Source organism: Cellulosimicrobium sp. KWT-B (assembly GCF_002127155.1).
Lineage (GTDB): Bacteria > Actinomycetota > Actinomycetes > Actinomycetales > Cellulomonadaceae > Cellulosimicrobium > Cellulosimicrobium funkei.
Genome location: NZ_NEDO01000001.1, coordinates 743,774 through 800,658 on the forward strand (window position 1 = coordinate 743,774; position 56,885 = coordinate 800,658).

Annotated in this window: 53 protein-coding genes and 3 tRNA genes (2 of these 56 running past the window's edge); 27 read left to right on the top strand and 29 right to left on the bottom strand. The window is 73.2% G+C overall.

Annotated features, from left to right (window positions below; translation table 11 throughout):
• The 3 genes from B9L22_RS03185 to B9L22_RS03195 form a co-directional block, all read left to right on the top strand.
• Positions 1–3,643, top strand: the 3' portion of a protein-coding gene (locus B9L22_RS03185) for a hypothetical protein (protein WP_086149174.1). The gene continues 1,193 nt to the left of window position 1, outside the view; only the last 3,643 of its 4,836 coding nucleotides appear in the window; its start codon lies beyond the left edge, outside the window; its stop codon occupies positions 3,641–3,643.
• Entirely contained in the window at positions 3,640–4,029 is a 390-nt protein-coding gene (locus B9L22_RS03190; RefSeq protein WP_086149175.1) for a hypothetical protein, read from the top strand. Before B9L22_RS03185 ends, B9L22_RS03190 begins: the two co-directional genes overlap by 4 nt.
• 348 nt (positions 4,030–4,377) lie before the next feature.
• On the top strand, positions 4,378–5,838 hold the full coding sequence (locus B9L22_RS03195) for a DEAD/DEAH box helicase (protein WP_158097135.1): 1,461 nt from the start codon (positions 4,378–4,380) through the stop codon (positions 5,836–5,838).
• 56 nt (positions 5,839–5,894) lie between these two features.
• On the opposite strand, the gene B9L22_RS03200 is transcribed toward B9L22_RS03195, so the two are convergent.
• Positions 5,895–6,962, bottom strand: a complete 1,068-nt coding sequence (locus tag B9L22_RS03200; RefSeq protein ID WP_143317036.1) for a hypothetical protein — start codon at positions 6,960–6,962, stop codon at positions 5,895–5,897.
• 294 nt (positions 6,963–7,256) lie between these two features.
• On the opposite strand from B9L22_RS03200, the gene B9L22_RS03205 reads away from it, so the two are divergent.
• Entirely contained in the window at positions 7,257–7,871 is a 615-nt protein-coding gene (locus B9L22_RS03205) for a hypothetical protein (RefSeq protein WP_143317038.1), read from the top strand.
• Positions 7,872–8,240: 369 nt separating this feature from the next.
• On the opposite strand, the gene B9L22_RS03210 is transcribed toward B9L22_RS03205, so the two are convergent.
• Entirely contained in the window at positions 8,241–8,483 is a 243-nt protein-coding gene (locus B9L22_RS03210; protein ID WP_086149179.1) for a hypothetical protein, read from the bottom strand.
• A 316-nt stretch (positions 8,484–8,799) separates the two neighbouring features.
• Positions 8,800–9,261: an ATP-binding protein gene (locus tag B9L22_RS03215; RefSeq protein WP_021479821.1), complete on the bottom strand. Its 462-nt coding sequence runs from the start codon at positions 9,259–9,261 to the stop codon at positions 8,800–8,802.
• A gap of 196 nt (positions 9,262–9,457) precedes the next feature.
• Between B9L22_RS03215 and B9L22_RS03220 the strand changes: the two genes are divergently transcribed.
• Together B9L22_RS03220 and B9L22_RS03225 are read left to right on the top strand one after the other, a co-directional pair.
• Positions 9,458–9,697 (top strand): three-helix bundle dimerization domain-containing protein, encoded by a 240-nt coding sequence (locus B9L22_RS03220; RefSeq protein ID WP_086149180.1) that lies wholly within the window; start codon positions 9,458–9,460, stop codon positions 9,695–9,697.
• 71 nt (positions 9,698–9,768) lie between these two features.
• Positions 9,769–10,056: a DUF4287 domain-containing protein gene (locus B9L22_RS03225; protein ID WP_034651273.1), complete on the top strand. Its 288-nt coding sequence runs from the start codon at positions 9,769–9,771 to the stop codon at positions 10,054–10,056.
• A 106-nt stretch (positions 10,057–10,162) separates the two neighbouring features.
• Here B9L22_RS03225 and B9L22_RS03230 read toward each other — a convergent pair whose 3' ends face one another.
• Positions 10,163–11,809 (bottom strand): glucan endo-1,3-beta-glucosidase, encoded by a 1,647-nt coding sequence (locus B9L22_RS03230; RefSeq protein ID WP_086149181.1) that lies wholly within the window; start codon positions 11,807–11,809, stop codon positions 10,163–10,165.
• Between the two features lie 237 nt (positions 11,810–12,046).
• Here B9L22_RS03230 and rlmC point away from each other — a divergent pair, with 237 nt between their 5' ends.
• Positions 12,047–13,171 carry a 23S rRNA (uracil(747)-C(5))-methyltransferase RlmC gene (gene rlmC / locus B9L22_RS03235; RefSeq protein WP_086149182.1) on the top strand — a complete coding sequence of 375 codons (1,125 nt, stop codon included), beginning with the start codon at positions 12,047–12,049 and terminating at the stop codon, positions 13,169–13,171.
• Positions 13,172–13,202: 31 nt separating this feature from the next.
• Here the strand turns inward: rlmC and B9L22_RS03240 are convergent, their stop codons facing one another.
• On the bottom strand, positions 13,203–13,817 hold the full coding sequence (locus B9L22_RS03240) for a DinB family protein (RefSeq protein ID WP_086149183.1): 615 nt from the start codon (positions 13,815–13,817) through the stop codon (positions 13,203–13,205).
• Between the two features lie 48 nt (positions 13,818–13,865).
• Between B9L22_RS03240 and B9L22_RS03245 the strand changes: the two genes are divergently transcribed.
• On the top strand, positions 13,866–14,468 hold the full coding sequence (locus B9L22_RS03245) for a pyridoxamine 5'-phosphate oxidase family protein (RefSeq protein WP_086149184.1): 603 nt from the start codon (positions 13,866–13,868) through the stop codon (positions 14,466–14,468).
• A 249-nt stretch (positions 14,469–14,717) separates the two neighbouring features.
• On the opposite strand, the gene B9L22_RS19900 is transcribed toward B9L22_RS03245, so the two are convergent.
• Both B9L22_RS19900 and B9L22_RS03255 read right to left on the bottom strand, forming a co-directional pair.
• The gene (locus B9L22_RS19900) at positions 14,718–15,323 is read right to left on the bottom strand and encodes a hypothetical protein (RefSeq protein WP_086149185.1); all 606 of its coding nucleotides are present in this window, start codon (positions 15,321–15,323) and stop codon (positions 14,718–14,720) included.
• 208 nt (positions 15,324–15,531) lie between these two features.
• Entirely contained in the window at positions 15,532–17,145 is a 1,614-nt protein-coding gene (locus tag B9L22_RS03255) for a class I SAM-dependent methyltransferase (protein WP_198947187.1), read from the bottom strand.
• A gap of 266 nt (positions 17,146–17,411) precedes the next feature.
• Between B9L22_RS03255 and B9L22_RS03260 the strand changes: the two genes are divergently transcribed.
• Positions 17,412–17,594 carry a hypothetical protein gene (locus tag B9L22_RS03260; RefSeq protein WP_085386565.1) on the top strand — a complete coding sequence of 61 codons (183 nt, stop codon included), beginning with the start codon at positions 17,412–17,414 and terminating at the stop codon, positions 17,592–17,594.
• On the opposite strand, the gene B9L22_RS03265 is transcribed toward B9L22_RS03260, so the two are convergent.
• On the bottom strand, positions 17,581–18,726 hold the full coding sequence (locus B9L22_RS03265; RefSeq protein ID WP_158097136.1) for a VanZ family protein: 1,146 nt from the start codon (positions 18,724–18,726) through the stop codon (positions 17,581–17,583). The genes B9L22_RS03260 and B9L22_RS03265 overlap by 14 nt on opposite strands.
• A gap of 268 nt (positions 18,727–18,994) precedes the next feature.
• Between B9L22_RS03265 and B9L22_RS03270 the strand changes: the two genes are divergently transcribed.
• The 5 genes from B9L22_RS03270 to surE all read left to right on the top strand — a co-directional run bounded on the left by B9L22_RS03270 (position 18,995) and on the right by surE (position 23,578).
• The gene (locus B9L22_RS03270) at positions 18,995–20,053 is read left to right on the top strand and encodes a 2,3-butanediol dehydrogenase (RefSeq protein ID WP_021483082.1); all 1,059 of its coding nucleotides are present in this window, start codon (positions 18,995–18,997) and stop codon (positions 20,051–20,053) included.
• A 121-nt stretch (positions 20,054–20,174) separates the two neighbouring features.
• Positions 20,175–20,738, top strand: coding sequence for a TIGR03086 family metal-binding protein (locus B9L22_RS03275; protein WP_086149186.1), 564 nt, complete (start codon positions 20,175–20,177; stop codon positions 20,736–20,738).
• A gap of 97 nt (positions 20,739–20,835) precedes the next feature.
• A complete protein-coding gene (locus B9L22_RS03280; protein WP_086149187.1) occupies positions 20,836–21,723 on the top strand; it encodes a glycerophosphodiester phosphodiesterase family protein in 888 nt (295 codons plus the stop codon).
• 9 nt (positions 21,724–21,732) lie between these two features.
• On the top strand, positions 21,733–22,743 hold the full coding sequence (locus B9L22_RS03285) for a 1-phosphofructokinase family hexose kinase (protein ID WP_086149188.1): 1,011 nt from the start codon (positions 21,733–21,735) through the stop codon (positions 22,741–22,743).
• 61 nt (positions 22,744–22,804) lie between these two features.
• On the top strand, positions 22,805–23,578 hold the full coding sequence (surE, locus tag B9L22_RS03290; protein ID WP_086149189.1) for a 5'/3'-nucleotidase SurE: 774 nt from the start codon (positions 22,805–22,807) through the stop codon (positions 23,576–23,578).
• Positions 23,579–23,632: 54 nt separating this feature from the next.
• Here the strand turns inward: surE and B9L22_RS03295 are convergent, their stop codons facing one another.
• Both B9L22_RS03295 and B9L22_RS03300 read right to left on the bottom strand, forming a co-directional pair.
• On the bottom strand, positions 23,633–25,237 hold the full coding sequence (locus B9L22_RS03295) for a mechanosensitive ion channel domain-containing protein (RefSeq protein ID WP_086149190.1): 1,605 nt from the start codon (positions 25,235–25,237) through the stop codon (positions 23,633–23,635).
• 29 nt (positions 25,238–25,266) lie between these two features.
• Positions 25,267–25,989, bottom strand: coding sequence for an antibiotic biosynthesis monooxygenase (locus tag B9L22_RS03300; RefSeq protein ID WP_086149191.1), 723 nt, complete (start codon positions 25,987–25,989; stop codon positions 25,267–25,269).
• A 124-nt stretch (positions 25,990–26,113) separates the two neighbouring features.
• Between B9L22_RS03300 and B9L22_RS03305 the strand changes: the two genes are divergently transcribed.
• The 3 genes from B9L22_RS03305 to B9L22_RS03315 all read left to right on the top strand — a co-directional run bounded on the left by B9L22_RS03305 (position 26,114) and on the right by B9L22_RS03315 (position 29,661).
• On the top strand, positions 26,114–26,530 hold the full coding sequence (locus B9L22_RS03305) for a hypothetical protein (protein WP_086149192.1): 417 nt from the start codon (positions 26,114–26,116) through the stop codon (positions 26,528–26,530).
• 62 nt (positions 26,531–26,592) lie between these two features.
• A complete protein-coding gene (locus B9L22_RS03310; protein ID WP_158097137.1) occupies positions 26,593–27,864 on the top strand; it encodes a threonine/serine exporter ThrE family protein in 1,272 nt (423 codons plus the stop codon).
• Positions 27,865–28,212: 348 nt separating this feature from the next.
• Positions 28,213–29,661, top strand: a complete 1,449-nt coding sequence (locus B9L22_RS03315) for a D-alanyl-D-alanine carboxypeptidase family protein (RefSeq protein ID WP_086149194.1) — start codon at positions 28,213–28,215, stop codon at positions 29,659–29,661.
• A gap of 91 nt (positions 29,662–29,752) precedes the next feature.
• On the opposite strand, the gene B9L22_RS03320 is transcribed toward B9L22_RS03315, so the two are convergent.
• The 9 genes from B9L22_RS03320 to B9L22_RS03360 all read right to left on the bottom strand — a co-directional run bounded on the left by B9L22_RS03320 (position 29,753) and on the right by B9L22_RS03360 (position 36,782).
• The gene (locus B9L22_RS03320) at positions 29,753–30,622 is read right to left on the bottom strand and encodes a prenyltransferase (RefSeq protein WP_086149195.1); all 870 of its coding nucleotides are present in this window, start codon (positions 30,620–30,622) and stop codon (positions 29,753–29,755) included.
• A complete protein-coding gene (locus B9L22_RS03325) occupies positions 30,619–30,963 on the bottom strand; it encodes a lycopene cyclase domain-containing protein (protein WP_086149196.1) in 345 nt (114 codons plus the stop codon). The genes B9L22_RS03320 and B9L22_RS03325 overlap by 4 nt, the downstream gene beginning before the upstream one ends.
• On the bottom strand, positions 30,960–31,298 hold the full coding sequence (locus B9L22_RS03330) for a lycopene cyclase domain-containing protein (protein WP_031317163.1): 339 nt from the start codon (positions 31,296–31,298) through the stop codon (positions 30,960–30,962). The genes B9L22_RS03325 and B9L22_RS03330 overlap by 4 nt, the downstream gene beginning before the upstream one ends.
• Positions 31,295–32,965: a phytoene desaturase family protein gene (gene crtI / locus B9L22_RS03335; RefSeq protein ID WP_086149197.1), complete on the bottom strand. Its 1,671-nt coding sequence runs from the start codon at positions 32,963–32,965 to the stop codon at positions 31,295–31,297. The genes B9L22_RS03330 and crtI overlap by 4 nt, the downstream gene beginning before the upstream one ends.
• Positions 32,962–33,876 (bottom strand): squalene/phytoene synthase family protein, encoded by a 915-nt coding sequence (locus B9L22_RS03340; protein ID WP_086149198.1) that lies wholly within the window; start codon positions 33,874–33,876, stop codon positions 32,962–32,964. The genes crtI and B9L22_RS03340 overlap by 4 nt, the downstream gene beginning before the upstream one ends.
• Before the next feature lie 88 nt (positions 33,877–33,964).
• Complete coding sequence (gene galE / locus B9L22_RS03345; protein WP_086149199.1) at positions 33,965–34,972, bottom strand: UDP-glucose 4-epimerase GalE; 1,008 nt, start codon at positions 34,970–34,972, stop codon at positions 33,965–33,967.
• A gap of 88 nt (positions 34,973–35,060) precedes the next feature.
• The gene (locus B9L22_RS03350; RefSeq protein ID WP_086149200.1) at positions 35,061–35,987 is read right to left on the bottom strand and encodes a cation diffusion facilitator family transporter; all 927 of its coding nucleotides are present in this window, start codon (positions 35,985–35,987) and stop codon (positions 35,061–35,063) included.
• Positions 35,988–36,079: 92 nt separating this feature from the next.
• On the bottom strand, positions 36,080–36,397 hold the full coding sequence (locus B9L22_RS03355; protein WP_198947188.1) for a metalloregulator ArsR/SmtB family transcription factor: 318 nt from the start codon (positions 36,395–36,397) through the stop codon (positions 36,080–36,082).
• 40 nt (positions 36,398–36,437) lie between these two features.
• On the bottom strand, positions 36,438–36,782 hold the full coding sequence (locus B9L22_RS03360; RefSeq protein WP_031315606.1) for a metallopeptidase family protein: 345 nt from the start codon (positions 36,780–36,782) through the stop codon (positions 36,438–36,440).
• Between the two features lie 90 nt (positions 36,783–36,872).
• Here B9L22_RS03360 and B9L22_RS03365 point away from each other — a divergent pair.
• The 5 genes from B9L22_RS03365 (at position 36,873) to B9L22_RS03385 (ending at position 38,204) form a co-directional block, all read left to right on the top strand.
• Positions 36,873–36,945: transfer RNA gene (locus B9L22_RS03365), tRNA-Glu, on the top strand.
• Positions 36,946–37,107: 162 nt separating this feature from the next.
• Positions 37,108–37,181 (top strand) — tRNA-Asp (locus B9L22_RS03370).
• Positions 37,182–37,231: 50 nt separating this feature from the next.
• Positions 37,232–37,304: transfer RNA gene (locus B9L22_RS03375), tRNA-Phe, on the top strand.
• A gap of 172 nt (positions 37,305–37,476) precedes the next feature.
• Positions 37,477–37,899, top strand: a complete 423-nt coding sequence (locus B9L22_RS03380) for a phage holin family protein (RefSeq protein ID WP_021481597.1) — start codon at positions 37,477–37,479, stop codon at positions 37,897–37,899.
• Positions 37,896–38,204 (top strand): DUF3618 domain-containing protein, encoded by a 309-nt coding sequence (locus B9L22_RS03385; protein ID WP_021481598.1) that lies wholly within the window; start codon positions 37,896–37,898, stop codon positions 38,202–38,204. Before B9L22_RS03380 ends, B9L22_RS03385 begins: the two co-directional genes overlap by 4 nt.
• Positions 38,205–38,483: 279 nt before the next feature.
• Here the strand turns inward: B9L22_RS03385 and B9L22_RS03390 are convergent, their stop codons facing one another.
• Positions 38,484–38,696, bottom strand: coding sequence for a BldC family transcriptional regulator (locus B9L22_RS03390; protein ID WP_021482113.1), 213 nt, complete (start codon positions 38,694–38,696; stop codon positions 38,484–38,486).
• 409 nt (positions 38,697–39,105) lie between these two features.
• Here B9L22_RS03390 and B9L22_RS03395 point away from each other — a divergent pair, with 409 nt between their 5' ends.
• Positions 39,106–39,312 carry a DUF3073 domain-containing protein gene (locus B9L22_RS03395; RefSeq protein ID WP_021482112.1) on the top strand — a complete coding sequence of 69 codons (207 nt, stop codon included), beginning with the start codon at positions 39,106–39,108 and terminating at the stop codon, positions 39,310–39,312.
• A gap of 215 nt (positions 39,313–39,527) precedes the next feature.
• Here the strand turns inward: B9L22_RS03395 and purM are convergent, their stop codons facing one another.
• From purM to B9L22_RS03410, 3 genes are all read right to left on the bottom strand, one after another.
• Entirely contained in the window at positions 39,528–40,661 is a 1,134-nt protein-coding gene (gene purM, locus B9L22_RS03400) for a phosphoribosylformylglycinamidine cyclo-ligase (RefSeq protein ID WP_086149201.1), read from the bottom strand.
• Between the two features lie 57 nt (positions 40,662–40,718).
• Positions 40,719–42,266, bottom strand: a complete 1,548-nt coding sequence (purF, locus tag B9L22_RS03405; protein WP_031315107.1) for an amidophosphoribosyltransferase — start codon at positions 42,264–42,266, stop codon at positions 40,719–40,721.
• Between the two features lie 78 nt (positions 42,267–42,344).
• The gene (locus tag B9L22_RS03410) at positions 42,345–43,220 is read right to left on the bottom strand and encodes a hypothetical protein (protein WP_143317040.1); all 876 of its coding nucleotides are present in this window, start codon (positions 43,218–43,220) and stop codon (positions 42,345–42,347) included.
• A 527-nt stretch (positions 43,221–43,747) separates the two neighbouring features.
• Between B9L22_RS03410 and B9L22_RS03415 the strand changes: the two genes are divergently transcribed.
• From B9L22_RS03415 to B9L22_RS03430, 4 genes are read left to right on the top strand one after another with little or no spacing between them, the layout of a single operon-like run.
• The gene (locus tag B9L22_RS03415; RefSeq protein WP_086149203.1) at positions 43,748–44,806 is read left to right on the top strand and encodes a sulfate ABC transporter substrate-binding protein; all 1,059 of its coding nucleotides are present in this window, start codon (positions 43,748–43,750) and stop codon (positions 44,804–44,806) included.
• A gap of 3 nt (positions 44,807–44,809) precedes the next feature.
• Positions 44,810–45,700, top strand: coding sequence for a sulfate ABC transporter permease subunit CysT (cysT, locus tag B9L22_RS03420; RefSeq protein WP_086149204.1), 891 nt, complete (start codon positions 44,810–44,812; stop codon positions 45,698–45,700).
• Positions 45,693–46,568: a sulfate ABC transporter permease gene (locus B9L22_RS03425; RefSeq protein ID WP_086149205.1), complete on the top strand. Its 876-nt coding sequence runs from the start codon at positions 45,693–45,695 to the stop codon at positions 46,566–46,568. Before cysT ends, B9L22_RS03425 begins: the two co-directional genes overlap by 8 nt.
• Positions 46,565–47,623, top strand: coding sequence for a sulfate/molybdate ABC transporter ATP-binding protein (locus B9L22_RS03430; protein ID WP_086149206.1), 1,059 nt, complete (start codon positions 46,565–46,567; stop codon positions 47,621–47,623). Before B9L22_RS03425 ends, B9L22_RS03430 begins: the two co-directional genes overlap by 4 nt.
• A gap of 4 nt (positions 47,624–47,627) precedes the next feature.
• On the opposite strand, the gene B9L22_RS03435 is transcribed toward B9L22_RS03430, so the two are convergent.
• The 6 genes from B9L22_RS03435 to B9L22_RS03460 all read right to left on the bottom strand — a co-directional run.
• The gene (locus B9L22_RS03435) at positions 47,628–48,104 is read right to left on the bottom strand and encodes a hypothetical protein (protein ID WP_143317042.1); all 477 of its coding nucleotides are present in this window, start codon (positions 48,102–48,104) and stop codon (positions 47,628–47,630) included.
• 143 nt (positions 48,105–48,247) lie between these two features.
• Complete coding sequence (locus tag B9L22_RS03440; RefSeq protein ID WP_233139670.1) at positions 48,248–53,008, bottom strand: ExeM/NucH family extracellular endonuclease; 4,761 nt, start codon at positions 53,006–53,008, stop codon at positions 48,248–48,250.
• Positions 53,009–53,328: 320 nt separating this feature from the next.
• The gene (locus tag B9L22_RS03445; RefSeq protein WP_043656540.1) at positions 53,329–53,700 is read right to left on the bottom strand and encodes a sterol carrier family protein; all 372 of its coding nucleotides are present in this window, start codon (positions 53,698–53,700) and stop codon (positions 53,329–53,331) included.
• Between the two features lie 30 nt (positions 53,701–53,730).
• A complete protein-coding gene (locus B9L22_RS03450; RefSeq protein ID WP_233139679.1) occupies positions 53,731–55,281 on the bottom strand; it encodes an RNB domain-containing ribonuclease in 1,551 nt (516 codons plus the stop codon).
• 188 nt (positions 55,282–55,469) lie between these two features.
• A complete protein-coding gene (locus tag B9L22_RS03455) occupies positions 55,470–56,354 on the bottom strand; it encodes an ABC transporter ATP-binding protein (protein WP_086149208.1) in 885 nt (294 codons plus the stop codon).
• Positions 56,354–56,885, bottom strand: partial view of an ABC transporter ATP-binding protein gene (locus tag B9L22_RS03460; protein WP_021483201.1) — the 3' portion only. Its footprint extends 386 nt past the window's final position; only the last 532 of its 918 coding nucleotides appear in the window; its start codon lies beyond the right edge, outside the window; the stop codon is at positions 56,354–56,356. Before B9L22_RS03460 ends, B9L22_RS03455 begins: the two co-directional genes overlap by 1 nt.

Here is a 56,885-nt window from a genome sequence, read left to right on the forward strand (position 1 = left end):
CAAGGACGCGCTGGTGCAGCGTCAGGTGGACGTGCAGCAGCAGCAGATTCGTGACGAGCTGGGCGCGATTCAGCGTGTGATCGACTCGGGCACTGGTGGCCTCGGGATCGACGGCGTGTCTGCGACGGTGAAGCGCGGGCAGGCTGCTGCGGTGCGTGAGACGCCGGGGATGGTGGCGGCGTTCAAGGCGGACCGTAACGCGGCATCGGTTGTGAAGACGTTGGCGGGTTCGCCGGCGCTGCACCCGGTGCACCTGGTCGCGGGCCGTCACATCCCGCAGACGTTGAAGCTGTCCGCGGATGACGCCTACGAGGGCTTCGAGGCGGCGACTGGCCGGGTGGAGCGGATGCTCCGCAAGGACAAGAACGACGAGGCGCTTGGGCTGCTCGCGGAGTTTCGTGACCGGTTCGTGTCGGCGCGGTCGTCGCTCGACCCGGGCCTGTCTCGCACGCAGCGGCACGAGGTGGTTCGCGACTTCAACAAGTTCGCGGAGGACTACCTGGTGTCGCGGCACGCGGGCCGCCATGGCGTCAGCGCACCCGAAATCCGCTGGGCCGTGCGCGACATCGTCGGACGACGCAACGAGGAGATGGCGCGACTTGGTCTCAGCGCCAAGCAGGCGCTGGACGCCGAGGGCGCGACCACCATCGCCTCCGACGACGGCATCTACGCCCTCACCGACGAACTCGCTCGATCCATCGCGACGTCCCAGTTCCAGGACGTCGTGTCCATCGTCGACTGGAAGGCCGTCGACAACGCTCTCGGAACCAGGCTCACGCCCGGCATGATCCGTAAGACCGCGACGGGCGCGTACCAGTGGGCTGAGGCCGGGCTGGCCTCCTTCAACGACCTCTGGAAGTTCGTCGCGCTGCTACGCCCCCTCGGCTACCCCGTCCGCGTCCAGGTCGACACGCAGGCTCGTGCGTTGGCGCACATCGGGGTGATGCGCCACGGCCTGACCGCGATGCGCGGCATGGGCAACTCGCTGCGGAACCTGGAGCGCGTCGACAAGGCCGCCGTCGAGCTGTACCAGCAGAAGATGCTGGCGCACGCCCGTCTGGAGGAGCTGGACGAGACGATCCCGTCCCTGACGGGGAAGCGCCTGAAGGCGGCGACCGCGGAGCGGGCCCGTCAGCAGTCGATCATCGACAAGACGCTGGACGACTTCAAGGCGGAGCGACCCGACATCGAGGGTACGGTTCGCCGCGGGAAGACGGACCTGAAGGCGTTCCAGGGTTCGTCCGCGGGCCTCGACGCCAAGACGGGCGAGTTCACCGCCCCGTCCATCACCGATCCGTACATGGGCGGGCGAGAGGCCTACACCCGGGTGCACGACCTGACCGACGCTCGAGCCTCCATCCTCGGACTCATGGAGACCCAGCGGACCCTGACGCTCCGCAGCCTCCGAAGCTCCGGCCGCTACGCGCTCGTCGACGCCAAGAACCCCGGCTGGGGTGACGCCTACCTCGACGCCGTCAACCGGCACGTACGCAACGACCACGTGCTGAAGTCCCTCGCTGGCGGCGCCGACGACCAGACCCTCCTGGCCTGGATGCGCGAGACCCCGGAGGGCCGTGAGTATTGGGCGGCGTTCGCGACCAACCAGAAGGGAGAAGCGAAGTGGCTCAGTGAGCTAGACCTGCTCAACTCACAGCGTGAGCACGTGGACGCGCTCCTGCCCACGCAGGAGATTCGGAACCGGGCCATGGCCGGCAACCTCCGCGCTGAGGACATCGACGTCGCGTTCCCGGAAGGGACGCCGCGGCCCGTCGTCCCCCACAACCTGAAGGAAGCCATCGACCAGGGCAACCCCCTCGTCAACGGGTACAACAAGGCTCGCAGTACCTACTTCAAGTACGCCGCCGAGATTCCCGAGACCGTCATGGGGCGTCACCCCTTCTACCGAGACGCCTTCTCCCGACGCCTCGAACACCTCATCTCGCAGACCGGCCGCGAGTCCGCCACCCTCACCCGCGCCGAGGTCCACCAGCTCCGCAACCGTGCGGACCTGCTGGCGCGGCGGGACGTGGCGAAGGTCATGTTCGACACGTCACGGCAGTCGAACCTGGGCTACCACATGCGGTTCCTGATGCCGTTCTACTCGGCGTGGGAAGACACGATGGCGAAGTGGGCGCGCATCTTCGGTGAGCACTGGGAGGCTGCGCCTCTGATGCTGAAGGCGTACCAGGCACCGAACAAGATGTTCGAGGTGACGGACGAGGACGGTAACCGCATCCTGCCGAACGGCGACGTGGTGCGGGTCCTGGAGGACGGTTCCCTGGGTGAGGTCATCGGCCACGAGGCCGATCCCACGAAGGGGTACATCCACATCCCGATCCCGAAGGCTCTCGCGGACTGGGCGGGCGTGGACGACAACGTGCGCGTGTCCAAGGGGTCTATGAACGTCATCTTCCAGGGTGAGCCGTTCTGGCTGCCCGGCCCGGGGCCGCTCATGTCGATCCCCGCCAACGAGGCACTGGTCAAGGTGCTGCCCTCGGCCTGGGCCGAGCACCCCATCGGGAAGTGGCTCCTCCCCTACGGGCCCACGGCGGACAGCGCGACGGACCAGGCGCTGCCCCAGTGGGTACGCAACGCGCGCACCGCCATCGACCAGTCCATGAGCGAGGACCGGTTCGCGCAGACCTACGCCCAGCTGCTGGCCGAAGAGATGCAAGCCCAGACCACGGGCGAGAGCGAGCCCAAGACGAAGGCCGAGACCATGGCCCTCGTCGCCAAGCGCACCCGGAACTTCTACATCATGAAGGCGTTCGGCTCCCAGGCGCCGTTCTCGACGTCCCCTCAGGGGCGTCTGGAGTGGTACCGGCAGGAGTGGAACCGGTACATCGAGGAGTACGGGAAGGACGCGGAGGACAAGTTCCGCGAGGACTACCCGGACTATTTCGACATGACCATCTCGCTGTCTCTGAACGAGACGGGGGTGCGCGCGTCGGATGCCGCGATGGACGAGGTGAAGAAGTACCGGAACCAGGTGGCGCAGACCCCGGAGTACGGGTGGGCGTTCGCTGGTGCGGCGAACCTTGGGGGCGAGTTCTCCCAGGGGGCGTACCAGCAGCAGAAGCGCCAGACGATCGGGGTTGGCACGTCGAAGACGTGGCGCACGATCAAGGACCCGGGCGAGGCGTACAACGAGGTTCAGGTCAGCAAGGGTTGGAACGACTGGAACAAGTTCCAGACCATGCTGAACCTCGCTCTCGACGAAGCCGGCACCACGATCCGCTCCAAGGGGGCGGAGGACTTCCGGCTCATCCGCGACGAATTCCTGTCGCAGATGAAGCAGGAGAACCCTGCGTGGGCTGCGGCCTACGAGTCCGGCTTCACGGGCGACGGCGCGGTGCGGTTCCTGTCGACGATGGGCACGGCGATCCGGGACAACAAGTCGCTGGCGTCCCGGTCCGACATGCAGCAGCTGTCGACCTACCTGGAGAGCCGGAAGATGATGCGCACCCGCATGGCGGAACTGGGCATCACGTCCCTCGACTCGAAGAAGGCTGAGGAGTCCGGGCTGGCCGAGATTTGGGCCGAGTGGGTCCAGGCCCTCGCCGCGGAGGACGTGGGTTTTGAGCAGATGGCCAACCGCGCCCTCGCCGCGGACGACCTGTCGGCCGAGGTGGTGATCGGTTGACGGCCCCGAAGAAGACGCCCCGACAGGAAGCCGACCAGCGAGCGGTTCAGCCGCTCGTCTGGCTCAACCTACTTCTCGACTATCGAGCGCCGGGGAAGACCCCGACGGTGATCGGCACAGCCGCGGCCCTAGCCATGTACGCCGACTCGTCCGAACGACGACGGCCCATCTGGCCCGGCAACACCACCATCGACGGGCGGCTGGGCCTCAGCGCAAAGAGCCACGGACAGTCCGCACAGAGGTCCATCCGGCTACTCCGTGACTGGGGGTTCCTCGTCGTTGTCAGCCCCGACGAGTACCCGGAGGTGCCGGAGTTGCGAGCCCTCGACCGGCGGAAGCTGGTCTACGTCCTAACCGCTCCCAGCCTGAAGACACCAGAAATCTAGTGTGAAGACGAGACCAGGAATCTAGTCACTAATCTCTCCATGGTGAATCTCTCCATCAGAGAGAGATTCACTACATAGAGTAAAGCCTATTAGGCACCAGAAATCTGGTGCCTTCTCCGGGACCGATCACGGACCACGAGGTGACGGGTGCCTTGGGCCACCCATCACCGTCCCGGGTCAAGCGGCGAAGCCGCTACCTCGACCCATCCCGTCACGGGAATCAGAGCGGCCGGCGGAGCCGCCGCTCTCCCACCACCAACCGTCACGGCCAACAGCGTCGCGCCCACGCGACGCCACCACATGGTCGGCGGCACGCGGCACGCGCGTGCTCACACCCCTAGGGAACCCATGACCAACGAGACCTTCGGCGTCGACCCCCACCCGCACCAGGTCGCGGGTGCCGACTTCCTCGACACCCACCCCCGCGCGATCCTGGCCGACGAGGTCGGCCTCGGGAAAACCATCCAAGCCGCGCTCGTCATCGAGCGCGCATCCCACCACGACGCGTTCTCGGCCCTGGGCCGCCCCGACGGCCCGCCCGTCGTGTGGGTCACCGACGCCGCACTCATCAACCAGACCCTCGACGAGCTGCGGCGCCTCCTGCCCCAGCTCACCATCGACGCGTCCACGCACAAGGCGTGGGCCACCAACCCGTCCAAGAAGGCCACCCAGGAGTGGGCGACGCTCGCCCACGACCTGCACACCGTCGTCATCTCGTACGACACCCTGCGTACCCGCCTCGACACCAACCTCGTGTCGCACTGGCGACCCCACATTCTCGTGCTGGACGAAATCATGGCCGTCAAGGGCGGCAAGACGAACTGGGAAGCGGTCCGCACCCTCTCCGCCCGCGCCACCCGGTGCATCGGCCTCACCGCCACACCCGTCGAGACGGTGCCCCCCGAGACATGGGCCGCCCTCGCCGCCGTCGGCACCCCAGGCCTCTGGGATCAGGAGACCTTCGACCGCGAGTTCGTCGAATGGGCACCCGCCGGCACCAACATCCTCGGTGACCCGCTGCCGCCCCGCGCCGTCGGGTTCCTCCCCGGCGCCGAGACCCGCCTCCGCGAATACCTCAGCGGCGTCACCCTTCGCCGGACCGCCCAAGACATCGGACTCGCGCTCCCTACCCTTTATCGCAAGACCACATTCGTCCCACTGACCCCGCCCCAGCAAAAGCAGCACGACCGCTACGCCAACATGCCCGGACTCTTCGGCCACCAGAAGCGAGCCAAGGCCGCCAGGTACGCCGCAGGCAGCTCCGCGACCGCAAATGAGTTCATACGCCTCGTTACGGCTGCTGACTATCACCAAACGCCGAAGGTGATCGTGTTTTCGGAGTTTCAGGATGTGCTGAATGTGGTGTGTGAGCGTCTGCGTTCGGTGGGTGTGTCGATTGTTCGGGTGGATGGTGGTGTGGATCGTGCGGGGCGTGCGAGTGCGGTGGCTGCGTTTCGTGATCCGGCGGGGCCACGGGTTTTGGTGGGGTCGTCGGTGTTGGAGCGCGGGCTGAATCTGCAGACATGCGGGGTGTTGGTGTCGTTGGATTCTTCTTGGAATCCTGCGCGTGAGGTGCAGCGGGAGGGGCGGATTCGGAGGTTGGGTTCGCTGTTCCCGTGGGTGGTGCATCACACGGTGTTGCCGGATGTTCCGGATGCTCGGAGGAAGGCTGGGGTGCTGGCTGGGCGGGAGGCGGTGGCGTCTCAGGTGCTGTCCGGGGCACCCCGGCAGGAGCCGTGCGGGCGGGATTGGTGGGCTGAAGAGCAGACGCGCGTCCTGACTCACCACACGATGGGCGTGTGGGGTTGAGCGTGTGGGGGTGTAGGGGGTCCATGTAGGGGGTGAAGTTAGGGGGCTGGTGAGGGCTACTGGAAGAACGCTGCACCTGGGCGCTTCATCGGCGCCGCCTCCGGTACGACAAACCTCTGCTCCTGCTTGAGGCCGGCACGACCGCGGGCCGCGAGTTCGCGGAGGATGAGAAACCTCAGGCCGCTGCGTAGTTGCGCATAGGAGAGCGAATTTCGGGCGCGCCCTGGACCGTCCCCGAACACCTCCGCCACAAACCCACCGCCATGTTCACCTGCATGGATGTACTGCGACCGCCTCCCGTAGGCCGCCCGCACAGCCTTCCGCAACGCGCCTGGATCGTCTGCGAACTGCATCGACCGGAGGCCCTGATCGACCCAACTCCCCTCGATAGCTTCGCCGGTATTCGCATTGATCCCCCAGACATATCCACGGACCTTTTCCCGCCAAAATTCAGGACTGACACCCTGGCAAAAGTACGTGGTGAACTTCTCCGTGAGCTTCACATGCTGCTCGCCGAGCAGTTTCTCTCTAATCGCCGCAGCTTGATCAGCGCTCAGGTTCTGGGAGTCGAGGAACTTATCCCAACTCTTTGCTCGGTGCCAGTCGTCCCATGCAACGTACGATGGGCCGAACCGGGATGCCAGTGCCTCGATGCCACCCACTGCCAGCGCGTATGCACCCGTAATGTCGCGCGTATATAGCAATGCGGAGTTGTAGTGCATGCGCATTGCAGCCGTGATTGCCGCGGCGTCCGCGGGTTCCATTGTTGAAAGTCTTGCAGCATAGTCGGCGATGCTGTTCCGCATTCGAGACCACGGAGGCATCGGTGCCGCAAGCTCGGGGTCCATCTGGTGCGTCATCGGAAGGAAAAGGGCCGTTCCGGTCCCCTCGACACCCGCGACGACTTCCGGCGCTACTTGACAGCGCCTGTTCGAGGCGAGCGTTAGAAGCGAACCAAATAGTGCGTTTCGGTCGTGATCAAAGACGTCGGTTGCCGCCTCCGGCTGGACGAACCGAAGGAAGGACGCAGACGCAGGCGCTTCCCCGATCTCGTACACCTGCCCCAGCGGCTCTAGGTTCAACAGCCCAATCCCGGATAGCGCGGCCAGCCCGGGGTATGTCACGCGCTGCGTCATAGTTTGGGTAGCACGACCGGCCTGCACGTCTCCGATCCACTCGCGCAGGTGATGTGCGCCAGTTGCGTCATCCATCATTTCTTCCTCCGTTCGGACACGACTGCAAGAAAGCCAAGGGCGCGACAGTACCACCCCTTAGTAGAGTCGCGGATTCAACAAGGGGCCGGTCAACTCAAGACCCCAAACAGACCCCCACCCCCTACTGTCTAGTTCGCAGAGTCCGAACAAACTTCACCCACCGAACCGTCTACTCCTGCCCGACATGGCGAGGAGGATGTGGATGTGGGACTAGGTGAGTTCGTCCTAGAGCGACGCCTCCGTCGGTGGCTGCGCGAGTACGACGCGGCGTTCGATTCGGCTTGGAGCCAGGTCGAGTATCAGTCGGCAGTCGCGCTGGATGCTGCATCGCACCTGTCCGCGGCGCTGTTCCAGGCGGATGCGGCGCTGCGTGGTCGCTTGCCCTCGGACTTCCGCGCCGAGTGCGCAGTCGCGAAGGTCTTAGCGCTCCGCGAGTCGGGCGTGGTGACACTTCGGGACTACCTCGAACCCATGTGCTCGAAGGTCGCAGAGAGCCCGCACGGCCTGCGCGTGGAGGTCCGCGCCTGGTTGGAGCACTTCCCGAACGTGGACCGTCTCGCTCTCGCGAGCATGGAAGCCTCCTGGGCGATGCACGCCGCGAACGACCTGCCGGTGATGCACACGAGCTATCGAGAGATGATGGCGAAGTTGGTCTACGGAACCGTGGCCGGCCTCGTAGCCCGCGAGCATCGATTCGAGGTCACGCAGATCGAGACGTACTTGATGAGCCACGCCTCGTTGGTGACTGTCTCCGCAGCCACTGCCCACGAGCAGCTTCGTGCGTGGGCCGACCAGGTGGACCTTGACCTGTCGCGGTGAGGGCCTAGCCTCCGCGCTGTTCTGCGCTCTCCTGGTGCGCGCCCTGGGTGCACCCCTAGACCGGTGGGAGGACCGCCGCCAGCACGCGCACTAGAGGCGCACACAGAGAGCCCCACACCGGTAATCGGTGTGGGGCTTCTTCTGCGTTCCGAGGGCCAGGCATGAGTCACCCCGCCCCTGCGGCGGGTGGCCGTGGGTGCGGGGTGACGTTGGTGCTGACTCTGCCGAGGGACTTGTCAGCATGGGAGTGCAGGCGACGCGGGCCCGCGTCAGCGTGGTGGTGATGATGACGGGTGCTGGTGCGCGTGGTCCACGGCAGCTCCCCTTCCTCTTGCGCCGTTGGTCCCGGTGGCTTCGGGGTGGGCCGCGTCAGCGGCTCAGGACGTACATGTCGACCAGGCCGGCGGGCGAACCCGCGGAGACGATGCCGAGAAGGTTCCAGCCATTGGCCTGGGCGTGCGTGAGGTCGTCGGGCGTGGCACCTGCCGGGATGGGCAGGACGGGTGACCCGTCGGGGTAGCGCTCGGTGATCGGGGCGCTACCGAACACGAGGACCCCGAGGTCGCCGGTCGGGTTGGTGCGGAGGGCTGATGAGGAGGGCGAGACGTCCATGACTGCTCCCTGCGTCGGTGGCTGGGCGGGTGCCGTTTGCCTGTCCCCCTGTTATCCCCCTCTTACGTGCTCACTGTCAAGCATCCCGGATGAGACACCCCGAGATTCACCCGTGGTGTTGCGATACGTGGAAACGGACACCGCAGGACAGGGACACACTACCCTTTAATCCGTAGGTTGTGGGTTCGAACCCCACGGGGCCCACCTCCTGACCCGCGGACGCCCCAGCTCTCTCACGGCGCCACCCGGCGGACGGCCACACCCCCGTCGGCGCCGGCCAGCGCCGCGCGCAGGCTCGGGTCGGGTCAGCAGACGCTCAGGCGGTGAACGTCGCCCAGACGGTCTTGACGTCGTCGGTCCGGTACCAGCCGACGTCGAGCGAGAGCTGGCGGGCCATGTGCAGGCCGACGCCGCCTGCGCCGGGGATGCGGCGCCCGGCGTAGACGGGCTCGGTGGACACGTCGTGGTCGGCGACCTCGAGGAGGAACCGGTCGCCGCTGCGGGCGAGGCGCACGATCGTCGGGGGCAGGCCGTGGCGCAGCGCGTTGGTCGCGAGCTCCGAGGCGATGAGGACGAGCTTGTCCGGCGTGGACGAGAGCCGACCGGTCGACGCGACGCCCTGGCTCTCGAGCGTCGCCACGAGGCCGGCGCGCAGCGCGGAGAGCTCCTCCGTCGTGGAGAGCACCCACTCCTCCACGAGCTGGTACTCCTCGGGCGGCATCGACGTGATGAGGTCGGCGTCGTCGAGGGGGACGTCGATCAGGGTCTGGTCGTCCACGCGGGGGTACCTCCAGCGGCTTGAAGGAGCGGAGCGGCCACCCTGACACGCGAACCCCCGGCCCGCACCCCGTCCCGCCCGGCTCACCGGCGGCCCGCCGGCCCGGCCACCGGGACCGGGCTGGTCAGCGGCCCGACGCCGCCCGTTCATCCCCCGTTGGTTGCGCGCGGGACGGGTGCGGCCGGACCGTCGGACCATGGCGATCGAGGACGAGGACCGCGAGATCGACGTCGTGGTGGAGCGGGTCAGCTCGCGCTTCCCGGACGTGCCGGTGGACGACGTCCGTGAGCAGGTGCTCGCGGAGCTGGGCCGGTACCAGGCCGCGCACGTGCGCGACTTCGTGCCGGTGCTGGTGGAGAACGCGGTGATGGACGTGCTGCGCTCGGGCGAGCGGGCGCACCGGCCGCCCCGCGGGAGCGTGCACCGCGACCGATGAGTCCGGGTGTGGGCGGCCGTCGGTACGTTCGCGGCGGGTCGATCGACCTGCCCCGACGACGAGGAGCTCGCATGTCCTTCCAGGCCTATCTCGACGCGGTCGAGGACAAGACCGGTCTGACCCCGCGCCAGCTGGTCGACCTCGCGCACGAGCGCGGGTTCGACGAGACGACGAAGGCGACCCCGATCCTCGAGTGGCTCCGGGACGACTACGGCCTGGGCCGCGGGCACGGCATGGCGATGGTCCACGTCATCACGAAGGGCCCGCAGATCTCGTCGAAGCACGTGGGGTCCGACGGCTCGCACCGCGACGACTCCGACACGCTGTGGCTCGACGGCAAGGCGACCCGGCCGGCCTGACACGCGGCGGGCCCGGCCCCCGGCCCGCACGCCGGTGCCCGACGACGTCCCGGGAGCGGGCGTCGTCGGGCACCGGGCGGCGGGGCCGCTCAGGCGACGGGCGCGGTCAGAGCGTCCAGCGCTGGGCGTCGGTCTGGTTGCAGGTCCAGAGCTGGACCTTCTGGCCGTCACGCAGCGGTGCGCCGCCCTGGGCGTCGAGGCACTTGCCGGACTGCGGGTTGCGCAGCGCCTTGGTCGCGGAGTCGTAGGTCCACTTCTGCGCGCCCGTGCCGTTGCACGTGTAGATCCACACGGCGGTGCCGTCGGCCGTCCCGCTGCGCGCGACGTCGAGGCACTTGCCGAGGGCGCGCACCGTCCCGTCGGTCCCGCGCGTCCACTGCTGCGCCGCGTTGCCGCTGCAGGTGGCGAGCTGGACCTGGTTGGTGTCGGTCGGGTCGGCCCACGGGACGTCGAGGCACAGCGTGCTCCCGATGCGGAGCGCGCCCGTCCCGGCGGGCAGACCACCGGGGGTGCCCGGCTGCTCGGTGCTGCCGCCGTTCCCGATGGGCGTGGCCGTGCCGGTGAACGGGTCGAGCTTGATGTACGCGGCCTGGGGGTTGCCGTCGTGGACGAGCGACTCGTGCGCGCCGACGTCGTCGAATGCGAACGCGTACGCCTTGCCGTTCGCCATCTGCTGGTGCGCGAGCTTCGCGTAGACGTTCGTGCGGGCGTCCTGGTAGAAGCCGGCGCTGCTCGCGTCCGGCTGGTTCGGGTTGGTCAGTGCCGTGGTGCGGACGAGCGCGGCGCACAGGGTGCGGGCGATCGGCCCGACGACGTGGTCGTTGGGCGCCTGGAGGTCCTTGTGGCACCCGTACACGCTCGACGCGTCGGGCTTCTTGAAGGCGGCGACCTCCTGCCCGGACCCGTTCCTGAAGCGGAACCAGTCGCCGTCGACCCGGCCGCGGAACTGCGTGCCGGGCTCGTGGGAGAACGGCGTGACGACCATGTCGCGCGTGCGGTACGAGTTCCACACCTCGGTGACGTAGGAGTCGATCGAGGCCGACGAGATCTTCCCGACGTCGATCCCGTGCGACGGGTTGAGCGCGCGCAGGCGGCTCCCGTCGGGCGCGCGCTGCACGAGCCCGCCCCACCCCGCGCTCTCGAGGGCCGTGTAGAACGCCTCGTAGCCGTTCGGCTTGAGCATGCCCGTGCTGAGGACCTGCCCGTCGGCGCGCTGGACGCCCACCTGGTACGGCGCGGACCAGTGGTCCACCTGCGTGCTGTTGATCCACAGGCCGCCGTCGTTGAGCGTGTACTCGGTCCAGTTGAAGAGGATGTTCCGGTTGGGGTCGGAGTCGTTCTGGACGGCGGGCTGGACGAGCCGCCCGTCGAGCACGATCTGGAACGTCATCTTCTGGCCGTACGAGTAGTAGACGCGCCCGGACAGCTTCGGGAGCCGGATCGTCACGGACTGGCCGGGGCCGGGTCCGGCGATCGACGCGTCGGGTGCCGGGACGGGCACGGGCCCGACCCCGCCGGGCCACGGGTGGAACGTGCCGCCCGCGTCCGCCCAGCCGGCGACGCCGTCGCGCTCGCCGAGGACGTACAGGTAGATCGGCCCCCTGCCCGAGTCGTTGGTGATCGTCAGCGGGATGGTCGCGGGGACCGCGCTCGCGGGCGCCGCCACGCCGACCAGCGCCCCGCTCACCGCGAGGACCGCGGCGCACAGCGCGGCCCACGCTCGTCTGCTGCTGTTCTTCCTGTCGTGAGGCATACGGGATCTGCTCCTGTTCGGTTGCTCCGTCGAAACCGGTCGCCGGACCGTTCCGGCGACAGCGTTGCCACAGGAGGTGTGGAAGCGCTGCCACGACCGTAACGGACAGCGGCCCGCGACGCCAGGGAGCGCTCCCCGGAGTCCGGTGCGGCGCGCTGGGGGCCATGGATCGACGCCGCGGCGCTCTCTCCGTGCGCGGCCCCCGGGAGGGAGCCGGTCGCCCGTAGACTCGAACGAGTGCAGTGCCACCACTACGACGCCGGCCGGTGCCGGTCGTGCACCCTCCTCGACCTCGCCTACCCCGCGCAGGTCACCGGCAAGCAGGAGCACTGCGCCGAGCTCCTCGCCCCGCTCGCGCCGGACCTCACCTGGCTGCCCACTGTCGAGTCCGCCGAGTCCGGCTTCCGCAACAAGGCGAAGATGGTCGTCACCGGCACCACCGACGCCCCGGTGCTCGGGATCCTCGCGGAGGGCGGCGGCGTCGACCTCACCGACTGCCCGCTCTACCCGTCCGCGCTCCAGGCGTCGTTCCCCGCGTTCGCGGCGTTCGTCACGCGCGCGCGGCTCGTCCCCTACGACGTCCGCACCCGGCGTGGCGAGCTCAAGTACGTCCTCGTCACCCTCTCCCCCGACGGCGACCTCATGGCGCGGTTCGTCCTGCGGTCCACCGAGTCCGTGCCGCGGGTCCGCAAGCACCTGCCTGCCCTGCTCGACGCTCTCCCGTCGCTGCGCGTCGTGTCCGTGAACCTGCACCCCGAGCACAAGGCCGTCGTCGAGGGCGAGACGGAGACCGTGCTCACCGAGGCCGAGACGCTCCGCATGCACGTCAACGGGATCGACCTCCACCTGCGCCCGCAGAGCTTCTTCCAGACCAACACCGACGTCGCCGCGGCCCTCTACCGCCAGGGCCGGGCCTGGGTGGACGACGCCGCACCCGCCACGGTCTGGGACCTCTACTGCGGCGTGGGCGGGTTCGCGCTGCACGTCGCGGGGCCCGGTCGCGACGTCGTCGGCGTCGAGACGAGCGCCGAGGCCGTCGCGAGCGCACGGCTCACCGCGCGCGACGCCGGGCTCGACCGCACGACCTTCCTCGCCGAGGACGCGACCGCGTTCGCCCTCTCACGGCAGGACGTGCCGGACCTCGTCGTCGTGAACCCGCCACGGCGCGGCATCGGGGAGACGCTCAGCACCTGGCTGGAGCGGTCCGGCGTCGGGCACGTCGTCTACTCGAGCTGCAACGCGACGACGCTCGCGCGCGACCTGGCCCTCATGCCGTCGCTCCGACCGCGCGAGGCGCGCGTGCTCGACATGTTCCCGCAGACGTCGCACTACGAGGTCGCGGTCCTGCTCGAGCGCGCCTGACCTCGCCCGGCGTCCGCGAGCGCCGCGCGGCTCAGGGGCGCTCCCCCGCGCGTCGGGACGCCTCGACGGCCGCGGACTCGACGCGCGCCCGGTAGGCGGCCCACTCGTCGTCGTCCAGCGCGGGCAGGTTGCCCCGCCCGTCGCCCGTCGCGCCGTCGACGAGCTCGCGCACGATGTCGGCGTGCCCGGCGTGGTGCGCCACCTCCGCGAGCACGTGCACGAGCACCTGGTGGAGCGTGACGTCCCGGTTCTCCGGGCGCCACCACGGCACGTGCCCGGGCGCGTCGAGGTCGAGCGACGCCACGGTCGCGTCGCACAGCTCCGACGACCGCCGGAACAGCTCCAGGATCTCCTCCCGGCTCTCGTCCGCCGTGGCCCACATGTCGGCGTTCACCTCCGCGCCGTCGGCGAACCAGGGCAGGTCGAGGTCGTGCGTGCCGCCGAACGCCTCGTGCAGGTAGCCGAGCTGCACGCTGCCCACGTGCTTCACCAACCCCAGGACGTTCGTGCCGGTGCGCGTGAGCGGACGGCGCACGTCGTACTCGCTCAGCCCCTCCGCCTTGGCGAGCAGCGCGTCGCGCTCCCGGCTCAGGTACCGCAGCAGCGTCGCCTTGGGGTCGTGGTCCTGTGCCGTCCTCGTGCTCATCCACCGGACGTTACCGACGCCCTCCCACGCCAGTGCCAGACTCCCCTCATGGCCACCGTGCACGCAGAGATCACCGACCGACTGGCGGCGTTCGTCCTCGCGCAGCCGGTGTTCTTCGTCGGCACCGCGCCGCTCGCGGCGGACGGTCACGTCAACGTCGCGCCCAAGGGCATGGCCGGGACGTTCGCGGTGCTGGGGCCGCACCGCGTCGCCTACCTGGACTACACCGGCTCGGGCGCCGAGACGCCCGCGCACCTGCGCGAGAACGGCCGAATCGTCGTGATGTTCTGCGCGTTCGAGGGCCCACCGAACATCGTCCGCTTCCACGGGACCGGCCGGTACGTCGAGGCCGGCACCCCGGAGTTCGACGCGCTGCGCGCCCGCTTCCCCAAGCGCGAGACAGCGGGTCAGCGCGGCGTCGTGGTCGTCGACGTGACGCGGGTCTCCGACTCGTGCGGGTTCTCCGTGCCCCGCATGGCCCTCGTCGAGGACCGGGACCTGCTCGACCGCTGGGCCGACCGCAAGACCCCGGAGCAGCTCGAGGCCTACCGCGTCACGAAGAACACCACGAGCATCGACGGCCTCCCGGCGATCGGCGACGGCTCGCCCACCGCTCACACGACGACGCCACAGGAAGCCCTCGGGCGCTGACGCCTTGCGACGCCGGGCCCCTGGGTGCGCACGCACTCGAGAACCCAGAGCCCGCTGCGCGAGCGTGGCGCGTCCCCCAGTCGGGCCCTACCGGGCCTCTACCTCGCCGGGGCAGGGCCCCGGTTCCGCGAGAGAGCCCTGGCCCCGCGAGATAAGGGCGGGTTCTCGCGAGGTAGAGCCGGGGTCCGCGAGGTAGAGGCCTGGTCCCGCGGAGTAGAGGCCCGGTCCTGCGAGGGAGGACGCTCGACCTCACGAGGCGGGCCGCTCGTCCGCCGTCGCGGCGAGGTAGGCCCTCCCGCGCGGCGAGAGGCGGTACCCGACGTCGAGGCTCTCGGTGAGGCCGAGCTCCTTGAGCCGACGCACGCGCCCCTTGAAGTCGTCGCGGGCCATCCCGAGCCCGGCCGCGAGCTCGCGGGCGACGACGCCCTCGTGCGCGCCGATCAGCTCGAGGTACCGGCGCGTCCACGGCTCCGCGGCGGCCCGGTCCTTCCGCGCCAGCGCGGTGCGGAGCTGCTCGACGGCGTCCGCGTCGAGGTCCGCGTCCTCGCGCAGCGCGACGCGCGGGTCCGGGCCGGCGAGCCGCAGGCCCACGCGGTAGAGGTCGCCCTCGCGCCCGGCGCCCCGAGCGAGCACACGCTCGGGCGAGGTCATCCCCGCGAGGCGGGCCTCGTCGTCGGACACGACGGGCACGCCGTCCGGACCGACGGGCACGCGCTCGACCGACGTCACCTCGACGACGCCCACCCGCGTGCGCTGGAGCGTCCCGACGCGCACGCGCGGCGTCGTCCAGCGGCGGAACGCCAGCGTCACCGTCCCGTCCTGGAGGCCGCGCAGCGTGCGGGCGTCGAGGAGCACGCTCCGAGCCTACGACCACGTCGCCACGCCCTCCCGAGAGAGAGCGCGGCCGGCGAGGTAGAGCCGAGGTCACGACCTGGGCTCTCCCTCGGCCCACCAGGGCTCTACCTCGCGCGACCAGGGCTCTGCCTCGCGCGAGCCCGCGCGACCAGGGCTCTACCTCGCGCACGCCGTGAGACCGGAGCTCTACCTCGGCAGGGCAGGCAGGTCAGGCGAGCTCGGGGCGGCGGGCGACGGTGAGGACGTGGGTGTCGGGCCAGTCGACGGGCTCGCCGGTCGTGGCGTCGTGCAGGGCGGCGACGGGCGCGAACGCGTGCTCGACGACCCACTCGTTGCGCCACGCCCCGCTCCCCGGCTCGAGCTCGAACCCGGCGGCGGTGAGGAGCTCGGCCCACCGGGGGCCGGTGAGGTCGCAGAAGCGCTCGTGGCTCTCGGACAGCCAGTTGTCGACGTAGTCCTTGCGCGTGAGGAACTCCATCGCCTCGCGCAGCGTGAGCCGCCACGACCCGGGGCGCACGCGCTCGGGCCGGAAGTCGGCCCCGGAGAGGCGCGGGAAGTCGTACGCGAACTGGACGAGCCGCGCGTCGGTCGAGAGCGCCCCGACCCACGCCGCGACGTCCTCGCGCGCGAGGTCGTCGAGGTCGGTGCGGGCGCCGCCAGGCCCGTCGCCGGTCGCGGGGGCGCCGTCGTCGGTCCGCAGGGTGAGCACGACGACCCGGTCCGGCTCCGCGGGGCCGCACACGTCCGAGTTGATCCACACGCCGCCGGGCCGCGTGTGCGCGTGGACGCGGCGCGCGAACGTCTCGACGTCGCGCACGCCGTCCCCGTACGACGACACCTCGTGCGTGAGCGCGACGGTGAGGGTCGTGTCGACGGAGGCGTCGGGCATCACGGACCGGTCGAGGATGTTCGCCTGCACGAACCACACGTGCGGGTTCGCGAACACGCCCTGCGCCTTCTTGTGCTCGGCCTCCGCGACGAGGTGCCGTGCGACGTCGACGCCGAACAGGTCCGACTCGTGCAGGCGCGGCTCGCGCGCCACGTGCTCCAGGAGGCCGCCCGTCGCGCACCCGATGTCGACGATCCGGCCGGGCCGCACGTGCGGGGCGACCTGGGCCCACTTGCGCGCCGACGCGTCCTCGAACGCGGCGGCGTACGTGCGGTAGTCGCGCGTCGAGGTGAGGTCGCCGTCGCCGGACACGACCGGGTCGGCGAAGATGCGCCGGACGTCCTCGACGAACCGGTAGCGCGCGAAGAACTCCGGCACGGCGGGGTGCGCGACGTCGCGCCAGCGCTCGTCCCCCGCGGCGATCTGCTCGACGACGTCCCACGGCCGCGCGGGGAGGTCGCCACCCGGCTCGGCGGCGTCGAGCTCGACCCCCGCGACCCGGTAGCCGAGCGCGCGGTAGGCGTCGACGAGCGCGGGCGTCGAGCACGCGACGACGGTGTCCGCGGGGTCCGGCGCGACGCCGGTCGCGGTCGCGACGCTCGTCACGACGAGGTGGGCGAAGCGGTCGTCGGGCGCGACGTCGGGCACGGGCACGACGACGGACGCGAGGCCCTCCCGGGTCGTGACGTTCTCGACGAGCGCCTCGCGCCGGTGCCCGGGCAGCGGGTTGCGGCGGGTGCCCGCGTGGTTGGCGGACGTCACGACCCAGACGACCTCCACGTCGGGGGCGCAGCGCACGCGCCGACCGTCGAGGTCGTGCACGAGCCCGGCGCGCAGCGCCCGGAGGTAGTCGACCTGGTAGCGCGTGACGACGTGGTGGCGGCCGGGGAAGAGGATGCGGCGCACGGGCGGGCCGTCGGTGGGGAGGGGCACCCGCACACGGTGCGGCCAGGCGGCACCCGGGCGCAACCCGTCTCACGTCTCGGGCCGACAGCCGCAGTCCTGGGCGCCACCCGTCTCACGTCTCGGGCGGCCGGACGCAGCACACCCGGCGGGCCGGCGGTCGGGACGCGGCCGCTCACGAGGCGCGGAACGGCGCGGTTCCGCGGGTCCGGGCACGCGTCCGCGCCGCGCGACACGCCCGGACTGGACGGCCGTCCACGATGCAGCTGGGCGCGCCGTATGCGACGGTATGGGCGATGTTCTGGATCGTGGCAGGGGCTGTGCTCGTCGTGTCCGGCCTCGCGATCGCCGCGACGGCCGCCCGCGGCGCGCGCCGCGCCGGGTCGACCGGTGCGAGCGGCATCGCGATCGCGGTCGGCGGCGGCCTTCTCGTGTGGGGCGCCGTGGCCCTGCTCGTCGGCCTGCTCACCGAGGGCTGACCGGCACCTCCCGCGCGTCCACGAGCTCCGCCCCGCTCACCGCACCCGAGAGCCCGCGGCGCCCGCGGGTGAACGGGACCGCGACCACCGACACCACCGCGAACAGGGCCGCGAGCGGCGCCGCGACCGAGGCGGCCACCCCCACCGCCGCAGGCAGCCCCGCCGGCAGGTCGCTCAGCAGGCCGAGCGCTCCCCACAGGGCTCCGCCCGCCGCCGCGCGGGCGACGCGCTGCGCCGTCGTGCCGCGCCGCCCGGCCCAGCGCGGGGCGAGCCACACCGTCCGCTGGCCCCACGAGGCGCCGCTGCCGAGGAACGTCGGCACCACGAAGACGACCACGAACGGCACGAGCGTGCCGAGCAGCCACTGGGCCCAGTCCGCGCCGTCGGGCAGCGGGCGCCCGAGCGCGTAGAGCACCGTGCGGTAGGCGACCTGCAGCACGACGCCCAGCGCCGTGACGAGCAGCGCGTCGAGCAGCATCCCGAGCCACCGCCGCCAGGCGGTCACCGGCCGGGCCTCCTCCCGGCGCGACTCGAGCTCTCCCGCGCGCGGCATCCAGCGCAGCAGGAGGGGCGCCGCGAGCGCCCCGAGGAGCGCGCCGAGCGTGTTGGTCAGCACGTCGTCGACGTCGGCGACCCGGTACGAGCACGGGATGATCCCGAAGATCCCGGTGTACTGCGTGGTCTCGACGAGGAGCGACACGAGCAGGCCGGACAGCGTCGTGACGAGCACCCCGCGGCCGAGGTAGCGCCGCACGAGCACGCCCCAGGGGACGAACAGGACGACGTTGAAGACCACCTGGAGCACGGCGGTGCTGCGCAGGGTCGCGCCGAGCCCGAGCCCGGCCGTGTCCCGTCGGACGTCCGCGAGCGAGTGGAACGGCACGAGCTCGGCGCCCGCGACGCCGTACTGCGCGCACCACCGCGCGAGGTCGCCGCTCGGGAGCGGCAGGAGCGTGTAGGCGACGAGCGCGACCCCGTAGACCGCGACGGCGGCCGCCCCGAGCAGACGTCGGCCGCTCAGGCGGCCGTACCGCCGATACTGCCACGCGAGCGCGGGCACGAGGAAGGCGGCGAAGAGCAGGGCGCCCCCGAGCAGGCCGACGTACGCGGGCCACGTCCACCGGTCGGTCACGCGCAGGCTCCGCCCTGCGCGGGACGGCGCGCGGCGCGCGTCACGGTCGGGACCGGGGTCGGGTTCGGCGTCACGGGCCCCAGTATCGCGGCCGACGACGACCGGCCCGGCCCCGCGGGACCTTCGGCGCGGCCCGGGGCGGGGACGCCCGCCTACCGTGGAGGTGCGGTCGGGAACCACGGGTCGCCGAGGGTGCACCGAGGACCGGTCCGGGCCCGCCCGCCGCGCACCGACCGGTGCGCGCGGCACGACGGACGAGGTGAGCACGATGAAGGCGGCGCGGTACCACGGCAAGGAAGACCTCCGGATCGAGGACGTCCCGGAGCCCGAGACCCGGCCGGGGACCGTGAAGATCCGGCCCGCGTGGACGGGGATCTGCGGCTCGGACCTGCACCTCTACCTCGAGGGCCCGTTCCCGCCGGCGCCGTCGGAGACGCAGCCGCACCCCCTGTCGGGCGAGACGCTGCCCGTCGTGTTCGGACACGAGTTCTCCGGCGTGGTCGAGGAGCTCGGCGAGGGCGTCGAGGGCCTCGCGGTCGGGGACGCGGTCGTCGTCGAGCCGTTCATGGTGTGCGGCGAGTGCCCGCCGTGCCGCGACGGCCTCTACAACGCGTGCGTGAAGATGGGCTTCATCGGCATCTCCGGCCGCGGCGGCGGGCTGGCGGAGCACGTCGTCGTCGAGCGGCGGTGGGTGCACCCGGTGGGCGACGTCCCGCTGGACCAGGCGGCGCTCATCGAGCCGCTGGCCGTCGCGTACCACGGCGTCCGCCTCTCGGGGGCGCAGGCGGGCGACACGGTCCTCGTCGGCGGCGCGGGTCCGATCGGCCTGCTCACGTGCGCGGTGCTGCACGCGATCGGGGCGCGCGCGATCGTCACGGAGGTGAGCGGGGCGCGCAAGGCCAAGGCGCTCGAGACCGGGGTAGCCGACGACGTTCTCGACCCGCGCGAGGTCGACGTCGCCGCACGCGTCCTCGAGCTCACGGACGGCCGCGGCGCGGACGTCGCGATCGAGTGCTCGGGCGCGCAGCCCGTGCTCGACACGCTGACCCGCGCGCTCAAGGCGGGCGGCACGCTCCAGATCGTGGCGCTGTTCTCCGAGCCGCCGACGCTCGACGTCATGACGGTCCTGCTCCGCGAGCTGACCATCAAGGGCGCGATCGGGTACGCGGACGACCACCCGGCCGTGATCCGGCTCGTGCAGGAGGGCAAGGTCGACCTCGCCCCGTTCGTGACGAGCCGCATCGCCGTCGAGGACGTCGTGGAGAAGGGGTACCGAGAGCTCATCGACCACAAGGACGACCACGTGAAGATCGTCGTGTCGGTGTGAGACGGCGGCCCGCGGCCCCCACCGTCCCCGGGGGCCGCGGGCCGCGCTGCTCGACCTGCGGTGCGCGACGGGGCGTGCCACGGTGGAGGAGCACCGCAGCACCCGGCCCCGGGAGGCCCGCATGGACGTCCTCGCCGCCCACGGCGACGCGATCGGCGCGTTCGACGCGCTCGTGCGCCCGCTGCCCGACGACCGCTGGCCGCTCCCCACGCCCGACGCGGACTGGACCGTGCGCGACCTCGTCAACCACGTCACGGCCGAGCAGCTCTGGGCCCCGGAGCTCCTCGCGGGCCGCTGGATCGAGGACGTCGGCGGCGTGTTCGACGGGGACGTGCTGGGCGACGACCCCGTCGACCGCTGGGTCGACGCGTCCGTCCAGGCGCGCGAGGCGTTCCTCGCGCCGGGCGCCCTCGACCGTCGCGTGCACCTCTCGTACGGCGACGAGTCGGGCGCGGAGTACTGCGCGCAGATGACGTTCGACCTCGTCGTGCACGCGTGGGACCTGGCCCGGGCGACGGGCGGGGACGAGGAGGTCGACCCGGCGCTCGTCGCGTGGGCGCTGCGCTACGCCGAGGCGCGCTCGACGTTCCTTGAGCCCGGCCCGCTCTTCCGCGGTCCCCTCGACGTCGACGACGGTGCCGACGACCTCACGCGCCTCCTCGCGCTCACCGGCCGCGCGCGCTGACCCCCGCCGCACGACGACCGGGTGAACGTCGGCGGAACGTCCGGCGTGCGGCGTCCTGCGCAGGACGGCCGGGCGCGCCGCGCGCGAGACTGGCCCCATGCCGCTCGACCGCACCGCACCCCGGACGCCGGCGGAGCCGCCCGGCGCACCGGGTCGCGCCCGCCTCCTCGAACCGGCCGCCGACCGCGCGGACCGGCCCCTCGTCATCGGGCACCGGGGCAACTCGTCCGTCGCGCCGCAGAACACGCTCGCGGCGTTCGAGGCGGCGTGGCGCGCGGGCGCGGACGCGATCGAGCTCGACGTGCACCTCACGGCCGACCGGCACGTCGTCGTGCTGCACGACAACGTCGTGGACGAGACGACGGACGGCACCGGCCGCGTGGACGGTCTGACGCTGGCGCAGGTCCGCGCGCTGGACGCCGGGTCGTCGTTCGCGCGGGCGTTCGCGGGCCACCGCGTCCCCACGTTCGAGGAGGCGGCGCGGTTCGTCGCGGAGCGGCCCGGGCTGGAGCTGCTCGTCGAGCTCAAGGGCGTGTGGTCGGCGCACGACGCGGCGCTCGTGACGGGGGTCGTGGACGCCGCCGGGATCGGGGACCGGGTGGTCGTCCAGTCGTTCTGGCCGCCCACGGTCGCCGCGCTGCGCGACGCCGCGCCGCACCTCGACCGGGCGCTGCTGCTCGCGCTGCACCCGGACAGCCTCGACGAGCTGGTCGCGGTGTGCGCGGACCTCGGGGTCGTGGGGTGCCACCCGGAGGTCGCGCTCCTCGCGCACGAGCCGGGCCTCGTGGAGACGCTGCGCGACGCGGGCCTGCGCGTGCACGTGTGGACCGCGGACACGCCGGACGAGTGGGACGACCTCCTGGTCCAGGGCGTCGACGGCATCATGACCGACCGACCCGACCGCCTCGTCGGCTGGCTCGACGCGCGGCTCGGCCCCGCCGCGCACGCGGGCGCCCGAGAGGTGGACCTCGCCGCGTCGCCCTAGCCTCGACGGATGAGCGCGACGACCCCGCCGACGCCCCCGGGCGCGCACCCGCCCGGTACCGCGACGAGCCCTGCCGCGCCCGGCGGCACGCCCCGGTCGCCCGCGGTGTGCGTGCTCGCCCTGACGCCGCTGCTCGCGATCGAGATCGAGCCCGCCGGGCCGACCGAGACGTCGCCCGAGGTGCACGTCCACCCGGGCGGGCAGGGCCTGTGGCTCGCGCGCATGGCCTACTCGCTCGGGGCGCACGTCGTGGTCTGCGGGCCGTTCGGCGGCGAGACGGGCAGCGTCGCGGCGCACCTCGCCCGCACCGAGAACCTCGAGCTGCGCACGGTCGGCACCGGCGGCAACGGGGCGTTCGTCCACGACCGGCGCAGCGGCCAGCGCACCGAGCTCGTGACGATGGACCCCTACCCCCTGAACCGGCACGAGGTCGACGACCTCTACAGCACCGTCCTGGTCAGCGCGCTCGACGCGGCGGTCACGATCCTCACCGGCTCGGAGACGGGCGTCGGGGTCCCGGCGTCGTTCTTCCGGCGCCTCGCCCACGACCTGCACGCCTCGGACAGCCAGGTCGTCGCGGACCTCTCCGCGGACCAGGCCCGGGCCGTCGCCGACGCGCCGGGGGTCGTGCTGAAGATGAGCCACGAGGAGCTCGTCGAGGGCGGCTTCAGCGACGACGAGTCCGAGGAGTCGCTCCTGCGGTCCGCGCGCGCCATGGTCGACGCCGGCCCGCGCGCGCTCGTCGTGTCCCGCGCGCACGACCCCTCGCTGCTCGTCACGCGCGAGCACACGTACCGGGTCACGACGCCCCGCGTCACGACCGTCGACCACCGCGGCGCGGGCGACTCGATGACGGCGGGGATCGCCGTCGGGCTGGGGCGCGGGCTCGGCCTGCCCGACGCCGTCCGGCTCGGCGCCGCGGCCGGGGCGCTCAACGTCACGCGGCGGGGCCTCGGGACGGGCCGCCGCGACCAGATCGAGCGCTTCGCGCGCAGCGTCACGGTCGAGGACGTGACCTGACGCCCGCCCGCGGAGCGGGACCCCACACCGAGACCCGGACCCGAACCCTCAGGAGGACCGCGTGCGCGCACTCGTGACCAACGACGACGGGATCGACTCCCCCGGCCTGGCGGTGCTCGCCGGGGCGGCGCTCGACGCCGGGTACGAGGTCGTCGTCGCGGCGCCCGCCCGGGAGTCGTCCGGGGCGAGCGCCGCGCTGCTGGGCGCCGAGCGCGACGGCCGGCTGGCCGTCGAGCCGCGCCGTGCGCCCGGCCTGCCCGACGACGTCACCTCCTACGCCGTGCGCGCCGCCCCCGCGCTCATCGCGTTCGTCGCCGCGTACGGCGGGTTCGGCCCGCGGCCCGACCTCGTGCTCTCGGGCGCCAACAAGGGCGCGAACACGGGCAACGCGATCCTGCATTCGGGCACCGTCGGCGCGGCGCTGTCCGCGATGACCCACGGCATCCGGTCGCTCGCCGTCTCGGTCGACGCCGCCGAGCCGCGCCACTGGGACACCGCGCGGCTCGTCACCGACCACGTGCTCGCCTGGATGGACGGGAGTGCCGCCGACGTCCCGCTCGACCGGCGCACGCTCAACGTCAACGTGCCCGACGTCGACCCCGACCGCCTGCGCGGGCTGCGGCAGGCGCCGCTCGCGTCGTTCGGCCTCGTCCAGGCGAACATCCACGAGGACGGCGACCGGCACCTCGTGCTCCAGTACTCGGGCACCGAGCGGCACTCCGAGCCCGACTCCGACACCGGCCTGCTCACGCGCGGTTGGGCCACCGCGACGCTCCTCGTCGCCCCCTACGCGGACGCGAGCGTCGACATCCCGACCCTCCCGCCCTTGGCTTGACGACCCCCGCCGTCGAGCACGGGGTCCGCGACCGCGCGGCGGCCGATCCGGTCGTCAACCGCGTGCTCGACCGTCGCCGGTCCCGTGGTCGGGGGTCTCGTCCGGCACCGTCTCGTGCTCGGCGGTGCGCTCGCGCTCCTCGATGACGTCCTGGCCGGGCCCGGCGAAGGCCCGCGAGCGCTCCTCGCCCTCGGGCGTCCCGCTGAAGAAGGCGGACTCCGCGGCCTCGGGCAGGTCGTCGTCGTGCCCGACGGCGGGCAGCGGCCGGGTGCTGCCCGGCGCCTCGGCGTCGTCGACGCCCCCGTCCGCCGCGGACGGCCCGGTGCGGCCGGGACGACCTGCGCCGTCGACCGGGCCCGGCACCACCCCGACGAGCCGCGTCGGGTCCTCGCTCGGCGCGGCGCCCGCGCCCCGGCCCGCGCGCCGGATCGTGCCGAGGACGACGGGCGCGTCGGCACGGCGCGCACCTCGCTCGGCGGGGAGCCGGGGCGGCCGCGCCGGGGCGACGGGACCGCCGTCGTCCGTGGCGTCGCGGGCGGCACCACCGGGCGCGTCGGACCCGTCCGGCGCGCCGAGCCCGTCGCGCTCGTCCGGCCCGTCGAGGTCGAGGGCGTCCACCGCGCGCTCGAGCCGCGTGCGTGGCAGGCCCTGGGGCGCGGCGCGCTGCAACCAGTCGACAAGGCCCTCGCGCACGAAGCACCGCAGGTCGAACAGCGTCGGGGCGTCGTGCGCGCTGACGAGCGCGCGCACGCGCACGAGGCCCCCGACGGCGTCGGTCACCTGGAGGATGCCGACGCGCTCGTCCCACAGGTCCGTGAGCCCGAGCAGCCGCCGCAGCTCGGCGCGCATGGGGCCGACCGGCACCTCGAAGTCGAGGTCGAGCTCGACCGTGCCCAGCAGGTCGGCCGCGCGCCGTGTCCAGTTCTGGAACGGCGTCGTCGTGAAGTAGGTCGACGGCATGATGAGCCGGCGGTCGTCCCACAGGTGCACGACGACGTACGTCATCGTGATCTCCTCGATGCGCCCCCACTCGCCCTCGAGCACCACGACGTCGTCGACGCGGATCGCGTCGGTGAACGCGATCTGCATGCCCGCGAAGACGTTGGCGAGCGACGTCTGCGCCGCGAGCCCCGCGACGATCGAGATGAGGCCGGCCGACGCGAGCAGGCTCGCCCCCGCCGCGCGCGCGGCGGGGAACGTCAGCAGGATGCCCGCGACCGCGCACACGACGATCACCGCGACGGTGAGCCGACGCAGCACGGTGATCTGCGTCCGGACGCGGCGCGCGTGCCGGTTGTCCGCGGTGTCCATGCGGTAGCGCTGGAGCGCGGAGTCCTCGAGCACGAACGCGATCGCGCCCACCCACCACGCCCCGACCACGATGAGCGCGATGAGCAGCAGGTGCTCGACGGCGGGCCGCCACGGTGTCCCGGCGTCGGTGGTGACGCGCACCGCGATCCAGACGGCGACGACGGTGAGGACCGCGCGGTCCGGCCGCCGGAGCCGTCGCGACAGGTCCCGCGCCAGCTCGCTGCGCCGCCCGGCCCGCCGCACGACGGCGGAGATCACCGTCCCCAGCACGAACGCCAGGACCACGCCCGCCGCGACCGCACCGAGGGTGAGCAGGACGTCGGTCGTGTTCTCGAGCTCGGTGTCCATCCCCCCAGGCTAGGCAGGGTGCGAGACCGTCACCTCCGGGCCGCGCGACGGACGCGGGGCGCCCGGGACCGCGGGGGGCGGGCCAGCCACGGGGCGAGCACCTGCGTCACGCGCGGCAGCACGAGGTAGGTCATGACGGGCGTGAGGACGAGCGTCGTGGCGAGCACGCGCGGGACGACCGGCACCGCGTCCCACGCCGGGACCAGGCTCCCGACGAGCACGGTGAACGCGAGGTTCACCGGGAAGAACCCGAGCCAGATGCTCACGGACTGCTTCCAACGGGGCGGCGCCGCGGCGACCGACGCGCCCGACGACGCGCCCGACGGTGCGGGAGACGCCGGGGTATCGAACCAGCCCTCGATGCCCGTGCGGCGCTCGACCCGCGTCTCCTCGACGAGGTCCCGCCCCCGCGCGAGCCAGCCCACCCGGTCGGGCGAGGTCTCCCACGCGTCGAGCGTCGCGGCGTCCGCGAACCGGTAGAGCATGTGCCAGTCGTGCGACCCCGCGGACGCGCGCACCCAGCCGGAGCCGAGGAAGCCTGGGTAGCGGTTGGCGAGGTTGACCCCGTCCTGCACCCAGCGCGTGACGGCGGGGACGTTCTCGGGCCGGACGCGGCGCTCGATCGCGACGGTCACGGGACCGGCGCCGGTGCGGGCCGGGCCGGAGCGGGGTCGGGCGGTCGGGCTCGGGAGCGGGGCGCGGGCGGGGTCGCCGCCGGTCCGCCGCGCGTCCCCGGGGACGTCGTGGGTCATGGGACGAGTGAACGCGGCGGGTGTTTCCGGGTCGTGAACGCGCGCGGGCGCGGGACGGATCGTCCCGCGGGTCGGGACGCGGGCCGACGCGCGCGGCGGCCGGGCCGGGCCTACCGTGGCAGGCATGATCTCGTGGGAGCTCGCGCTCGCCCTGCGCGACGCGGGCGTGCGGTGGTCCCCCGCCTCGGGCGACCGCTTCCGCCTCCTCACCACCGGCGCCGACGGCGACGTCTTCACCGTGAGCGACATGACCATCGAGCCGCACGAGTTCGACACCGGCGTCGTGCTCGGCTTCAACGGCACGACGGAGTGGGCGCTCGACTCCGTCGCGCTCGAGGACGCGCTGTGGCACCCGCTGGAGGGCCAGCTCCGCGAGCTGCTCGGCGGCACGTTCCGCACGCTCGAACGGACCCCCGACGGGTACGTCGTGCGCACCGAGGTCCTCGGCGAGGCGGCCGAGCACCGCGCCCCCGATGCGGCCGACGCCTACGCGCACGCCCTGCTCGCGCTCGTCGCCGTGAGCACGGAGGGCCCGCCCTGACCCGCCGCCGGCACGCGACCTGGCTCGACGACGTCCGGCGCGCCCCGGGCGTCGTGCGCCGGGTGCTGCGCGCGCTGGGCGACGAGCCGCCCCTCGCCGTCGAGCCCGAGCCGCCCGAGGTCTCGCCCGACCTCGTGCCTCTCCTGCGCGAGCTCGGGACGGCGCTCCTCGACTCCGGCCGCTCGGTCACCGACGTCGAGGACGACCTCGAGGCGGTCGCCCGGCGGTCGGGCGCCTCGACCGTCGGCACCCTCGTCCTGCCGACGGGCGTCTTCGTCCGGGTGAGCACCGAGAGCGGCGCGGTCGCGGACTTCTCGGCCGCCGAGGCGAGCGGTCTCAACCTCGACCAGATCGGGGCGCTCATGACGCTCGTGCGCCGCCTGCGCACGTCGGACGTCCCGCTCGCCGACGCGCGGGCGCAGCTGCGCGCGATCGTCGCCCGCCCGCCCCGGTTCGGGGCCGCGCTGACCGTCGTCGGGCACGGGCTGCTCACCGTCGGGTTCGGGCTCGTGCTCAACCCGACGGGCCCGCTCCTGCCCGTCTACCTCGCCCTCGGGCTGCTCGTCGGCGCGCTGCGCTGGCTCGGCACGCGCTGGCCGACGCTCGCGACCGCCCTGCCCGTCGTCGCGGCGTTCGTCGTCACGCTCCTCGCCGTGGACGTGGTGCACCCGTGGCTGGGCGACGACCCGCTGAGCGTGCTCGTCCCGCCGCTCGTGTCGTTCCTGCCCGGGTCGGTGCTCACCGTCGCGGCGATCGAGCTGACGAGCAACCAGATCGTCGCGGGGGCGAGCCGGCTCGTCTACGGCGTCGCGCAGCTCCTGCTCCTCGTGTTCGGCGTCGTCGCCGGCGCCGCCGTCGGGGGCCCGCTCGTCGCGGCGCCGCAGGGCGAGCACCTCGGGTGGTGGGCGCCGTGGGTCGGGATCCTCGCCGTCGGGCTGGGGCAGATGCTCTTCGCGTCGTCCCCGCGCGGGTCGCTCCCGTGGGTCCTGGTCGTGCTGCTCGGCGCCTACGCGGCCCAGCTCCTGGGGTCGCTCGCCGCGGCGCCCCTCGCCGGGTTCTTCGGGGCGCTCGCCATCGCCCCGCTCGCCGCGCTCGTCGAGCGCTCGCGGCACGGGCCGCCGGCGGCCGTCACGACGCTGCCCGCGTTCTGGCTCCTCGTGCCCGGCGCCCTGAGCCTCCTGGGACTCTCCGACCTCGTGAACGGGGGCCCGGAGGCCGCGCAGGAGATCGCGAACGCGGTCGTCGCCGTGTTCGGGATCGCGCTCGGGACGCTCGTCGGCTCGGCGGTCACGCGCGACGCAGGACGCGTGACACGTACCCTCTTCACGTCCTGAGCACACGGTCCCCACGCCATTCCCGGGGGTTCCCCTCGTGAGCCCACCCCTCTGGACGTCCGTCTAGTTGAAGATGGAACAGCCGACAGGCCTCCGCGGTCCACCCCGAGACCGTGCCTGTCGGCGTCGTGGTGAGAGGGCGCGCTCGCGTCCCGCCCGACCGCACGCCGTCGTGGTCACCCCGCGCTCCCCTGCGCAGGTGCCCAGGGACCGGAGCGCGCCGCGCTCGACCGCCCGCGACCACGACCCGATGATCGGATCGTCCGCTTGACCACTGCACAGCACCTCACGTCCACCCCGACCGGCACCACCGGCGCGTACCCCGCCGTCCGCGGCGAGGCGCGCTAGATGGGCCGCCACACCGCGCGCCGGGCCTCGTTCCCCGCCGCCCTCGTCTCCGCCGCCCGCCGTGGCACGCACGGGACCGGCTCTGCCGCGCCCCGGCGCCGCCGCACGCTCGGGACCGGCGCCGCCGTCGCGGCCGTCGCGCTCACCGCGAGCACCGCCGCGGCCGCCTTCGCCGACGGCGCGGCGCCGTCCGCCACGACCGACGCGACCGAGGCGGCGCCCGCCGGCACGCCGACCTCCGGAGCCGCGACCGCCCCCGTGTCCCTCGGGACGGTCGCCGCCCCGGCGACGGCCGACCCGGCGACCGTCGACGCCGCGGGCGACGTGCTCGTCCGGGCCCAGTTCCTCACCGGGGAGGGCGCCGCGGCGCTCACGCCCGAGCAGGTCGCCCAGATCGAGGACGCGCGCACGCGCCTCAGCGAGGCCGTGTCCGAGGCGTCCCCGTCCGAGGACGCCACCACGCTCCTCGGCTCCCCCGCGGAGTCGGTGCTCGCGAGCCCGGACGACGGCGCCCCGGCGACCACCGAGGAGCCCGCGACCGACGACACGCTCACCGCCGCCGAGACGCTCGGCGCGAGCGTGCCCGCGCTCGACGGCCGCGCCGACGACCGTGCGAGCCGGTCCTCGGCCCGCACGCCGCTCGACGAGCTCGAGGCCGCGGTCCCCACGCTCGGCACTGCGACGCCGGACCTGGCCACGACGCCCGACGACGACGCGCCCGGGACGGACGCCGCGGCGCCGTCAGCCGACGCCGACGCGGCGACCGAGTCGCCCGAGGAGGACGCGGCGGCCGCGGACACCGCGACCGACGCGCCCGACCTCACCACCGGCACGGCGGACGCGACCACCGACGCCCCGGCCGCCGACGCCGAGGCACCGGCGGACCCGGTGGCTCCCGCCGGCACGGAGGAGATCGCCGCGCTGACCGCGGAGCTCACGACCCTGCTCGACGCCGCCGGCTCGGGCGTGACCGTCCAGGTCGTGCCCGGACCGCCGTCGGCCGAGGAGGTCGCCGCCCAGCTCGACCAGTGGGCCACGTCCACCGCGGGCTACGGCAACGGGCAGATCCCGGCGAGCGCGCTGTGCGAGCTGTCGTTCGCGCCCGGCGAGCAGCTCCGCTGCGACGCCGCCCACCAGATCGAGGCCCTCAACGAGAAGTACCGCGAGGCGTTCGGCGCGAACCTGTCCGTGACGGACTCGTACCGCTCGTACGCGTCCCAGGTCGCCGTGAAGGCGTCCCGCGGCTACTTCGCGGCGCCGCCCGGCATGTCGAACCACGGCTGGGCCCTCGCGCTCGACCTCGGCGGCGGCATCCAGAGCTACGGCACCGCGCAGTACGAGTGGATGCGCGCCAACGCGCCGGCCTACGGGTGGGAGAACCCCGAGTGGGCCCGCGCCGGCGGCTCGAAGAACGAGCCCTGGCACTGGGAGTACGGCGACATCTCCTGACGAGCCGCTCCCCCACGACGACGGCCCCGGCACCGCGACGACCTCGCGGGACCGGGGCCGTCGTCGTCCGTGCCCGGCGACGCGGGGCGCGTCAGGTGAGGGCGTCCGCGAGGAGCAGCATCGTCACGAGGAACCCGGTGACGAGGTTGAGCCACAGGAACGCCCGCCACCCCGCGTTGGCGCGCTCGCAGTCGTCGTCGCGCACGTCGCGGAACCGCAGCACGTTGACGGCGTACGGCAGCGGGAGCAGCGCGGCGAGGACGCCGGGCCACGGGAGCACCGCGAGCACGACGGCCGCCCCCACGTACGCCGCCGCCGCGGCGAGCACGGTCGCGTGCGCGCCGATCGCCGTCGCGACGGACGCGATGCCGCCCTCGCGGTCCGCGCGCACGTCCTGCACCGCGCCGAACGCGTGCGAGGCCATGCCCCAGAGCACGAAGCCGACGAGCACGGGCCAGACGGAGCGCGCGGAGAGGTCCGCGTCGACGAGCACGAGCGCGTACAGCAGCGGCCCGGCGAAGTGCATCGCGGAGGTGAACGAGTCGAGGAACGGGCGCTCCTTGAACCGCAGCCGGGGCGCCGAGTACGCGACGACGCCGAACACCACGAGCGCGAGGACCGCGCCCGCGAGCGGGTCGCCGAGGAGCAGGAGCGCGACGAGGAACGGCACGTTGGTCGCGACGCACGCGCGCAGGATGCGCCGGTGCGTGACGCGCGCGGTCGCCGGGTCCGCCAGCGCGCCCTCGATGCCGCCCTTGCGCGGGTTCCGCAGGTCGCTCGCGTAGTCGAAGACGTCGTTCACGCCGTACATGAGCAGGTTGTACGGCACGAGGAAGTACAGCGTCCCGACCACGAGCGCGAGGTCGACGCGCCCGCCGGTCGCCACGAGGTACCCCGCGGCGAAGGGGTACGCGGTGTTGATCCAGGAGAAGGGCCGCGACGCGGCGAGGACGTCCTTCACCGGTCGTCCTCCGTGGCACGCGCGCGCCCGGACCCGCGGCCCGCGGTGCGGTCGCGACCGCGGGCGCCGAGCACCGTCCACAGCACCGGCATCCCGAGTGCGGCGGCGAGCGCGTACGCGAAGTCCTCGAGCGGCGCCCCCCACAGGTAGACGCCGAGGATCTTGTCCGGGTGGTAGACGTACAGGTCGGCGGCGATCATCAGCGTGTCGAACACGAGGGTGAGCACGCACATCACGACGGCCGTCCACACGAGCGGCCCGGGTCGCAGCCGGCGCAGCACGCGCCACGACACCGCGACGAGCACCGCGAGGACGATGACGTTGAGCACGATGTTCGTCACGCGTCGTCCTCCCCGGCGCGGCGGGCCGCGAGCACGCGCTCGGCGCCCCGCCAGACGAGCAGCGCGTTGTAGCACAGGAGCGTCAAGAACACCGCCTCCTCGACGGGGAGGTCGGGCGCGAGCAGCAGCCCGGTCATCCAGGGGCTCTCCCCGCGCGCGAAGATCCCGAGCGCGAGGCCCGCGACGTCCCACGCGAGGAACCCGACGACGCCGAGCCCGACCGTGAGCGCGGCCCGCCGCGGGTCGGACCAGAACGCGAGCCGGAACCGGCGGTCGAGCACGGCGAGGCCGCCGAGCGAGACCGCGAGCGCACCGAGGTAGGCGAGGCCCGTCACCGGCGGACCGCCACCGGCCGGTCCGCCGGCCGGAGCCGTTCGGGCCGGCGGCTCGCGGCGAGGAAGCCCTCCCGCAGCGGCTCGGGCAGCGGGCGCGCGGACGTCTCGCCGAGCAGCCGCTTGGCGACGAGCTCGGCGCTGATCAGGCACATCGGCAGTCCCACGCCCGGGATCGTGCCACCTCCGGCGTGGTAGAGCCCGTCGACACGGCGGGACGCGTTGCCCGGGCGCCACAGCGCGGACTGCCGCAGGGTGTGCTCCATACCGAGCGCGCCGCCGCGCCATGCCGAGAGCTCGGTCGCGAAGTGCGCCGGCCCGAGCACGCGTCGCGTGACGACGCGCCCCGGGAGGTCCTCGACCCCCGCCCAGCGCCCCACCTGGGCGAGGTAGCGGTCGGCCAGCCCTTCGAGCGTGCGCTGCGACGGCTCGTCGCCGCCGAGCGTCGGGTCGGCGGGGAACGGCACGAGGAGGAACAGGTTCTCGTGGCCGGGCGGCGCCGCGGGGGCGGCCGACGTCGGCCCGTCGGTCGCGCTCGTGCGCGACACGTACAGCGACGCCGGCTCCGGCACGCGCAGGCCGCGGGGGTCGCTGCGCCGGTCCGGGCCGAGCACCGCGTCGAAGTTGGCGGGCCAGTCCCGCGTGAAGAACAGCGAGTGGTGCGCGAGCTCGGGCAGCTCGCCGCGGACGCCCGCGAGCACGAGCAGCGCCGAGATGCCGGGGCCCTTGTCCTCCCACGCTGCGGCGGGGAGGTCGGCCCAGCGCGGCTCGAGGAGCGTCGTCTCCGTGTGGTGCCGGTCGGCGGCCGACACGACGACGTCCGCCTCGACGAGCTCGCCCGACGCGAGACGCACGCCGGCGACCCGCCCGCGGCGACCGCCGCCGGGCACGACCTCGATCCCGGCGACGTCCGCGCCGGTGCGCACCTCGGCGCCCGCGTCGCGCGCGAGCCGCTCGACGGCCTCGATGAGCGTGTACATGCCCCCGCGGGGGTACTGGACGCCGTCGACGAGGTCGAGGTGGCTCATGAGCGAGTAGAGCGCGGGCGCGCGGTAGGGGGACGACCCGAGGAACACGGCGTGGTACCCGAGGAGCTGCTGGAGCCGCGGGTCGTCCACGGCGCGCGCGGCGCGGTCGGCGAGCGACTCGCGCAGGAGCCCGGCCAGGCGCGGCAGCCGGCGCAGCACCGCGGGCGACAGCGCCCGGTCGGGGCGCTCGAACGTCGTGTAGAGGAAGTGGTCGAGCGCGAGCCCGTACGCCTCGCTCGCGTCCTCGGCGTACGCGGCGATCCGGCCCCCGGCCCCGGGCTCGATCGCGTCGAGCCGCGACCGGTTGACCCCGGGGTTGCCGGACAGCTCGAACGTCGACGCCGTACCGTCCGCACCCGGCTCGAAGAACACCCGGTACGCCGGGTCGAGCGGGACGAGGTCGAGGTGGTCCTCGACGCGCGCGCCGAGCAGCCCGAAGAAGTGCTCGAACACCTCGGGCATGAAGTACCAGGACGGGCCGGTGTCGAAGCGGAAGCCGTCCACCTCGAGCGTGCCCGCGCGACCGCCCACCTCGTCGTGCCGCTCGAGCAGGGTGACGCGGGCGCCGCCGCGCGCGAGCAGGGCGGCGGTGGCGAGCCCGGCGATCCCCCCTCCGACGACGACGACGCGCGGAGCCCTCACGCGAGCACCTTCCGCGGGCGCGGGGACCGGGCGGACGCCACCTGGCCGAGGAGCTGGCCGCCGGCGGCGCGCGCCGCGAGCGCGACCTTCATCGTGTCCGGGATGCGCACGCGCGCACGCAGGATGTCCTCCGGCGGCGTCGCGGCGAGCCTCGCCAGGAGCCGCTCGTAGACGGCGACGGTCGCGGCCACGGCGATGCGCGGGCGCACCGGGAGCCCGGGGAGCGCGGCCCGGGCGGCGGCGAGGTCGCCCTCCACCTCGCGGCAGAACGCCTCGACGTCCCGGCGGCGCAGTCGGCCGGGGACGACGCCGGGCAGGTAGGCGCGCCCGAGCTCGTCGTGGTCGGTGCGCAGGTCGCGCAGGAAGTTGATCTTCTGGAACGCCGCGCCGAGCGCGCGGGCGCCCCGGACCAGCACCGGGTCCGGGACGTGCAGCGGCTCTCCCGGGCGGCGCCGCGCGTTGAGGAACACCGCGAGGCACATGAGGCCGACGACCTCCGCCGAGCCGTACACGTACCGCTCGTAGCTCTCGCGGTCGTGCACGCGGACCGTGAGGTCGGTGCGCATCGAGGCGAAGAACGGGTCGACCTCGTCGTGCCCGAAGCCGCAGCGGTGCGCGGCGCGGGCGAACGAGTGGACGACGAGGTTCGTCGACCAGCCCCGGTCGAGCGCCCGCGCCGTCTCCGCCTCGAGCTCGTCGAGGAGGTCTGCCGCGCCGTCGCCGCGGCGCGTGTCCACGACCTCGTCGGCGATCCGCACGAGCCCGTACACCGCGTCGATCCCGTCGCGGGTCGGCGCGTCGAGCAGGCGTGCGCCCAGCCCGAACGAGGTCGAGTACGCCGCCAGCACGACCCGGCTCGTGCGTGCGGCGGTCAGGTCGTACAGCCGTGCCGGGTCGCTCTCGTCGCCCACGTCGTCGTCCCGCCTTCCGTCGCCGGGGCACCTCCCCGGTCAATCCTCAGCATGCTGAGGGATGTAGGGTCGCACGGGACGCCGGATTTCACACCTCGGAGGGGGCCTCGCGCGTCGTGTCGATGCGGCGGGGCCCGGCCTGCCAGGCCTCCCACGCCGACGCGATGATCTCCGGCAGGCCGTTCGTGGCGCGCCAGCCGAAGAGCTCGTTGATGCGGCGGGGGTTCCCGACCAGCTGCGGCGGGTCCCCCGCGCGGCGCGGCAGGACCTCGGGCGTGACGTCGAGCCCGCTCACGCGCCCGATCTCGTCGATGACCTCGCGCACCGAGGAGCCCTCGCCCGTCCCGACGTTGAAGACGTCGAACGGACGCTCGTCCACGTCGAGGTACTCGAGCGCGGCGAGGTGGGCCTGCGCGAGGTCGAGGACGTGGATGTAGTCCCGGATGCACGTGCCGTCCGGCGTCGGGTAGTCGTCCCCGAAGATCTTGGGCCGCTCACCGCGCTCGAGGCGGTCGAGGACCATGGGCACGAGGTTGAGCACCGCCGGGTCGCCCAGGTCCGGCCAGCCCGCACCGGCGACGTTGAAGTAGCGCAGGGCGACGAACCGCAGCCCCCACGCGCGGCTCGCGGCCCGGCCGAGCCACTCCCCGACCAGCTTCGTCTCGCCGTAGGGGTTGATCGGCTCGGCGTGCAGCTTCTCCTCGACCAGGGACACCGACGGCATGCCGTACGTCGCCGCCGACGACGAGAAGACGAGGCGGTCGACGCCGGCCGCCTGCATCGCGGTGACGAGGTTCGTGAAGCCCCCGACGTTCTGCTGGTAGTACCAGGCCGGCTTCTCGACCGACTCCCCCACCTGCTTGCGCGCCGCGAAGTGGACGACCGCGCGCACGTCGTGCTCGGTCATGGCGCGCGTGAGCACGTCCACGGCCTCGGGCGACGCGACGTCGACCTCGACGAGCACCGCGTCGCCGACCCGGTCCGCGCGGCCGGTGCTCAGGTCGTCGACGACGACCACCTTCTCGCCGCGCTCCTGGAGGAGGCGCACCACGTGCGCCCCGATGTACCCGGCTCCGCCGGTCACGAGGATCGTCATGGCACCACCCTAGTGCGCGCGCCCCGGCCGCTGACGGCCCGTCCTCAGGGCGTCCGGGCCGCACGCCGGAGCGAGGCCCGACGCCCCCTCAGGCGTGGCCGTGCGCCTCGCGGTCGCGCAGGGCCGCCGTCTCGAGCTGGAAGGTCGAGTGCTCGACGGAGACCGGGAAGTGGTGGGCGACGCACGTGCGCACGCGCTCGACGATCTCCAGCGCGTGGCCGTCCCGGAAGCACGCGTCGTCCACGACGACGTGCGCCGAGATGGTCGGGAGCCCCGTCGCGACGGTGGAGGCGTGCAGGTCGTGGACGTCCTCGACGTGGTCGAGCGAGAGGATGTGCCGCCGGACGTCGTCGAGGTCCAGACCTTCGGGCGTGAACTCCATGAGGACGGCCGTCGCCTCGCGCAGGAGGCGGAACGCGCGCGGCACGATGAGGACGGCGATGAGCAGGCCGGCGATCGCGTCGGCCCGCTGGTAGCCCGTCGTGGTGATCACGACGGCGGCCACGATGACCCCGACGGAGCCCAGCGCGTCGTTGACCACCTCGAGGAACGCGGCCCGCAGGTTGAGGTTGGCGCGCCGCCCGGACGCGAGGACCGCGATGGCGACGAGGTTCCCTACGAGGCCGACGATCCCGAACACGAGCAGCTCGGAGGAGGGCACCTCGGGCGGCTCGAGCAGGCGCCGGACGCCCTCGACGGCGGCGTACGCGCCGACGGCGAGGAGCAGCGCCGCCTGCGCGAGGGCCGCGAGCACCTCGACACGTCGGAAGCCCCACGTGCGGTGCTTGGTCGCCGGGCGCAGGGCGAGCGACGCCGCGACCAGCGCGACGGCCAGCCCGACCGCGTCGGTGAGCATGTGCGCCGTGTCCGTGAGGAGCGCCAGGCTCCCCGTGAGCACCGCGCCGACGGCCTGGGCCGCGAGGATCGTCGCGGTGATGCCGAACGCGACGGCGAGCCGTCTGCGGTGGTCGGGCGCGTCGAGGCCACCTGCGCCGTGGTCGTGACCCGCTCCCATCGATCCTCCATTCATCGGTGTGCACCGATGATATCGACGGACACCGATGTTTTCTAGGCGGAGTGCGCCGTGACACGCGTCACGCGCAGGGGTCAGGGGGCGAGGGCGACGTGCTCCGCGTCGGCAAGGAGGTGCGCGACCTCCGGCCGCACGAGGCGGTACCAGGACGACCGGCCCTCCCGCCGCACCGCGACGACCCCCACCTCGCGCAGCGTGGTGAGGTGCTCCGAGACGGTCGACTGGGCCAGCCCGAGCTCGCGCGTGAGGTCGACGACGCGGCGCTCCGAGCCCGTGAGCAGGTGCACGATCGCGAGGCGGCGCGGCTCGGCGAGCGCGTGGAGCAGGCGCGCGACCGCCTCGTGGTCGTGCGCGCCGTCGTGCCGGGGGTCGGTCGCGGCGCTCGTCGTCACCCGCCGATCCTAGCGATCGGCGCGCCCGGACCGCCCGGGCTCAGCCCCAGCCGAGCTCGTGCAGCCGGTCGTCGTCGATGCCGAAGTGGTGCGCGATCTCGTGGACGACGGTCACCGCCACCTCCTCGACCACGTCCTCGCGCGTCTCGCAGATGGCCAGCGTCGGGTTCCGGAAGATCGTGATGCGGTCAGGCAGCGCGCCCGCCGCCCACATGTGGTCGCGCTCCGTGAGCGGCACCCCCTCGTAGAGCCCGAGGAGCTCGGGGTCGTCGTCGGGCGCGTCGTCCTCGACGAGCACCACGACGTTGTCCATCTGCGCCGCCAGGTCCTCGGGGACGAGGTCCAGCCCGTCGCGCACGGCGTCCTCGAAATCGGCCCGCGTCATCTCCACCACCCGCCCATCCTCCCCCGCGCGGGCGGCGCATCCGACGAGGAGCCCCCGGCGGCGCCGCTGTACACTGGCCGACGTTCCTGAGCCCCCATCGTCTAGCGGCCTAGGACCCCGCCCTTTCACGGCGGTAGCACGGGTTCGAATCCCGTTGGGGGTACGCGAGATCGCGTCGGGACCGGTGGTCACCGGCGGATTTACGGATCGGCTCACCGGTACGGTACGATCCTCTCGGTTCGAATGCGGGCCACCACACCGCCAGGTCCACTGGTGAAATCGCCGGGTTCCCTGGTGTTAGGGTGTGTCTCGCACAGAACAGCAAGGCCCTGTAGCGCAGTTGGTTAGCGCGCCGCCCTGTCACGGCGGAGGTCGCGGGTTCAAGTCCCGTCAGGGTCGCGTGAGGCGAAGAGCCCGGTCGGCATCGGCCGGCCGGGCTCTTCCCCCATGGCTCTGTAGCTCAGTTGGTAGAGCGTTCGACTGAAAATCGAAAGGTCACCGGATCGACGCCGGTCGGAGCCACCGAGAGACCCCCGCCCGGGATTCCGGACGGGGGTCTTCTGCGTCCCGGGCCCGCGCGGCGTCCCTCGCGCGACCCTCCTCCCCCCGGGCACCGCGCGCACCCCCGGGGAAGTTGCGCGCCGACCCCGGTGCCGGTTGAGTGGTGGGGGATCACCTGCGGAAAGGCTGAGAGATGAGCGACTGGATCGACGGGCGCATCCCGCCCGAGGAGCAGAAGCCGACGGTCGGACAGCTCGTGGAGCGCTTGTCCGAGCAGGCGACCCGGCTCGTCCGCTCGGAGATCGCCCTCGCGAAGGCCGAGCTCACGACGAAGGCGAAGCACGCCGGCATCGGCATCGGCCTGCTCGTCGTCGGCGGCGTGCTCGTGCTGTACGGCTTGGGCTTCCTGCTGCACTCCGCCATGGAGGGACTCGCGACCGCCATGCCGCTGTGGCTCGCGGCGCTGATCGTCGGCGGCGTCCTCGTGCTGGTCGCCGGTACGCTCGCGTTCGTCGGCGTCAAGCAGCTCCAGCGGGGCGTGCCGCCGACGCCGACCGGTGCGGTCGAGAGCATCAAGGAAGACGTCGCGACCATCAAGGAAGGACTGCGCCCGTGAGCGGAACCGGCGAGACCCCCGACCCCCAGCTCTCCCCGTCCCAGCTCGAGGACGAGATCGCGCGCACCCGCAAGGAGCTCGCGGGGACGATCGACGAGCTCACGACGCGGCTCGACCCGCGCGTCCAGGCCAAGGCCGCCGCGCAGCAGGCGAAGCAGGCGGCGAGCGACACCGGGGCGTTCCTCTCCGGCAACGGGCTGCCCGAGGAGGACCCGGACCGGTCCCGCAACGTCAAGCTGCTGCTGGGCGCCGCCGTGGTCGGCGTCGCGCTGGTGGCCGCGGCGATCCTCCGTCGCCGCTCGTAGCGACCCCGTCGACGAACGCCGTCGACCCCGCGCCGGTGCTCCACCGGACCCGGGGTCGGCGGCGTTCCGGCGTGCGGGAGGGTTCGACGACGCGCGGGGCGTCCGGCACGCGGGGAGGGTTCGGGGACGCGGGGCGTCCGGCGTGCGGGAGCGTGGCACGCGCGCAGAGCTGGGTGGCAAGGTCGGTGCCGACCGAGGACGCGCGTCGAGCCGGCGCCCGTTCGGGTACGTGCCGCCACGTCGGCGTGCCGTGAGCCGTGGGCGGGGCGCGACCCCGGGTCAGGACTTGTCGGTGCCGTCCGCGGGCTCGCTCGCGGCGCCGAGCAGGGCCCGGACCTCGGACTCGCGGTAGCGCCGGTGGCCACCGAGGGTGCGGATCGACGACAGCTTGCCCGCCTTCGCCCAGCGGGTGACGGTCTTGGGGTCGACGCGGAAAAGGCTGGCGACCTCGGCGGGCGTGAGCAGAACCTCGGACTCCCCGTGCATGGACATCACGACACCTCCTCCTGGTACGCGCTGGTCCGGCAGATACCCCGGATCACGACGACAGCACGACGCCAGTACCTTCCATTGTCGCAGCATGCGGATTTCGGGCGACTTGACGGACGGGTGAATTAGGCGCTCTATGGTCGGATCGGCCGGATAGGCGCTCCTGCGGCATACGAGAGCGTTGCCGCAGGTGGTCCGCGGGGGCTCTCCGCACCGCCGGACCCGGTCCGGGCGAGGCCGCGCGGTGGAGACTGTGTGACGGTAGGCACGTCCGCGGCTCGACCAGGGTCTCTGAGTGGATGGAATAGGCCCTGAGCATGTACCGTTGGACCCTGAACAGACGAAACTACACCCCGGGGCCGCACGTCTGAGTACGTTGCCGCCCCGCTTCTACGTTGAGGGGGTCGGAGCCATGGGCCGCGGCCGTCAGAAGGCAAAGCAGACCAAGGTCGCTCGCGCGCTGAAGTACTACAGCCCCGAGACGAACTACAGTGCGCTCGAGCAGGAGCTCACGGGTCACAGCCGTACGGATGTCGTGACGGACTCGCGCTTCGGCGCCGAGCCGGACGACCTCGAGCGCTACGACCAGCGCTACAACGACTGGTCCGACGACCGCTGACGGTCGTCCGCGACACCCCCTCCGCCGTCTCGCACGGACGCACCTGACCTCGACGGCGCCGTCGCCTGCCCGCAGGCGGTGGCGCCGTCGTCGTGCGTCCGCGACGGATCACCCCCACCGCGACGTCCTTGACGGATGGACCCCTCGCGCCCGCGGGAACGGAGCACTGGCCGGGCCGACGCCGCGATCCGCGCGCCGACCCGACCGGGCGGTGATCAGGAGCGGTAGTCGCCGACGAGCCGCACCGCGCCCGCCTGGACGCCCTTTGTGCCGGCGACCAGGTCGCCGTCGGCGAGGTCGCGGGCCGCGTCCGGGTCGAAGGCCTCGACCGTGCCGAGCACCCACGCGGGCACGCCGAGCGCGGTGCACCGCGCCAGGGCGGCGTCGACGCCGTCCGCGCCCACGACCGCGACCATCCCGACGCCGAGGTTGAGGGTGCTCTCGAGGTCGCCGCGCGGCACCCCGCCCAGCTCGCGCACGACGCGGAAGACGGGCGGCACGTCCCAGCTCCCCCGGTCCACGACCCCGACGAGCCCCGCCGGGAGGACACGCGCGAGGTTCGCGGCCAGGCCGCCGCCCGTGACGTGCGTGAACGCGTGGACCTGGGCGGCGTCGTCGGCGGCCAGGGCGAGGCAGTCGCTCGCGTAGACGCGCGTCGGGGTGAGCAGCTCCTCGCCGACGGTGCGGCCGAGCTCGTCGACGTGCCGCTCGAGGCCCCAGCCCGCGTGCTTCAGCACGGCGCGCACGAGCGAGTAGCCGTTCGAGTGGAGGCCCGACGACGCCATGGCGACGAGCACGTCGCCCTCGCGCACGCGCTCCGGGCCGAGCAGGGCGTCCGCCTCGACGACGCCCGTCGCCGCGCCCGCGACGTCGTACTCGTCCTCGCCGAGCAGGCCCGGGTGCTCGGCCGTCTCGCCGCCGACGAGCGCGGTGCCGGCGACCTCGCAGGCTGCGGCGATGCCCCGCACGATGCCCGCGATGCGCTCGGGCACGACCTTGCCGCACGCGATGTAGTCGGTCATGAACAGCGGCTTGGCGCCCACCACCACGATGTCGTCGACGACCATGCCGACGAGGTCGAAGCCGATCGTGTCGTGCACGTCGAGCGCCTGGGCGATCGCGACCTTGGTGCCGACGCCGTCGGTCGACGTCGCGAGCAGCGGACGGCGGTAGGTCGCGACCTCGGAGAAGTCGTAGAGCCCGGCGAACCCGCCGACGCCGCCGAGGACCTGCGGCCCGTGGGTGCGGCGCACGGCGTCCTTCATGAGCTCGACGGCCTTGTCACCGGCCTCGGTGTCGACCCCCGCGGCGGCGTAGGTGAGGCCCGTGCGGGGCGAGTCGGCAGTCATGGTGTCGGCTCCAAAGGTGTCTCGCGGCGCGCGCGCCGGTGGTGCGGAGGGTGCGGGTCAGGGGTGCTGGAGGGCGCCGGCGCCGCCGGCGGTCACCGAGAGGCTGCGCAGCCCGTCCTCGGGCGCCCCGAGCGGGAGCTCGGCCTGCTCGAGGAGGTGCTTGCCGAGCTGGTCGTCCGGCGGCAGCTCGATGGGGTACTTGCCCGTGAAGCACGCCGTGCAGAGCTGGGACGACGGCTGCTCGGTCGCCGAGATCATGCCCTCGGTCGAGATGTAGCCGAGGCTGTCGGCACCGAGCGACTGGCCGATCTCGTGCGGCGACAGGCCGTTCGCGATGAGCTCGGCGCGCGACGCGAAGTCGATGCCGTAGAAGCACGGCCACTTCACGGGCGGCGAGCTGATGCGCACGTGCACCTCCGCCGCGCCGGCCTCGCGCAGCATCCGCACGAGCGCGCGCTGCGTGTTGCCGCGCACGATCGAGTCGTCGACGACGACGAGCCGCTTGCCGCGGATCACGTCGCGCAGCGGGTTGAGCTTGAGCCGGATGCCGAGCTGGCGCAGCGTGTCCGACGGCTGGATGAACGTGCGGCCCACGTAGGCGTTCTTCGTGAGCCCCTGGCCGAACGGGATGCCCGACTCGGCGGCGTAGCCCACCGCGGCGGGCGTGCCGGACTCGGGGACCGGGATGACGAGGTCCGCCTCGACGGGGTGCTCGCGGGCGAGCTGGCGGCCCATCTCGACGCGCGCCGCGTGCACCGAGCGGCCGTTGATGCTCGTGTCCGGGCGGGCCAGGTAGACGTACTCGAAGACGCAGCCCGCGCGCTCGATGGGCGCGAACCGCTGCGAGCGCAGGCCCTCCGCGTCGATCGCGATGAGCTCGCCGGGCTCGACCTCGCGCACGAAGGACGCGCCCACGATGTCCAGAGCCGGGGTCTCGCTCGCGACGACCCAGCCGCGCTCGAGGCGGCCGAGCACGAGCGGGCGCACGCCCTGCGGGTCGCGCGCGGCGTACAGCGTGCGCTCGTCCATGAAGACGAGCGAGAACGCACCGCGCAGGCGCGGGAGCACCTCGAGCGCCGTCGCCTCGAGCGTGTGGTCGGCGTCGCCCGCGAGGAGCGCGGTGACGAGCGCGGTGTCCGTCGTGTTGCCGCGCGCGAGCTCGCCGCGGCGCTGGCTCCCGTAGCGCTCGGCGACGAGGTTGACGAGCTCCGCGGAGTTCGTGAGGTTGCCGTTGTGCCCGAGGGCCACGGTCCCGGACGCGGTGGCGCCGAGCGTCGGCTGCGCGTTCTCCCACGTCACGCCGCCCGTGGTCGAGTAGCGGCAGTGCCCGACGGCGATGTGCCCCGTCAGGGCGTTGAGGGCCGTCTCGTCGAAGACCTGGGAGACGAGGCCCATGTCCTTATAGACGAGGATCTGCTCGCCGTTGCTCGTCGCGATGCCCGCCGACTCCTGGCCGCGGTGTTGCAGCGCGTAGAGCCCGAAGTAGGCGAGCTTGGCGACCTCCTCGCCGGGCGCCCAGACACCGAAGACGCCGCAGGCGTCCTGGGGGCCTTTCTCGCCGGGCATGAGGTCGTGGTTGAGAAGTCCATCTCCGCGGGGGGCCACGTACCTCAGTGTCCCACAGCAGGCGCGTCGGGACCGAAGCGCGCGGCCATGCGGACGGCGCACGTCTCGACGGGGCCGTCATCGGCGCGATACAGCGACGGACGCAGTCCGCTTGCGCTCCTCCCAGTCGTCGAGACGCGCCGCCGGCGCGGACAACCACGCACCGGGCCGGCTCAACGACCGCATCCACCCGCGCCCAAAAGCTCCACACGCGGCGACGCCCAGGAGCCCGACGAGCAGGAGGACGGCGATCACGAACACTGAGGCCGCCGTCCCCCGCTCGCCAGCGATCCGCGCGAGGTAACCGACTACTGCGGTCAGCACCGAGATCGTCGTGAGGATCGCTAGAGACGCGGGCACCACGACACCGGGTAGCGATTGCCACATCGCAGCGATCCATACGAGCGCTACGAGGGTGAGGACACCTACCGCCACGATCCGGGCCCAAACGGAGAGGGGAGGGACATCGAGGACGTCGCTCGACGAGACAGCGACGATGCACAGCACAACCCAGGTGATCACGAAGACCAGGCCCGCCAACGCTGCACTCCGCAGAGGGAACGAGCGCGCAGCGCGACGGCGCAGAAGCGTGCGACGCCTGTCATCAGCCCGGAGCTGGTCCCGCACCTGATCCGTCACCTCGATGACCGAGCCCAGCCGCACGGCTTCGTTCGCCAGCCACACCACAAGGAGCCAGGCGACCGTGCTCAGCACCTGCCACGGTCCCTCACGGTCGGTCATGGTGTCGAGCGCGACCACCGCCGCAAGGCCGGTGAACCCTAGCGTGACCACGTACTGCACCGTCGCGACGCGTTCCAGACGGAACGCTCGCGCTTGAAGTGCGAGATCCGGAGTCTCGGACGCCCGCGCCTCGTCAGCTATCGCGTCCCCGCGGGCCGCAGAGGACTCCAGTGAGAACGCGACGGCGATGGCTACCGTCGAGATGATGCCCAAGAGGACAGCGTGCGCGGCCGGCCCCGTCGCGAAGTACCCGCCGACGCCGGAACCGACCATTGCTAACGGGTCCACGTCAGACCTCGGCCCACCCGGCAAGAGCGAGCCGACACCCAGCGCGAACACGATCCCCGTTGCGGCCAGCGCAACCCGGGCGTAATCACGGAGCCGAGGCCCCGACTCCCGCACTTCTCTCCCCTGACACGCGGCGCAGAGCGCGATGCAGAGCCCCATTCGGCTCCGCACCTCTCTCGAACGATCGTGCGATCCGCAGCGTGCGCAGACTCTTGCCCCCATGAACCGTGACCGTACTCAGGCGCACCGACACTGATCGTCTGGCTGCGCGGCTCAGCAGCACCGTTCACGGTGGCGTTACGTCGTCCCACCTGTCGGTCGGGGGTTTCGCTGCGTGGGAACGCCGCGCTTGAATCTCGACTTACCCGACCGCGGGGATCCAGTATGGCCGCCGCGCCGGGCCCGTTCCACCACCGCTCCCGCTCCCCGGGACCCCGACGAAGGACGACACCATGCGACGCCTCCGGACGACGATCACCCTCGCGGCTGCCGCGGCAGCCACCGCCCTGGTCCTCACCGCCTGCGCGCCGACCGCCGTCGACGGGTCGGGCGGGGGCGACGCGAGCGGCGACGGGGGCTCCGACGTCGAGCCCACGACGCTCTCGCTCGTCGGCTTCGCCGTGCCGAAGGCGGGCAACGACGCGGCGCAGGAGCTATGGGGCGAGACCGAGGACGGCCAGGGCGTGACCTGGGAGACGTCGTACGGCGCGTCCGGCGACCAGAGCCGCGCGGTCGCCGACGGGCTGGACGCCGACTACGTGCACTTCTCGCTCGAGGGCGACGTGACGCGCCTCGTCGACGCGGGCCTCGTCGCCGAGGACTGGAACGCGGGCGAGAACAAGGGCATCGTCAGCCAGTCCGTCGTCGTCCTCGTGGTCCGCGAGGGCAACCCGAAGAACATCCAGAGCTGGGAGGACATCGTCCAGCCCGGGGTCGAGATCGTCACCCCGAACCCCGGCTCGTCGGGCTCGGCCCGCTGGAACATCCTCGCCGGGTGGGGCAGCGTCATCGCGAACGGCGGCTCCGAGGAGGACGCGACCGAGTACCTGCGGAAGTTCTTCACCAACGCGGTGGCGCTGCCCGGCAGCGGCCGCGACGCGACGACGGCCTTCACGTCCGGCACCGGCGACGTCCTGCTCTCCTACGAGAACGAGGCGATCCTCGCGCGGCAGAACGGCGAGACGTTCGACTACGTGGTCCCCGACCAGACGCTCCTCATCGAGAACCCCGCCGCGGTGACGGTCGACGCCGACCCCAAGGCGCAGAGCTACCTCGACTTCGTCCTCACGCCCGAGGGCCAGGAGGCGTTCGCGCACGTGGGCTTCCGCCCGCTCACCGGCGACGTCGACTTCGAGGTGGAGGGCGCGAACGACCCGAGCGACCCGTTCCCGGCCGTCCCCACCCTCCTCACCATCGCCGACGACTTCGGCGGCTGGTCCGCGACCAACGACAAGTTCTTCGGCGACGAGGGCCTCGTGACGAAGATCCAGGCCGAGACCGGGAAGCAGTGACCGGTGGCCTCGACCCTCGTTGAACGACCGGGCCGGGCGGCGCGCGAGCGCCGCCCGGCCCCGGCCGCGCCTCCCGGCCGCACGCGCCGTCGGGCGCCCAACGGCCCCTACCGGCTCACGGCGACCTCCGGCCTCGGGCTCGGCGTCGCGCTCGTGTGGTTCTCGGCGCTCGCCCTCGTCCCGCTGATCGCGGTGCTCGTCGAGACGTCCGTCGGCGGCTGGCCCGCCTTCGTCGCCGCCGTGACGCAACCGCAGACCGCCGCGGCGCTGACCCTCACGGTCACGCAGGCGCTCGCCGTGACCGCCGTCAACGTCGTCATGGGCACGCTCATCGCGTGGGTCCTCGTGCGCGACCGGTTCCCCGGCAAGCGGCTCCTCGAGGTGCTCATCGACATCCCGTTCGCGCTCCCCACGATCGTCGCCGGCCTCGTGCTGCTCGCGCTGTACGGGCCGTCGGGGCCGCTGGGGATCGACGTCGCGAACACGCGCGCCGCCGTCTTCCTCGCGTTCCTGTTCGTCACGCTGCCCTTCGTGGTGCGCAGCGTCCAGCCCGTGCTCGCCGAGCTCGACCGGGACGTCGAGGAGGCCGCCGCGTCGCTCGGCGCGACGCGGGCCACGACCTTCCGCCGCGTCGTCCTCCCGGCCCTCGCGCCCGCGATCACCGCGGGCGCCGCGCTGTCGTTCGCGCGCGCGATCAGCGAGTACGGCGCGCTCGTCCTGCTCTCCGGGAACCTGCCGATGCGCACCGAGGTGGGCTCCGTGCGCATCCTCAGCTACCTGGAGAACGGCCAGCCCGAGCAGGCGGTGGCCGTCGCGTCGGTGCTCCTCCTCGTCTCGCTGCTCGTCATCGCGACGATCCAGCTCCTCCAGCGCAGGGTGGCCCGCCGTGGATAGCTCTCCCTGGGTGCGCCGCGCGCTGCGCGCCGTCGTGGTCGTCTACCTCGTGCTGCTCGTCGGGTGGCCGGTCTCCCTCGTCGTGCGCGGCGCGTTCGCCGACGGGCTCGAGACGTTCCAGCGCGCTCTCGCCGACCCGTCCGTCGTCTTCGCTCTCCAGCTCACCGCCGCCGTCGCGGTGCAGGTCGTGCTGATCAACACCGTGTTCGGCGTCGGCATCTCGATGCTCATCGTCCGGTACGACTTCCCGGGCAAGGCGCTCCTCAACGCCCTGCTCGACCTCCCGCTGTCCGTCTCCCCGATCGTCGTCGGGCTCTCGCTCGTCCTCGTGTACGGGAAGAACGGCTGGTTCGGCGGCGCCCTCGAGGACGCCGGGCTCCAGGTGATCTTCGCGCCGCCGGGCATCGTCCTCGCCACCGCGTTCGTGTGCCTCCCGCTCGTCATCCGCGAGGTCGTGCCGGTCCTCACGGAGCTCGGCACCGACGAGGAGCTCGCCGCGACGAGCCTCGGGGCGAGCCGCCTCCAGACGTTCCGGCGCATCACCCTGCCGGCGATCCGGTGGGCCGTCGTCTACGGCGTCGTGCTCACGCTCGCGCGCGCCCTCGGCGAGTTCGGCGCGGTCAAGGTCGTCTCCGGCAACTTCGAGGGCCGCACGCAGACGTCCACGCTGCTCGTCGAGCAGCGGTACCAGGACTTCGAGCAGGGCACCGCCTACGCCGTCGCGTTCCTCCTCGCGTCGGTCTCCGTCGCGTGCATCGTCGCCGTGACGTTCCTGCGCTCCGACGACGCCGCCGGCCCCCGCCCCCGCCGCTCCCCCCGCACCGTCAGGTCCACCCGCACCGCAGCCCCCACGGAGGCCGACGCATGAGCATCGAGATCCGCAACGTCCGCAAGACCTTCGGCGACTTCATCGCGCTCGACGACGTCTCCGTCTCCGTGCCGACCGGCCGCCTCACGGCGCTGCTCGGCCCGAGCGGCGGCGGCAAGTCCACGCTGCTGCGCGTCGTCGCCGGGCTCGAGGTGCCGGACTCCGGCCAGGTCGAGATCGAGGGCCGCGACGCCACGAACCTGCCCGCGCGCCGCCGCAACGTGGGCTTCGTCTTCCAGCACTACGCGGCCTTCAAGCACCTGAGCGTCGCGCGGAACGTCGCGTTCGGGCTCGAGATCCGCCGCACGCCGAAGGCCGAGATCGCCGAGCGCGTCGACGAGCTCCTGCGGCTCGTGCACCTCGAGAGCTTCGCGCACCGGCTGCCGTCGCAGCTCTCCGGCGGGCAGCGCCAGCGCATGGCGCTCGCCCGCGCGCTCGCGATCCGCCCGAGCGTCCTCCTGCTCGACGAACCGTTCGGCGCGCTCGACGCGAAGGTCCGCAAGGAGCTGCGCGACTGGCTGCGCCGCCTGCACGACGAGATCCCCGTGACCACGGTCTTCGTCACGCACGACCAGGAGGAGGCGCTCGAGGTCGCGGACGAGATCGTCGTCGTCAACGAGGGCCGCATCGAGCAGGTCGGCACGCCCGACGACCTCTACGACCGCCCCGCGAACGACTTCGTCATGGGCTTCCTCGGGCCGGTGACCCGCCTCGGCGGCGTCCTCGTCCGCCCGCACGACGTCCACGTCGAGGTCCTGCCCGACGGCGGGGCGGGCCTCGACCCGTCGGCGCACCGGGGCGTCGCGATCGGGGACACGGCGGACGCGGCGGGCGTGACCGGCGTCGTCACGCGCACGACGCGCGTGGGGTTCGAGGTGCGCGCGGAGGTGACCGCGGGCGACGAGGTGGTGTCCGTCGTCGTGACCCGCGCGGAGGCGCGGACGCTGGGCCTGGCGCCCGGCGTGGCGGTGCGGCTCTCCCCCGCCGCCGGCGCCCCGACCGGTACGGCGTCCGAGCCGGCGGACCGGCGCGTGGCCGAGCCGCTCGTCGGCTGAGCGGTCAGCGGCGCCCGCGCAGGCTGCGGCGGTCGGCGACGACCGCCCACACGCCCGCGACCGCGGCGCCGAGCGCCGCGCACGTCACGAGGATGACCGTGAAGTAGACGCCGGGCTTGAAGACCGGCGCCGCGGCGGGCGACTGGAGCCACGCCCCACCGATGCCCAGGCCGAGGACCGTGCCCAGGAGGATACCGACCGTGAAGAACGCGCGGTAGCGGGGGGCGCGGCGGACCGTCGCCGGGTCGACCACGGACTCGATCTCGACCTCCTCGCCACCGGCAGAGGCGGCGTCGTGGGACGCCGCGCCGAGCGTCTCGTCCGTCCCCGTCCCCGGGCCGGCGGTCCCGGACCCGGAGGCCCCGGGCTCGGCGGCCTCGGACCCGGCCTCGGGGCGCGCGGCGTCGGGCACGACGGCGTCGGGCGCGGCGGACGGGTCGGGGGCCGTGCCGTCGGGCACGCGGGACTGCTCGGAGCTCACGAGCACGACCCTACCCGCGCTTCCTGGGACTCCCCGCAGAGTCCTCGCCCCGGACGCACCGCGACCCGGGCCCGTCGGACGGGACCCGGGTCGCGGGACGTGGCGTCGCCTCCTCGGCGGCGCCGCACGGCGTCAGGCAGGCGTCAGCCGCAGGTCTGACCCTCGAAGGGGATCTCGTACTCCTGCGTCACACCATCGAGCGTCGCGGTCACGGTGACCGTCCCGCCCTCGACCGACGTGGCCCGGGTGTTGAACGACTGGTAGGCGTTCTTGCCCGGCTGGAGGTTCGGGAACCGCTTGGAGCCGTAGGGCGTCTCGAGGACGACCTCGACCGGCGCGTCCTCGCCGTTGGTGGCGCGGACCGCGAGGTGGACGAACTTGCCCGTGCAGCGCGCGGTGGCCTCGAGGTTCACGAGCTCCACCGTCGGGGCCGCGGCCTCGACCGTGACCGGGATGCGCGCCGTCGTGCCGCTCGGCGACGCGACGACCCACAGGTCGTACTCGCCCGCCGCGGCGTCGGCTGGGACCGTCGCCGTCAGGGTCGCCGCCCCGCCCGTGACCGTGGCGGTGCCCGCCGGGGTGCCCGGGGCCGCCGGGTCGAACGTGGCGTCCGCGGCGACGAGGTACCCGTCCACCGACGTGTTCACCGGCGACCCGAGCGACGTGAGGTCGAGGCCCGAGAGCCCCACGCTCACGTCGGAGCCCGCCGTCACGGTGCCGGGCAGCTCGTCGACGACCACGCGCGAGCGGTCGAACGACGGCGACACCGGCGAGCTCTGCTGCAGGTACGCGATCCACGCGTCCCGGTCGACCAGACCGGAGTCACGCGGGTCGGTGCCGTCCGTGAACACGCGGAAGTTGTCGCCCCCGGTGGCCAGGAACGAGAACGTCGCGACGCGGTACTCGCCGGCGGGGTCGATCGGCTCGCCGTCGATCGTCACGGACGAGACGTTGCTCCCCGGCGCCGCGTTCGGGTCGGCGGTGCTCGCCGTCCACGACACGTTGTCCGAGAGCCCCAGGGCGAGGTACGGGCGCGACGGGCGGTTGCCGTTCGCGTCCGTCTGCCACTGCTGCTCGAGCATCTCGACGACCTGCTCGCCCGTGAGGGTCACGGTCCACAGGTTGTTGACGAACGGCAGGACCGCGTTGGCCTCGGCGTACGTGATGACGCCGTCGTCGCCGTGCAGGAGCTCGGCACGCAGCCCGCCCGGGTTGACGACACCGATGTCCGCACCGCCGCGCGCCGGGTCGGAGAGCGTCGCGAGGAGCGAGTCCGCGACGAGGTTGCCGAGCGTCGACTCCGAGGCGCGGTCGTCACGCCCGGACGTCGGGTTCGGGCCGGGGCCCACGTACGTCCCGCCGGGACCCGTGTACGCGCCGCCCGCGAACGCGGTCGTGATGTCCGCGGTGACCTCGCCGATCGGCTGCGCGCCGATGACCTCGGCCTGCTGGAGCGCCGCGTCGACGATCGTCTTGACCTCCGCGACGCGCGGGTACGTCGCGACCAGGGTCGCGTCCTCCGCCTTCGTGCGGGCCACGTTCTGCGCCGTGTACGCCGTGACCTCGTGGGTCGCGGTGTCCACGGTGAGCGACACGTGCCCGATGAACTCGCCATAGTTGCCGGTCTGGACGATCGGGCGGGTCTTGCCCGGGACGCCCGGGACGGGCGCGTCCCACGCGTACTGCTTGTGGGTGTGGCCCGTGAAGATCGCCGCGACGCGCGCGTCGGTCTCGTTGACGATGTCCGCGAAGGCGCCGCCCGCGGCGACCTCCTCCTCGAGCGTCGCGCCGTCGGGCGTGCCCGCGGACGCGCCCTCGTGGACGAGGCCCACGACGACGTCCGCCTCGCCGTTCGCCGGGTCGCCGTCCTGGAGCTGGGCGGTGACGCGGTTGAGCGCCTCGACGGGATCGCCGAACTCGACGTCGGCGATGCCCGACGGCGTGACCAGCGTCGGGGTCTCCTCCGTCACGACGCCCACGAAGCCGACGTCGAGGCCGTCGATCTCGACGACCTGGTACTCCGGCAGCGCCGGGTTCGTCGTGCCCTTGTCGTAGACGTTCGCGCCCAGGTAGGCCCAGTCGGCCTCGTCGGTGACCCGACCCGTGAGGTCGTCCATGCCCTGGTCGAACTCGTGGTTGCCCACCGCGGACGCCGCGAGGTCGAGCGCGTTCAGCACGTCGATCGTCGGCCGGTCCTCCTGGAGCGCCGACGCGAACAGCGAGGCGCCGATGTTGTCGCCCGCCGAGACGAAGGCCGTCCCGTCGGGGTTCGCCGCGCGCAGCTGCTCGATCGTGCCTGCGAACTTCACCGTGTTGGCGTCGATGCGACCGTGGAAGTCGTTGATCGCCAGCAGGTCCAACTGCGTGGTGCCGGGCTCGGCGGCGCCGAGCTGGAGGCCCACGAGGACGGGGTCGTGGTCGGACGACCGGAACGGCGTCGTGTCGTAGAGGATCGACGCGTTGTAGTTGTACCGGCTGTACTCGTTGGCGATCGGCTCGACCGAGTTGATGTTCCACACGTCGGTGCCGGTGACGGCGTCCGCCGCGGCCGGCGACGCGAACACGTGGTCGAGCGACCCGACGTACCCGTCGAACAGGTAGGTGTGCTCGCCCGTCGACGCACCGAGGTCGGTGTAGCCGGCGTCCTTGAGCACCTGCAGCGGATCCTCCTGCTCGTAGGAGTTGAAGTCGCCCGCGAGCAGGACCTTGTCCGTCCCGGCGTCGGCCGCGACGTCCTCGGCGAAGGCGACGAGCGCCGTCGCCTGGCCCACGCGCGCCTTGTTGTACGCGCCCTGGCCGTCGCCGGTGTCCTTCTGGTCGGCGGGCGCGGAGTCGCTGCCGCCCTTCGACTTGAGGTGGTTCGCGACGACGAGCACGTCGTCGCTCGCCGCGTCGTCACCCTCGGTGATCCCGCCCGCGGGCTGGAAGACCTGGGCGAGCGGCTCGCGCGCGTTCGAGAACGCCGGGTCGTCGAGCAGGATCACGGAGTCGCCGACCGGCTCGGCCTCGGCCACCTGGTAGATGTACGCGAGGCGGATGACGTCCTCGTCCGTCGGCACGGCGGCCGGGGACGGGACGAACGCCCACTCCTCGGCGCCCGCGGCCGCGTTGAGCGCGTCCACGAGGTCCGACAGCGCCTGGTCGCGGTCCTTGCCGAACGGCTCGGAGTTCTCGATCTCCATGAGCGCGACGACGTCCGCGTCGAGGGCGTCGATCGCCGCGACGATCTTCGTCTGCTGCCGCTCGAGGTTCGCGGCGTCCGCCGCGCCGCGCGCGTCGCAGCCCGTGCGGACCGTGACCGGGTTCCCCGCGCGGTCCGTGTAGAACTGGCAGCCCGCGACCTGGTCGCCCGTGGTCGTGAAGTAGTTCAGCACGTTGAACGTCGCGACGGAGAGGTCGCCCCCGACCTCGGCCGGAGCGTCCTCCCGCGTGTTCTCGAACGTGACCGGCTGCACCGTGGCGGCGTTGCCGCCGTCGCCCGCGGTGAGCTGCGTGCGCGGCTGGAACGTCCAGGCGTCGAACCGGTAGTCGAGGATGACCGGCGTCGTGAACGACACCGCCGCACCCACGCGCGCAGGTGCCCCGCCCGTGAGATACGGGAGCGGGACGCCCTTGTTCGCGGTGTTGTTGAAGTTCGTCGTGGCGCCGTCGTCGAGCACCACGGCCCGCGCGGCACGGTCCGCGACGGCGGCCGCCGCCTCCGCGCTGCCCGGCCGACCGGCCGACGTCGGCTGGACGAACGGGTCCGTCCCCGCGGCGAGCACGAACGACCCGTAGTAGTTCGTGTCGTAGTTGTCCGCGACGACGTAGTCGCCCGCCGGCTGCACGAGCATGCCCTCGAGGACCTCGCGCTCGGCGTCGGTCGCGGGGAACGCGACGTTCGCGGGCTTGACGTCCTGCGCCGCCTCGTCGAGCACGGTCCAGCCGCCCGCCGCGGGCGTGATCTGGGTGAGCGTGAAGTACTCGGACACCGCGCCCGTCACCTCGACGTGGTCACCGACCGCCACCGCGGCCGCGCCCGCCTTCGAGTAGACGAAGATCGCGTCCGACGCCGTGTGCGACGCGTCGAGGTCGCCGCCCGTGCCCTCGGTCTGCAGGTAGAAGCCGTCGTAGCCGCCCGTGGGGTACGTCGCGGTGACGACGCCGCGCGTGGTGACCGTCTGCCCGACGAGCGGGCTCGCCGCCCCCGTGCCCTGGATCTCCGCGATCGGGACGACCTCGCCCGGCTCGGGGCCCGGGCCGCCGCCGTCGTCGCCGCTGTTCTGCGGCGTCACGGTGCTGGAGAGCGTGAGGTCCTTGCTGTTGTCGTCCGTGTCGGCGTACCCGGTCCGGTTGATCGAGGCGGGCACGTTGTTGGCCGACGGCGCAGGCCCCACGGCCGTCTCGAACGTGTTCGAGGTGCCGTACCCGATCAGGTCGACGACGTTCGCGGCGCCCGCGGCGTTCCCCGCCGGCAGCGTCACCGGGGAGGTCGACCGCACGAGCGCGAGCGTGCCCGTCGTGCCCGACGGGTTGAGACCGCCCGTCGCGTCGGGCGTGGGCAGCGCGGCGCCGTTCGAGCCGTTCGACCCGCCCTGCACCAGGTAGTAGCCCCCGGGCGCGACCGAGCCGGTCAGCGCGGTGACGCCCGTGAAGGCGCCCGTGCTCGTCGCCGAGCGGTACTGCAGCGACATCCCGGAGAGGTCGATCGCCGCCTGCGTGGGGTTGTACAGCTCGACGAACTTGTGGGTGTACGGGGCGTTGGCGCTGCCGCCGCTCAGGTAGGCCTCGTTGATGACGAGGCCCGACCCGTCGGGCGCCGCGCTCGCGGCGGTGGCCGCCGCGACGGAGAACGGCACGGCGAGGGCCACGGTCAACGTGCCCGCCACCACCCTCCGTCGCCGCAGGTGCTGGTGGTCGGTCACGCTGACTCCTTCATCTCGTGCGGACGGCCGGGCAGCAGCTCGCGCGTTCCCGTGGGTCGGGGACGAACCTCGGACGGGGCGACACCCTGCCTCCGCGGGACATCGCACCTCACCTGGATGAACGTGCGGTTGCTGCCGTGTCACCGCCACGAGAACGCCAGCGCACGTCGTCGTGCCGCGAGCGCCCGCGCGGACGGCGGCCGGTCATCCTGGGACGCTAGTCCCCCGCTCCGCGCTCCGCCAGACCGGCCCCAAGAACGTTACGCACCGGTAACACGCTCGCCGTCCGCGAGCGAAGTCCGAGGCCCCCGCCGCGGGGGTCAGCGCGGCCGGGCCGCCTGGAGCGGCAGCAGGAAGGAGATGTCCGAGCGCTCGCCCGACGCGCGGACGCGCCCGTCCGCGACGGCGTCGGCCCAGGCGACCGCCCCCGTCACGAGGCCCAGCCACGTCTGCGGGTCCGTCTCGACGACGTTCGGCGGCGTCCCGCGCGTGTGCCGCGGTCCCTCGACCGCCTGGACGGCCCCCGCGGGCGGCACGCGCACCTCGACCGTGTGCCCGGGCGCGACGTCGGCGAGCTCCTCGAGCGTGAACCGCACCGCCGTCGTCACGGCGCGGCGGTCGGTGGGGTCGTCGCGCCACGTCGCCAGGGCGAGGCGGCCGGCGGCGGGGTCGGTACGGCGTCGGGCAGGCACGAGGACCAGCCTAGGCCGCGCGGCCCGGCGTCAGCCGACGGTGAACCGGACGCGGCGCCCGGGCACCGACGCCTCGCGCAGCGTGGCGCGGACCGGGTCGCCGAGCGGGAGGTCCGTCCCCTCGACGGGAGCGCGCACCGCGGGGTCGGCGAGGACCACCTGGCCGCGCCGCGCCCCGCCCGCCCCGTCGGCGTCCTCGCGCTCGAGACGGCGTGCGCGCTCGCGGTCGTCCTCGACGTCGACCACGACGCCGTCGAACTCCTCGCCCTCGCGACCGGTGAGCAGCGCGGCCTCGACGACGTCGACGATCGCGCGCTCGTACGCGCTCGCGCGCTGGCCCGTGCGGGCCATGGTGCGCGGCAGGCCGGGCAGGGCGTCGAGCACCCACCGCGGCACGTCCTCCCCCGCGCACAGCGCGAGGCACACCTCGGTGCCGTAGCGGTCCACGAGCCGGCGCAGGGGCGCCGTGACGTGCGCGTACTCCGCGCCGATCGCGGCGTGCGCCGCGTCGTCGGGCACGCCGGGCTCCTGGCCCGTGCCGCCGAACGCCTCGTACGACGCGCCCCGGAACAACGACGTCGCCTCGTTGAGGAACGCGGCGTGGCGCGGGACGCGCGAGTCGAGCGTCGGGACGAGCTCGGCGTACGGCGTCTCGCGCGGCCAGTCGATGCCGAGCGCGCGGGCCGTGCGGCGCAGGCGCGCGAGGTCGCGCGGGTCGGCCTCCGGCAGCGCGCGGAAGACGCCGACGCCCCCCGCGCGCATGATCCGCGCCGCCGCGATGCCCGTGAGCAGCGACACCTGCGCGTTCCAGGCCTCCGCCGGGAGGGTCGAGCGGAACTCGAGGCCGAACGAGCCGTCGTCGCGCGTGACGATCTCCTGCTCCGGGACCTCGAGCGACACCCCGCCGCGCTCGCGCTCGCGCGCGAGCCGCAGCTCGCCCACCTCGCGGAGCAGCAGGAGCGCGTCCCCGGGGCCACCGGCGTCGATCCGGGCCTGCGCCTCGTCGTAGGTGAGGCGCTGCGTCGAGCGCACGACGGCGCGCCGCACCGTCGCGTCGAGGATCTCGCCGCGGGCGTCGAGCACGACGCGCCACGCCGCGGCCGGGCGGTCCTCGCCCGGCAGGAGGCTCGCCGCACCCTCGGACAGCACGGCCGGGTGCAGCGGGGTGCGACCGTCGGGCGCGTAGAGGGTCGTGCCGCGCTCGTGGACCTCGGCGTCGATCGCGCCGCCCGGCACGACGAACGCGCCGACGTCGGCGATCGCGTAGTGCACGACGAACGCGGCGCCCACCGGGTCGTCCGGCGCTCCCCCGGCCGGCTCGAGGTGCAGCGCCTGGTCGAGGTCCATCGAGCCCGGCGGGTCGATCGTGACGAACGGGACGTCGCGCAGGTCGACGCGCCCCGGACCGTGCACCGCGCGGTCCTCGCGCACGACCTCCTCGGCCTCGACGAGCACCCCGTCCGGGAAGCTCTCCGGGACCTCCATCTCGCGGCGCAGCGCCGCGAGCGCGTCGGTGACCAGCGCGGTGGTGCTCGGGGCGGAGGGCTCGGGTCGCGCGAGGCGCAGGTGACGGGCGGGCACGAGCCCGACCCTACCCACCCGTCGCCGGGCACGTCCTGCGTGGCAGGACGGACGACGACGGACGGGGCGAGCGCGCGGGCCAGGGCGTCCGACTGACCTGGCCCGCGCGACGCGCACGCGTCACCACCGACGCGTGCCGCCGGGCAACCCCCGCTGCCCGGACGATGAGGGGACGGGCGACGCCCGTCTCACATGCCGCGCGTGCCGAAGCGGTCGCGGACGACGGCGTCGCCCCCGCCCGCCGCGGCCGCGGCGAGCTCGCGGCGCACCTCCTCGCGGAGGCGGCCGTGGTTCTGCGGCTCCGGCGCCGCCCCGAGGAGCAGCTTCGTGTACTCGTGCCGCGGGTCGAGGATGACCTGGTCCGACGGCCCGCGCTCGACGACGTTCCCGCGGAACATCACGAGGATCTCGTCGCTGAAGTGCCGCGCCGTCGCGAGGTCGTGCGTGATGTAGAGGACGCCGAGGTTCTCCTCGCGCTGCAGGCGCGCCAGGAGGTTGAGCACCCCGAGCCGGATCGACACGTCGAGCATCGACACGGGCTCGTCCGCGACGAGGAACCGCGAGCCGGGCGCGAGCGCGCGGGCGATCGCGACGCGCTGGCGCTGGCCTCCCGACATCTCGTGCGGACGCTTCTCCGCGAACGTCCTCGGGGGCGTGAGGTTGACGCGGGTGAGGAGCTCGTCGACGGCCGCGTCGAGCTCGGCGGCTGTCTTCGCGAGCCCGTGGATCCGCAGCGGCCGCTCCAGGTGGTGGCGGATCGAGTGGAACGGGTTGAGCGACGCGAACGGGTCCTGGAACACCATCTGGACGTCGTGCCGGTAAGCGGACAGAGCGCGGCCGTGCCGGGCGGACGGGACCCCGTCGAGCAGGATCTCGCCGGACGTCGGCGTCTCGAGCTTCGCGATCATCCGCGCGACGGTCGACTTCCCGGAGCCCGACTCACCGACGATGGCGATCGTCTTGCCCGGCTCGAGCGTGAACGACACGTCGTTCACCGCGCGCAGCCGCGACCGCTTCCACCCGTTGCGGATGACGAAGTCCTTGGTGAGGTTCCGGATCTCGAGCGTGCCCATCAGGCCACCCCTCCCGTGCTGTCGGCGGTGTCCTCGCCGGACCGGACGAACCCGCCCCGGTCGCCCGTCAGGCTCGGGAACGACCCGAGCAGGCGGCGCGTGTACTCGTGCGCGGGCGCGTTGTAGATCTCCTCGGCCGTGTTGAGCTCGACGATCTCGCCGCGGAGCATGACCGCGATCCGGTCGCTGATCTCCAGCAGCAGCGGCAGGTCGTGCGTGATGAAGACGACGGCGAAGTCGAACTGCTCGCGCAGCCGCATGATCTCGCGCAGGATGCCCCGCTGGACGACGACGTCGAGCGCCGTCGTCGGCTCGTCCATGATCATGACCTGCGGCTGGAGCGCGAGGGCCATCGCGATCATCACGCGCTGGCGCATGCCGCCGGAGAGCTCGTGCGCGTAGCTGTCGAGCCGGTTCGGGTCGACGCCGACGAGCTCCAGCAGCTCACGGCTGCGCTCGAGCTTGTCCTTCGCGGACATCCCCGGGCGGTGCGTCGCGAAGACGTCGAACAGCTGGGCCTTGATGCTGATC

Excerpts from the sequence above, each read along its gene's own strand:
- B9L22_RS03430 (WP_086149206.1), top strand. The coding sequence starts at position 46,565 with ATGAGCATCGAGATCCGCAACGTCCGCAAGACCTTCGGCGACTTCATC.
- B9L22_RS03240 (WP_086149183.1), bottom strand. The coding sequence starts at position 13,817 with ATGAGCACGAGGACGGCACAGGACCACGACCCCAAGGCGACGCTGCTG.
- B9L22_RS03350 (WP_086149200.1), bottom strand. The coding sequence starts at position 35,987 with ATGGGAGCGGGTCACGACCACGGCGCAGGTGGCCTCGACGCGCCCGAC.
- B9L22_RS03195 (WP_158097135.1), top strand. The coding sequence starts at position 4,378 with ATGACCAACGAGACCTTCGGCGTCGACCCCCACCCGCACCAGGTCGCG.
- B9L22_RS03285 (WP_086149188.1), top strand. The coding sequence starts at position 21,733 with ATGAGCGCGACGACCCCGCCGACGCCCCCGGGCGCGCACCCGCCCGGT.
- B9L22_RS03225 (WP_034651273.1), top strand. The coding sequence starts at position 9,769 with ATGTCCTTCCAGGCCTATCTCGACGCGGTCGAGGACAAGACCGGTCTG.
- B9L22_RS03280 (WP_086149187.1), top strand. The coding sequence starts at position 20,836 with ATGCCGCTCGACCGCACCGCACCCCGGACGCCGGCGGAGCCGCCCGGC.
- galE (WP_086149199.1), bottom strand. The coding sequence starts at position 34,972 with ATGACGATCCTCGTGACCGGCGGAGCCGGGTACATCGGGGCGCACGTG.
- B9L22_RS03220 (WP_086149180.1), top strand. The coding sequence starts at position 9,458 with ATGGCGATCGAGGACGAGGACCGCGAGATCGACGTCGTGGTGGAGCGG.
- B9L22_RS03395 (WP_021482112.1), top strand. The coding sequence starts at position 39,106 with ATGGGCCGCGGCCGTCAGAAGGCAAAGCAGACCAAGGTCGCTCGCGCG.
- B9L22_RS03415 (WP_086149203.1), top strand. The coding sequence starts at position 43,748 with ATGCGACGCCTCCGGACGACGATCACCCTCGCGGCTGCCGCGGCAGCC.
- B9L22_RS03390 (WP_021482113.1), bottom strand. The coding sequence starts at position 38,696 with ATGTCCATGCACGGGGAGTCCGAGGTTCTGCTCACGCCCGCCGAGGTC.
- B9L22_RS03295 (WP_086149190.1), bottom strand. The coding sequence starts at position 25,237 with ATGGACACCGAGCTCGAGAACACGACCGACGTCCTGCTCACCCTCGGT.
- B9L22_RS03210 (WP_086149179.1), bottom strand. The coding sequence starts at position 8,483 with ATGGACGTCTCGCCCTCCTCATCAGCCCTCCGCACCAACCCGACCGGC.
- B9L22_RS03230 (WP_086149181.1), bottom strand. The coding sequence starts at position 11,809 with ATGCCTCACGACAGGAAGAACAGCAGCAGACGAGCGTGGGCCGCGCTG.
- B9L22_RS03275 (WP_086149186.1), top strand. The coding sequence starts at position 20,175 with ATGGACGTCCTCGCCGCCCACGGCGACGCGATCGGCGCGTTCGACGCG.
- B9L22_RS03270 (WP_021483082.1), top strand. The coding sequence starts at position 18,995 with ATGAAGGCGGCGCGGTACCACGGCAAGGAAGACCTCCGGATCGAGGAC.
- B9L22_RS03360 (WP_031315606.1), bottom strand. The coding sequence starts at position 36,782 with ATGACGCGGGCCGATTTCGAGGACGCCGTGCGCGACGGGCTGGACCTC.
- B9L22_RS03305 (WP_086149192.1), top strand. The coding sequence starts at position 26,114 with ATGATCTCGTGGGAGCTCGCGCTCGCCCTGCGCGACGCGGGCGTGCGG.
- B9L22_RS03455 (WP_086149208.1), bottom strand. The coding sequence starts at position 56,354 with ATGGGCACGCTCGAGATCCGGAACCTCACCAAGGACTTCGTCATCCGC.
- B9L22_RS03315 (WP_086149194.1), top strand. The coding sequence starts at position 28,213 with ATGGGCCGCCACACCGCGCGCCGGGCCTCGTTCCCCGCCGCCCTCGTC.
- B9L22_RS03380 (WP_021481597.1), top strand. The coding sequence starts at position 37,477 with ATGAGCGACTGGATCGACGGGCGCATCCCGCCCGAGGAGCAGAAGCCG.
- B9L22_RS03300 (WP_086149191.1), bottom strand. The coding sequence starts at position 25,989 with ATGACCCACGACGTCCCCGGGGACGCGCGGCGGACCGGCGGCGACCCC.
- B9L22_RS03245 (WP_086149184.1), top strand. The coding sequence starts at position 13,866 with ATGGCCACCGTGCACGCAGAGATCACCGACCGACTGGCGGCGTTCGTC.
- B9L22_RS03260 (WP_085386565.1), top strand. The coding sequence starts at position 17,412 with ATGTTCTGGATCGTGGCAGGGGCTGTGCTCGTCGTGTCCGGCCTCGCG.
- purM (WP_086149201.1), bottom strand. The coding sequence starts at position 40,661 with ATGACTGCCGACTCGCCCCGCACGGGCCTCACCTACGCCGCCGCGGGG.